At 48.9% G+C, this 56049-nt stretch carries 59 protein-coding genes, 4 tRNA genes and 2 riboswitches (1 of these 65 only partly in view); of the genes, 51 read left to right on the forward strand and 12 right to left on the reverse strand.

What is annotated here, in order from left to right; all coding sequences use genetic code 11:
• Nucleotides 1-2: 2 nt before the first annotated feature.
• The 6 genes from AC3WRW_RS20810 (at nt 3) to AC3WRW_RS20835 (ending at nt 2555) form a co-directional block, all read left to right on the forward strand.
• Nucleotides 3-77 (forward strand) — tRNA-Gly (locus AC3WRW_RS20810).
• Between the two features lie 10 nt (nt 78-87).
• Nucleotides 88-161, forward strand: a tRNA-Cys gene (locus tag AC3WRW_RS20815).
• Between the two features lie 11 nt (nt 162-172).
• A tRNA-Leu gene (locus tag AC3WRW_RS20820) sits at nt 173-261 on the forward strand.
• Between the two features lie 20 nt (nt 262-281).
• Nucleotides 282-360: transfer RNA gene (locus AC3WRW_RS20825), tRNA-Leu, on the forward strand.
• Between the two features lie 198 nt (nt 361-558).
• Nucleotides 559-1266 (forward strand): class I SAM-dependent methyltransferase, encoded by a 708-nt coding sequence (locus tag AC3WRW_RS20830; protein WP_492548214.1) that lies wholly within the window; start codon nt 559-561, stop codon nt 1264-1266.
• Between the two features lie 74 nt (nt 1267-1340).
• A complete protein-coding gene (locus tag AC3WRW_RS20835) occupies nt 1341-2555 on the forward strand; it encodes an ROK family protein (protein ID WP_492548215.1) in 1215 nt (404 codons plus the stop codon).
• On the opposite strand, the gene AC3WRW_RS20840 is transcribed toward AC3WRW_RS20835, so the two are convergent.
• Nucleotides 2545-3339, reverse strand: coding sequence for an alpha/beta fold hydrolase (locus tag AC3WRW_RS20840; protein ID WP_492548216.1), 795 nt, complete (start codon nt 3337-3339; stop codon nt 2545-2547). The genes AC3WRW_RS20835 and AC3WRW_RS20840 overlap by 11 nt on opposite strands.
• 232 nt (nt 3340-3571) lie before the next feature.
• Here AC3WRW_RS20840 and AC3WRW_RS20845 point away from each other — a divergent pair, with 232 nt between their 5' ends.
• The 11 genes from AC3WRW_RS20845 to AC3WRW_RS20895 all read left to right on the forward strand — a co-directional run bounded on the left by AC3WRW_RS20845 (nt 3572) and on the right by AC3WRW_RS20895 (nt 14463).
• The gene (locus tag AC3WRW_RS20845) at nt 3572-3955 is read left to right on the forward strand and encodes a hypothetical protein (RefSeq protein ID WP_492548217.1); all 384 of its coding nucleotides are present in this window, start codon (nt 3572-3574) and stop codon (nt 3953-3955) included.
• Nucleotides 3956-4063: 108 nt separating this feature from the next.
• Nucleotides 4064-5299, forward strand: coding sequence for an MDR family MFS transporter (locus tag AC3WRW_RS20850; protein ID WP_492548218.1), 1236 nt, complete (start codon nt 4064-4066; stop codon nt 5297-5299).
• A gap of 109 nt (nt 5300-5408) precedes the next feature.
• A complete protein-coding gene (locus AC3WRW_RS20855) occupies nt 5409-6128 on the forward strand; it encodes a response regulator transcription factor (protein WP_492548219.1) in 720 nt (239 codons plus the stop codon).
• Between the two features lie 8 nt (nt 6129-6136).
• A complete protein-coding gene (locus AC3WRW_RS20860) occupies nt 6137-7168 on the forward strand; it encodes a sensor histidine kinase (RefSeq protein ID WP_492548220.1) in 1032 nt (343 codons plus the stop codon).
• Between the two features lie 125 nt (nt 7169-7293).
• Nucleotides 7294-7782, forward strand: a complete 489-nt coding sequence (locus tag AC3WRW_RS20865) for a stalk domain-containing protein (RefSeq protein ID WP_492548221.1) — start codon at nt 7294-7296, stop codon at nt 7780-7782.
• A 73-nt stretch (nt 7783-7855) separates the two neighbouring features.
• Nucleotides 7856-9172, forward strand: a complete 1317-nt coding sequence (locus AC3WRW_RS20870) for a molybdopterin-dependent oxidoreductase (RefSeq protein WP_492548222.1) — start codon at nt 7856-7858, stop codon at nt 9170-9172.
• 79 nt (nt 9173-9251) lie between these two features.
• Complete coding sequence (locus AC3WRW_RS20875) at nt 9252-9914, forward strand: MOSC domain-containing protein (RefSeq protein ID WP_492548223.1); 663 nt, start codon at nt 9252-9254, stop codon at nt 9912-9914.
• Nucleotides 9908-10522 (forward strand): molybdenum cofactor guanylyltransferase, encoded by a 615-nt coding sequence (gene mobA, locus AC3WRW_RS20880; RefSeq protein ID WP_492548224.1) that lies wholly within the window; start codon nt 9908-9910, stop codon nt 10520-10522. The genes AC3WRW_RS20875 and mobA overlap by 7 nt, the downstream gene beginning before the upstream one ends.
• A gap of 87 nt (nt 10523-10609) precedes the next feature.
• Nucleotides 10610-11614, forward strand: a complete 1005-nt coding sequence (moaA, locus tag AC3WRW_RS20885) for a GTP 3',8-cyclase MoaA (RefSeq protein WP_492548225.1) — start codon at nt 10610-10612, stop codon at nt 11612-11614.
• A complete protein-coding gene (locus tag AC3WRW_RS20890) occupies nt 11604-12905 on the forward strand; it encodes a molybdopterin molybdotransferase MoeA (RefSeq protein ID WP_492548226.1) in 1302 nt (433 codons plus the stop codon). The genes moaA and AC3WRW_RS20890 overlap by 11 nt, the downstream gene beginning before the upstream one ends.
• Before the next feature lie 367 nt (nt 12906-13272).
• A complete protein-coding gene (locus AC3WRW_RS20895; RefSeq protein ID WP_492548227.1) occupies nt 13273-14463 on the forward strand; it encodes a GNAT family N-acetyltransferase in 1191 nt (396 codons plus the stop codon).
• 339 nt (nt 14464-14802) lie between these two features.
• Here AC3WRW_RS20895 and AC3WRW_RS20900 read toward each other — a convergent pair whose 3' ends face one another.
• Nucleotides 14803-15597 carry a stalk domain-containing protein gene (locus tag AC3WRW_RS20900; RefSeq protein WP_492548284.1) on the reverse strand — a complete coding sequence of 265 codons (795 nt, stop codon included), beginning with the start codon at nt 15595-15597 and terminating at the stop codon, nt 14803-14805.
• Between the two features lie 12 nt (nt 15598-15609).
• Nucleotides 15610-15762, reverse strand: a riboswitch (cyclic di-AMP (ydaO/yuaA leader).
• 164 nt (nt 15763-15926) lie between these two features.
• Between AC3WRW_RS20900 and AC3WRW_RS20905 the strand changes: the two genes are divergently transcribed.
• The 6 genes from AC3WRW_RS20905 to lepB all read left to right on the forward strand — a co-directional run bounded on the left by AC3WRW_RS20905 (nt 15927) and on the right by lepB (nt 20108).
• A complete protein-coding gene (locus tag AC3WRW_RS20905) occupies nt 15927-16226 on the forward strand; it encodes a LiaF transmembrane domain-containing protein (RefSeq protein ID WP_492548228.1) in 300 nt (99 codons plus the stop codon).
• Between the two features lie 34 nt (nt 16227-16260).
• Nucleotides 16261-16893, forward strand: a complete 633-nt coding sequence (locus tag AC3WRW_RS20910; RefSeq protein WP_492548229.1) for a PspA/IM30 family protein — start codon at nt 16261-16263, stop codon at nt 16891-16893.
• Nucleotides 16894-17080: 187 nt separating this feature from the next.
• Nucleotides 17081-17743 carry a cell wall-active antibiotics response protein LiaF gene (liaF, locus tag AC3WRW_RS20915; RefSeq protein WP_492548230.1) on the forward strand — a complete coding sequence of 221 codons (663 nt, stop codon included), beginning with the start codon at nt 17081-17083 and terminating at the stop codon, nt 17741-17743.
• A gap of 26 nt (nt 17744-17769) precedes the next feature.
• Nucleotides 17770-18831, forward strand: coding sequence for a sensor histidine kinase (locus AC3WRW_RS20920; protein ID WP_492548231.1), 1062 nt, complete (start codon nt 17770-17772; stop codon nt 18829-18831).
• Between the two features lie 54 nt (nt 18832-18885).
• The gene (locus AC3WRW_RS20925) at nt 18886-19533 is read left to right on the forward strand and encodes a response regulator transcription factor (protein ID WP_216625674.1); all 648 of its coding nucleotides are present in this window, start codon (nt 18886-18888) and stop codon (nt 19531-19533) included.
• A 26-nt stretch (nt 19534-19559) separates the two neighbouring features.
• On the forward strand, nt 19560-20108 hold the full coding sequence (gene lepB, locus AC3WRW_RS20930; RefSeq protein WP_492548232.1) for a signal peptidase I: 549 nt from the start codon (nt 19560-19562) through the stop codon (nt 20106-20108).
• Nucleotides 20109-20185: 77 nt separating this feature from the next.
• Here the strand turns inward: lepB and AC3WRW_RS20935 are convergent, their stop codons facing one another.
• Complete coding sequence (locus tag AC3WRW_RS20935) at nt 20186-20881, reverse strand: hypothetical protein (protein ID WP_492548233.1); 696 nt, start codon at nt 20879-20881, stop codon at nt 20186-20188.
• Nucleotides 20882-21026: 145 nt separating this feature from the next.
• Here AC3WRW_RS20935 and AC3WRW_RS20940 point away from each other — a divergent pair, with 145 nt between their 5' ends.
• Nucleotides 21027-21473 (forward strand): GNAT family N-acetyltransferase, encoded by a 447-nt coding sequence (locus AC3WRW_RS20940; RefSeq protein ID WP_492548234.1) that lies wholly within the window; start codon nt 21027-21029, stop codon nt 21471-21473.
• Nucleotides 21474-21513: 40 nt separating this feature from the next.
• Here AC3WRW_RS20940 and AC3WRW_RS20945 read toward each other — a convergent pair whose 3' ends face one another.
• Nucleotides 21514-21885 (reverse strand): hypothetical protein, encoded by a 372-nt coding sequence (locus tag AC3WRW_RS20945; RefSeq protein WP_492548235.1) that lies wholly within the window; start codon nt 21883-21885, stop codon nt 21514-21516.
• 191 nt (nt 21886-22076) lie between these two features.
• On the opposite strand from AC3WRW_RS20945, the gene zwf reads away from it, so the two are divergent.
• The 5 genes from zwf (at nt 22077) to AC3WRW_RS20970 (ending at nt 28512) form a co-directional block, all read left to right on the forward strand.
• Complete coding sequence (zwf, locus tag AC3WRW_RS20950) at nt 22077-23612, forward strand: glucose-6-phosphate dehydrogenase (RefSeq protein WP_492548236.1); 1536 nt, start codon at nt 22077-22079, stop codon at nt 23610-23612.
• A gap of 104 nt (nt 23613-23716) precedes the next feature.
• A complete protein-coding gene (locus AC3WRW_RS20955; protein WP_492548237.1) occupies nt 23717-24787 on the forward strand; it encodes a metallophosphoesterase family protein in 1071 nt (356 codons plus the stop codon).
• 57 nt (nt 24788-24844) lie between these two features.
• Nucleotides 24845-26428 (forward strand): peptide chain release factor 3, encoded by a 1584-nt coding sequence (locus AC3WRW_RS20960; protein ID WP_492548238.1) that lies wholly within the window; start codon nt 24845-24847, stop codon nt 26426-26428.
• A 166-nt stretch (nt 26429-26594) separates the two neighbouring features.
• A complete protein-coding gene (locus AC3WRW_RS20965; protein ID WP_492548239.1) occupies nt 26595-27749 on the forward strand; it encodes a glycosyltransferase family 4 protein in 1155 nt (384 codons plus the stop codon).
• Nucleotides 27721-28512 (forward strand): YheC/YheD family protein, encoded by a 792-nt coding sequence (locus AC3WRW_RS20970; RefSeq protein WP_492548240.1) that lies wholly within the window; start codon nt 27721-27723, stop codon nt 28510-28512. The genes AC3WRW_RS20965 and AC3WRW_RS20970 overlap by 29 nt, the downstream gene beginning before the upstream one ends.
• On the opposite strand, the gene AC3WRW_RS20975 is transcribed toward AC3WRW_RS20970, so the two are convergent.
• Nucleotides 28507-29859 (reverse strand): putative bifunctional diguanylate cyclase/phosphodiesterase, encoded by a 1353-nt coding sequence (locus tag AC3WRW_RS20975; RefSeq protein WP_492548241.1) that lies wholly within the window; start codon nt 29857-29859, stop codon nt 28507-28509. The two genes, AC3WRW_RS20970 and AC3WRW_RS20975, sit on opposite strands and share 6 nt — an antisense overlap.
• Before the next feature lie 262 nt (nt 29860-30121).
• Between AC3WRW_RS20975 and AC3WRW_RS20980 the strand changes: the two genes are divergently transcribed.
• The 5 genes from AC3WRW_RS20980 (at nt 30122) to AC3WRW_RS21000 (ending at nt 34954) form a co-directional block, all read left to right on the forward strand.
• The gene (locus AC3WRW_RS20980; RefSeq protein WP_492548242.1) at nt 30122-31174 is read left to right on the forward strand and encodes a LacI family DNA-binding transcriptional regulator; all 1053 of its coding nucleotides are present in this window, start codon (nt 30122-30124) and stop codon (nt 31172-31174) included.
• Between the two features lie 34 nt (nt 31175-31208).
• Entirely contained in the window at nt 31209-32369 is a 1161-nt protein-coding gene (locus AC3WRW_RS20985; protein ID WP_492548285.1) for a Gfo/Idh/MocA family protein, read from the forward strand.
• Nucleotides 32370-32405: 36 nt separating this feature from the next.
• Nucleotides 32406-33035: a ThuA domain-containing protein gene (locus AC3WRW_RS20990; protein WP_492548243.1), complete on the forward strand. Its 630-nt coding sequence runs from the start codon at nt 32406-32408 to the stop codon at nt 33033-33035.
• Nucleotides 33036-33056: 21 nt separating this feature from the next.
• Complete coding sequence (locus AC3WRW_RS20995; protein ID WP_492548244.1) at nt 33057-34151, forward strand: Gfo/Idh/MocA family protein; 1095 nt, start codon at nt 33057-33059, stop codon at nt 34149-34151.
• A 74-nt stretch (nt 34152-34225) separates the two neighbouring features.
• The gene (locus tag AC3WRW_RS21000; protein WP_492548245.1) at nt 34226-34954 is read left to right on the forward strand and encodes an MtnX-like HAD-IB family phosphatase; all 729 of its coding nucleotides are present in this window, start codon (nt 34226-34228) and stop codon (nt 34952-34954) included.
• 56 nt (nt 34955-35010) lie between these two features.
• On the opposite strand, the gene sspI is transcribed toward AC3WRW_RS21000, so the two are convergent.
• Nucleotides 35011-35214: a small acid-soluble spore protein SspI gene (gene sspI / locus AC3WRW_RS21005; RefSeq protein ID WP_127453137.1), complete on the reverse strand. Its 204-nt coding sequence runs from the start codon at nt 35212-35214 to the stop codon at nt 35011-35013.
• A 138-nt stretch (nt 35215-35352) separates the two neighbouring features.
• On the opposite strand from sspI, the gene AC3WRW_RS21010 reads away from it, so the two are divergent.
• From AC3WRW_RS21010 to AC3WRW_RS21075, 14 genes are all read left to right on the forward strand, one after another.
• Nucleotides 35353-36039, forward strand: a complete 687-nt coding sequence (locus AC3WRW_RS21010; protein ID WP_492548246.1) for a potassium channel family protein — start codon at nt 35353-35355, stop codon at nt 36037-36039.
• An 8-nt stretch (nt 36040-36047) separates the two neighbouring features.
• Complete coding sequence (locus AC3WRW_RS21015; RefSeq protein WP_492548247.1) at nt 36048-36842, forward strand: TrmH family RNA methyltransferase; 795 nt, start codon at nt 36048-36050, stop codon at nt 36840-36842.
• Nucleotides 36843-37213: 371 nt separating this feature from the next.
• Complete coding sequence (locus AC3WRW_RS21020; protein WP_492548248.1) at nt 37214-37900, forward strand: hypothetical protein; 687 nt, start codon at nt 37214-37216, stop codon at nt 37898-37900.
• Entirely contained in the window at nt 37897-38322 is a 426-nt protein-coding gene (locus AC3WRW_RS21025; RefSeq protein WP_492548249.1) for a toxin-antitoxin system TumE family protein, read from the forward strand. Before AC3WRW_RS21020 ends, AC3WRW_RS21025 begins: the two co-directional genes overlap by 4 nt.
• 168 nt (nt 38323-38490) lie before the next feature.
• Nucleotides 38491-39471, forward strand: coding sequence for an aldo/keto reductase (locus AC3WRW_RS21030; RefSeq protein WP_492548250.1), 981 nt, complete (start codon nt 38491-38493; stop codon nt 39469-39471).
• Nucleotides 39472-39497: 26 nt separating this feature from the next.
• Nucleotides 39498-39908 carry a MerR family transcriptional regulator gene (locus tag AC3WRW_RS21035; protein WP_492548251.1) on the forward strand — a complete coding sequence of 137 codons (411 nt, stop codon included), beginning with the start codon at nt 39498-39500 and terminating at the stop codon, nt 39906-39908.
• Between the two features lie 105 nt (nt 39909-40013).
• On the forward strand, nt 40014-40718 hold the full coding sequence (locus AC3WRW_RS21040) for a response regulator transcription factor (RefSeq protein WP_492548252.1): 705 nt from the start codon (nt 40014-40016) through the stop codon (nt 40716-40718).
• 4 nt (nt 40719-40722) lie between these two features.
• Nucleotides 40723-42105, forward strand: a complete 1383-nt coding sequence (locus AC3WRW_RS21045) for a sensor histidine kinase (RefSeq protein WP_492548253.1) — start codon at nt 40723-40725, stop codon at nt 42103-42105.
• 203 nt (nt 42106-42308) lie between these two features.
• Complete coding sequence (locus AC3WRW_RS21050) at nt 42309-42749, forward strand: hypothetical protein (RefSeq protein ID WP_492548254.1); 441 nt, start codon at nt 42309-42311, stop codon at nt 42747-42749.
• A 37-nt stretch (nt 42750-42786) separates the two neighbouring features.
• Entirely contained in the window at nt 42787-43914 is a 1128-nt protein-coding gene (gene ftsW, locus AC3WRW_RS21055) for a putative lipid II flippase FtsW (RefSeq protein ID WP_492548255.1), read from the forward strand.
• 36 nt (nt 43915-43950) lie between these two features.
• The gene (mgtE, locus tag AC3WRW_RS21060) at nt 43951-45318 is read left to right on the forward strand and encodes a magnesium transporter (protein ID WP_492548256.1); all 1368 of its coding nucleotides are present in this window, start codon (nt 43951-43953) and stop codon (nt 45316-45318) included.
• Between the two features lie 18 nt (nt 45319-45336).
• Nucleotides 45337-46674, forward strand: coding sequence for a magnesium transporter (mgtE, locus tag AC3WRW_RS21065; protein ID WP_492548257.1), 1338 nt, complete (start codon nt 45337-45339; stop codon nt 46672-46674).
• A gap of 13 nt (nt 46675-46687) precedes the next feature.
• Nucleotides 46688-47509 (forward strand): undecaprenyl-diphosphate phosphatase, encoded by an 822-nt coding sequence (locus AC3WRW_RS21070; protein WP_492548258.1) that lies wholly within the window; start codon nt 46688-46690, stop codon nt 47507-47509.
• A 181-nt stretch (nt 47510-47690) separates the two neighbouring features.
• Nucleotides 47691-49094: an MATE family efflux transporter gene (locus AC3WRW_RS21075; RefSeq protein WP_492548286.1), complete on the forward strand. Its 1404-nt coding sequence runs from the start codon at nt 47691-47693 to the stop codon at nt 49092-49094.
• An 83-nt stretch (nt 49095-49177) separates the two neighbouring features.
• On the opposite strand, the gene gdhA is transcribed toward AC3WRW_RS21075, so the two are convergent.
• Nucleotides 49178-50548 carry an NADP-specific glutamate dehydrogenase gene (gene gdhA / locus AC3WRW_RS21080; protein WP_492548259.1) on the reverse strand — a complete coding sequence of 457 codons (1371 nt, stop codon included), beginning with the start codon at nt 50546-50548 and terminating at the stop codon, nt 49178-49180.
• Between the two features lie 454 nt (nt 50549-51002).
• Between gdhA and AC3WRW_RS21085 the strand changes: the two genes are divergently transcribed.
• The gene (locus AC3WRW_RS21085; RefSeq protein ID WP_492548260.1) at nt 51003-51314 is read left to right on the forward strand and encodes a hypothetical protein; all 312 of its coding nucleotides are present in this window, start codon (nt 51003-51005) and stop codon (nt 51312-51314) included.
• A gap of 23 nt (nt 51315-51337) precedes the next feature.
• On the opposite strand, the gene AC3WRW_RS21090 is transcribed toward AC3WRW_RS21085, so the two are convergent.
• Nucleotides 51338-51508, reverse strand: a complete 171-nt coding sequence (locus AC3WRW_RS21090) for a hypothetical protein (protein WP_492548261.1) — start codon at nt 51506-51508, stop codon at nt 51338-51340.
• A 199-nt stretch (nt 51509-51707) separates the two neighbouring features.
• On the opposite strand from AC3WRW_RS21090, the gene AC3WRW_RS21095 reads away from it, so the two are divergent.
• On the forward strand, nt 51708-52544 hold the full coding sequence (locus tag AC3WRW_RS21095) for an ATP-dependent DNA ligase (RefSeq protein WP_492548287.1): 837 nt from the start codon (nt 51708-51710) through the stop codon (nt 52542-52544).
• 51 nt (nt 52545-52595) lie between these two features.
• Here the strand turns inward: AC3WRW_RS21095 and AC3WRW_RS21100 are convergent, their stop codons facing one another.
• A complete protein-coding gene (locus AC3WRW_RS21100) occupies nt 52596-52823 on the reverse strand; it encodes an alpha/beta-type small acid-soluble spore protein (RefSeq protein WP_492548262.1) in 228 nt (75 codons plus the stop codon).
• Between the two features lie 277 nt (nt 52824-53100).
• A riboswitch (cyclic di-AMP (ydaO/yuaA leader) is annotated at nt 53101-53234 on the forward strand.
• Nucleotides 53235-53241: 7 nt separating this feature from the next.
• On the opposite strand from AC3WRW_RS21100, the gene AC3WRW_RS21105 reads away from it, so the two are divergent.
• The gene (locus AC3WRW_RS21105) at nt 53242-53898 is read left to right on the forward strand and encodes a CAP domain-containing protein (protein WP_492548263.1); all 657 of its coding nucleotides are present in this window, start codon (nt 53242-53244) and stop codon (nt 53896-53898) included.
• A gap of 50 nt (nt 53899-53948) precedes the next feature.
• Here the strand turns inward: AC3WRW_RS21105 and AC3WRW_RS21110 are convergent, their stop codons facing one another.
• The 3 genes in view from AC3WRW_RS21110 to AC3WRW_RS21120 are tightly spaced (at most 16 nt apart) and all read right to left on the reverse strand, a layout consistent with a single transcriptional unit that may run on beyond the window.
• Entirely contained in the window at nt 53949-55028 is a 1080-nt protein-coding gene (locus tag AC3WRW_RS21110; protein WP_492548264.1) for a GerAB/ArcD/ProY family transporter, read from the reverse strand.
• Between the two features lie 16 nt (nt 55029-55044).
• Nucleotides 55045-55272, reverse strand: coding sequence for a hypothetical protein (locus AC3WRW_RS21115; protein ID WP_492548265.1), 228 nt, complete (start codon nt 55270-55272; stop codon nt 55045-55047).
• A gap of 6 nt (nt 55273-55278) precedes the next feature.
• Nucleotides 55279-56049 carry the 3' portion of a Ger(x)C family spore germination protein gene (locus AC3WRW_RS21120; RefSeq protein WP_492548266.1) on the reverse strand. 435 nt of this gene lie beyond the right edge of the window, so only the last 771 of its 1206 coding nucleotides appear in the window; the start codon falls outside the window, past its right edge; its stop codon occupies nt 55279-55281.

Genomic DNA, 56049 nt, shown 5'->3' on the forward strand with positions numbered 1-56049 from the left:
ATGCGGAAGTGGCTCAGCGGTAGAGCATCGCCTTGCCAAGGCGAGGGTCGCGGGTTCGATCCCCGTCTTCCGCTCCATTATTACTAAGGCGCCATAGCCAAGTGGTAAGGCAGAGCTCTGCAAAAGCTTTACCCCCAGTTCGAGTCTGGGTGGCGCCTCCACAAACAAATTAGCCGGAGTGGCGGAATCGGCAGACGCACAGGACTTAAAATCCTGCGGTAGGTGACTACCGTACCAGTTCAAGTCTGGTCTTCGGCACCATTGTTCTTCTAAGTTAATAAGCCGGCATGGCGGAATGGCAGACGCGCTCGACTCAAAATCGAGTCCGAAAGGGTGGAGGTTCGAGTCCTCTTGCCGGTATAACGAGTAGAAGCTCATGAAATCAGTTGATTTCATGAGTTTTTTCTTTTTGCAATGAAACTGAAAACCACGCTTTAGGCAGGAGCCTTTTTTATAAAATTCGACCCAGAGTTTGAACAAGAGACAGCAGCCTTCCATATGGTAAAAAAGAAAATGAATTGCCACTATGGAGGTGTAAGTGCTATCGAGTATCTAGATATGTTAGCTAAGCTTGGTGTGGGCAACGCGCACCCTGGCGGATTCGGCGAGACAATGGAGCAATTGAAGCAATACCCGATAGAGAAAGGGAAGCGAGTCTTGGAGGTCGGATGCGGTACGGGGAGAACGGCGTGTTTCCTTGCAGAGCAGGGAATCGAAGTGACAGCGGTTGATATCCGCCCGGAAATGATAGCTAAGGCCATCATAAGAGCCGAGAAGCAAGGGGTGCAGGTGGAGTTTAAAGAGGGTGACGTGTGCCAGTTGCCTTTTGAAGATGGGACGTTTGATGTTGTGATGGTTGAATCTGTCACGAATTTTGCAGATGCACAGAAGGCGCTAGCAGAGTATTATCGCGTTCTGAGACCCGGAGGGAAGCTCTATGACCGGGAAGTTATCCGCGTCAAGGATATGTCGACCGGTGTTCATCGGGCGCTATGCAGCTTCTATGGGGTCAGTAAAATTTATAGTATGGATGAATGGCGGGAGCTGCTGGAGGAAGCCAAATTTGACGTAGAATTCTCAGGCGCGCATCCCTTCCCGCTTATGATGTTTGAGGATCAAGTGCAGCATCCGGATCCTGTACACTTATCTGATAAGCAGTCGTTCATGGACCCGAGAATTTGGCAAATCACGGCCAGGTACGATGAGTTGGTAAATAAATACCATCATTATTTGGGGTATACGCTAATGATTGGATCCAAGGAATAGAAGAAGTCAAGGCAGGAATTGGACACCCTAATGGCGAAGTAAGTGAGAAAGATTTTCATTGGGGGATGTTTCTTTTGAATGCTGGTGTTATAACGGAACGCATTCCGAACCGGAAAGCGAAAGAAATTTATGAGTTGATTTGTCGCCAGACGACAATATCCAAGACAGAGCTGTTGGAGCGTAGCGGGATGACCGTTTCAACGTTGACCCGGCTTTTGGAGGAGCTGACGAGTCAAGGATTCATCCTTGAATCCGGCTTCGGTGCTTCGACAGGCGGGCGTAGGCCGATTCTGTATGAAAAGAATTCGGCCTATGCGTATATATTTGGCGTGGAAATCTCCAGGACGCTGTCGAAGCTCGTATTGGTGGATTTGGGCATGAATAAGCTGGACACCCGGAGCTGGACGATGACTGCAGAAATGACGCCGGATGTTCTGATCCGGCTCATTGCTGCAGAAGCGCACAGCATGCTGGAGCGGCATGAAATCGACAAGTCGATGCTGCTCGGTATTGGCATTGGCGCCGTTGGTCCTGTGGACAGGCTGTCAGGCACCATACTGGAACCATCCAATTTTCAAGCTAAAGGGTGGAAAAATGTTGAGATCTGCAGGCGGCTGTCTGAGGAGCTAGGCATACCCGCGATGCTGGATAACGGAGCCAATACGGCGATTTTGGCTGAGTCCTGGCACCAACGCACGCAGAGCTTCAAGCATCTGCTTTATATTCATGCCGGGATTGGCTTACGCTCTTCCATGGTCTCCGAAGGGAAAGTGATCTATGGCGCCGTTGACATGGAGGGCTCCGTTGGGCAAATGATCATTCAGACGGATGGGGTCGCGCACCGCAACGCCTCCGGGAACTACGGGGCCTTGGAGTCATACGCATCCTTGTATGCGATTGAAAAGGCGGCACGCTCATCTTTAAAACAAGGAAGATCGACGATTCTGTCGCATTTCGTGGAGGACCCGGAACAAGTCACCTATACGCAGGTGCTGGAGGCGCTCAAAAAAAATGATCCCCTTGTTGTGGAGATCATTACGGAGGCTGCAACCTATTTTGGCATAGGACTCGCCAATTTATTAAATATTTTGCATCCCGAGAAGGTCATTCTCGGGGGACCGCTCATCGCGGGAGGGGAGTTGTTCTTCCAAACCGCTACACAGGTGGCGATACGGAAAACGTACTACTACCCCGCGTATCAGGTTGTCTTCAGCAAGGGGCAGCTTGGTGAAGAGGCTCTTGCGATGGGGGCAGCCGTGATGGTCATGGACCAGCTTGTTAGGCTGTAACGCTTTGCAGGAATTCAAGGAGCAGCGCGTTGAAGGCTTCGGGCTTCTCCATCGGCGTCAAATGAGAAGCGCCGGGGATGGCATGAAAGCTGGCTCCGCGGATAGCGTCAGCCATTTTTTTCATCACATCCGGCGGAGCAATCGGATCCTGCTCGCCGGCGATGACAAGCGCCGGCACCGAGATGGAGCCGAGGAGGTCGACAGAGTCGGCCCGGAACGCCATAGCGAGGCTCGCGTGGACAAGACCCTCGGCGGGCATGGAGGCCATGACCGCGCTTAAGTTCTCCACGAGAGCAGGCTGATCTTGGACGGTCTGTTCGGTGAGAAGCTTGGGCAGCATGGCGTCTCTGGCTGCTCCGGCTCCTTTGTCATAAAGGGACGCCGCCATGTTCATCCGATTCTTGCGACCCTCCGGTCCGTCTGCTTCTGGCCGGGTGTTTGCGAGGAGAAGCGCGGTGAACCGCTCAGGCGCTTTACGCAATAACGCAAAGGCTACGTAGCCGCCCATGGAGAAGCCGCCAAGGGCGGCTTTTTGTATGCACATTTTATCCATCATGGCCAAAATGTCATCCGCGTATTGGTCCATGGAAATGTTCGCTGAGGGAACTTCCGATTGACCCATCCCTCGTAAATCAGGGGTAATGACGCGGTAATGTTCGGACAAAGCATCGGCCTGAGCTTGCCACATGCGATGATCCAGTGGAAAACCATGCAGCAAAATGACGGGCGCTCCTTGCCCTTTTTCCTTTATGTACTGTTCTGCTCCGTTAATAGGTTGTTTCAACGTGTTCAGCCTCCATGGGGGTGTTTTTATACTCAAATAGTCCTAAGATTATTAAAAATAGTAGTTCCTAGGTCTCAGAGATGAAAATAATAGCGAAAAAGTTATGTCTTTATATTTTCATTATGGTTAACTCATACTTCCCTAACAATTCGTTGCTATTCTCTCAGTATACCCGTTGTTAACCAATTAAAGCGACTACGAAACATTCATTTCATGAAGTGAGGTTATGGCGATGACTAAGAAACCTTGGTCTACACAAGAATTGGATAAGTTAATTCGACTATCATCTGAATGCCCTCCGGTTGTAATTGCCAGAGAATTATCCCGGCCTGTCACATCCGTGCGTAAAAAAATGCGTGAAATCGGGGTAAGCTACGTAACCGGCGAGCAGTGGAAAAAAAGCCAGATTCAGTATTTGATTTCTGATGAAGGTTCTTCATACACGAACAAGCATAATTTGACGCAAGTCCCGAAAGAAAATGAATTTGAATCCCCGATCCTTGACGAATTTTGGACAACGTTGGTGAAAATGGCCAGAGTGGCGAAAGAGAGGGGGAAACGCGTAGATGTCTTATCGTTTATCGATACTTATCGAAAGATTCGCATCGGAGGGTAAGAGAATAGGATGTACATAAAAGGTGAAATCCGTTATAACGAGATTTTACCTTTTTCTTTTGCCTAAATCCCTCTAAACTGAGAAGACCAAACACTTCTAGGAGGTCACATGCATAGAATTCCTTTCTTTTCATTGATTAGCAAGTACGACACAGCGATATGGGTTCGAGTCGTCGGAACGATTCTAACTTCATTAGCGGGTTTTATGATGAGACCATATCTGGTTTTCTATTTGTACGACAAACTCGATGGCTCAGTCTTCTTATCCATGTTGATCGTAGGCTTGCAGCCCTTATGCGGAATATTCGTTAACTTGTATGCAGGCAGTCTGAGCGATAAGTACGGAAGAAAACCGATGATGCTGGCAGCGCTCATTATTCAAGCCTTTGCCATCGGCGGTTACATGTTTGCCGGCCATGTATGGGAGTTTGCCCTTATTTCCATCATAAACGGAATTGGACATGCGATGTTCGGACCAGCCGCAAACGCCCAAATATCGGATGTCGTGCCGGAGCAGAAGCGGGCGGAAGTATTTGCTTTACTGCATACGGCTTTGAATATGGGATCGGCGTTCGGTCCACTTCTCGGATTGCTCTTGTTTACTCTGAATCCGACGATTATTTTCCTGGCTTGTTCGGTTACGCTGTTTATTTATGCAGGATTGGTTGTGTGGAAGGTTCCGGAGACGCTGCCTGTCAGAAGCAAGGAGGGGCAGATTGCTGCCAAGAGTAAAGTCAAAATCAAATGGTCAGAGCATAAATCGCTGCTATGGATTACTTTTCTCGCTATGCCGGTATCCCTTCTGTATGCACAAGTGGAATCGACGTTCCCGCTGCATTTGCAGCAGCATTTTGAAAATTATAAGTCGGTTTTCGCGACGATCATTACCTTTAACGGGTGTGTAGTGATAGCCTTACAGCTTTGGATAGCAAAACGAACTGAGCACGTTCCTGCGTATTGGATCGTAGCATTATCTTATATGTTGTTCGCAGCGGTATCCATCGGCTATGGATTCGTTCCTTTCCTCGCCATTCTGCTTTTTGTCGAATTTTTATTTACCATTGGTGAAATGTTAAACGGGCCGCATATGCAAAAAGTGATCTCGGTGATTGCCCCGGAAGAGCACAGAGGCTTGTATTTCTCCGTTTTCGGAATGAACTGGCAAGTATCCCGGGCTCTCGGTCCTTTGCTTGGAGGATTGGTGTTCAGCCACTACGGCGGCAAGGTGATGTTCGTGATTCTCGCCGTTATTCTCGTGGCAGCGGGCATCGCCCAGACGAGATATATCCGAAGCTTAAATCGCAAGCAGGAAGAGCGTGTCATTGAAGCTGTTATGCAAGCTTAAATATGGATGATAAGGAAGCCTGGCATGAATCATGCCGGGCTTTTATTGTTTTGTAATACATCTGTAAGTTTCATTGGGTATAATTAGACTAGCCTGAGGAGGTAGGACTATGGGGTCAATCGTTCTTGTTGCAGATGATGAACCGAATATCGTAGATGTGTGTACCGTTTATTTGAAGAGGGAAGGCTATCAGGTCGTTTCGGCAGCAAACGGCGATGAGGCGATCCGCCAATGGCGCCTGCACCAACCGCAGCTTATCGTGCTGGATCTGATGATGCCGGGCAAAAACGGCTGGCAAGTCTGCGAAGAAATTCGCAATGAGCAGGACGTCCCTATCATCATGCTGACAGCGCTTGGCGACGAAATGGATAGGCTGATGGGTCTTACCATGGGAGCTGATGATTATTTGACAAAGCCCTTCTCTCCTAGGGAGCTCGTGCTGCGGGTCAAAGGAATTTTGCGCAGACTGCAGCGTACCCACGCGGCGACTGCTCCGGCTGCGGAAGCGCAGCCCGGCCATATTATGAGATACCCGGGTCTCGAGATCAACGTGCTGCATCGTAGCGTCCGCGTTAACGAGAAAGATATCGAGCTGACCGTTAAAGAATTTGAGCTGCTGCATTTGTTTGCGGCTCATCCGGAGCAAGTGTTTTCACGAAACCAATTGCTGAGCAAAGTTTGGGAAATCGATTATTACGGAGATACAACGACTGTAACCGTCCACATTCGCCGATTAAGGGAGAAAATTGAACCGAATCCGTCCCAGCCGCGCTACATAAAAACCGTATGGGGGATCGGCTATAAATTCGAAGGGAGGGAGCCATCCTGAAACTTCGCATGTATTTGTTCATCGCAAGCGGCGTGAGTACGGGCATCATTTTGCTTTCCCTTTTTATATGCTATCAGTATATGCTGCTCAACTGGAAGGACGTCGAACTGCTGACAAGCGTCACTTTGGGTGCGGCCGTTCTGTCCATGGGGATACACTATATGATGACGCGTCCATTGGAAAAAGCCATTCATGCCATTACCGAGGAAACCACCCGCATTTCAGAAGGGCAGTTTGAAGGTGTGGTGCCGCGGATCGGACCGGCTGAGTTTCAAAGCCTCGCCGGACAGTTCAACCGTATGAGCGGCAAGCTGAAAGACAGCTTCGACAAATTACGAACAGCCGAGGCTTCCCGCAAAGAGCTTGTCGCTCATGTATCGCATGATCTGAGGACACCGATGGCCTCTATACAAGCGTTCGTCGAGGCTCTTGAAGACGATGTCATTCAGGATAAAGCGACATTCGAGCGGTATCTTCGAACGATTCGTTTGGAAACGGGCAGACTAGACGCTCTCATCCAGGAATTATTTAAGCTCTCGCAATTGGATGCCGGAGGAACGAATTATGCGCCAGAACCGTATCATGTCGACCAACTGCTTGTAGATGGCTTGCAGAGCTTAGCCTTTCAATTGGAAGAGAAGCGTCTGCAGGTAAACGTAGAACTGCCCGAATGTTTGCCTCCGGTGAGCATTATGCCCCAGGAAATGAAGCGGGTGCTCGCTAATATACTGGGGAATGCCATTCGCCACTCTCCTATGGGAGGGATCATTGCCATTAAGGCGCAGGTGCAGGCTCCGTATCTAAAACTGTATATTCAGGATCAAGGCGCGGGTATTGAGGAAAAGGATGCGGACAAAATATTCGATCGCTTCTATCGATTGGATCCATCAAGAACACGCGCAAGCGGAGGAGCCGGGCTCGGACTGGCGATAGCAAAATCGATCGTCCAACTGCATGGAGGCACGATTGGGGTGGATAGCCGGACGGGTCAAGCCGAAGGGCATGGCAGCACGTTTTGGTTTACCCTTCCAATTCATTAAGGGAGGTTCGTCTTTTTTCACGATTTTTGTAAGCCTTTTGTAATTATTCCGATAGAGTTCCTTAAGTTTTGTCCTTTATCTTTAGGAAGTGGCAAAACTTTATTAAACCCTAGGAGGAATGAACAATGAGAAAATGGATGAAAAAAACAATCGCAGTATCGATGACAGTCGGGACACTTGCACTGCCGAGCTTGATTCACGCGGAAGAAATGATGATGCCCAAGTTCGATTACAGCGGTGTGGAAACGATCACCAAAGACGGCAGCGAGCTTGCTCCGCTTCGTAAAGTCGCAGAGTCCTTGGGCTTTCAGGTAACATGGAACGAAATGAATCGTTCCGTCACCTTGATGAAGCCCATGATGATGGATGATAAGAAAATGATGGACGACAAGAAAATGATGGATGATAAAAACAATATGCAAGATAAAACGATGATGGACAAGAGCATGGATATGGACGGCACAATTACCATCCAAATCGACAGCCAAACCTTCCTCGTCGGTATGCAGAAAGAAATGCTGATGGTTGCGCCAACGATTGTCAACGACATGGCGTACGTTCCAAAAGCGTTCATTGATACATACCTGCTGAAGGATATGAAGATGATGAAGTAATTGGTTGATGCTAGAATAAATAAAAAGTGGATGCTGCATTAGATAAGCTCATGAATGGAGAGGAAGCGGGCGTATGGAATCGAAAAGAGGCTGGTTAAAGCAATCTTTTGGCAAGCGTTTGAACGCTTTGCATAGTTGGAATGCTTGGATTCTCCTGCTGCTGACGATCACAGGCATCGTGCTCAGCATTGGGGCAATTCGTGGAGAGCTGGGAAGCATCCGCGTGACGCTCAAGCAGTTGCACATCTATCTGGGCGTCGCTTCCATTCTGCTCATTGCGCTCTATATACCTATGATTCGCAAGCATTGGCGCCAGATTCGCGCGCGCCGCAACCAACGCGCGAATCTGGTGTTCGTGCTGGCGCTGCTGGCCGGCTGGGCGGCGTCCGGGGTTATTCTGTGGCAGTTCCGCCATCTGCCGCCGGCCTGGAACAATACGGCACTCCTCCTCCATGACCTGCTTACCTGGGTCGGAGTGCCGTATGCCGTGTACCACGCCATCTCGCGCAGCCGATGGCTGAAGCGCCAGCAGCGGCTGGAGCAAGCCGCTGCTGTGAAACCGCCGGCCGCGCAGCCGGCGGCGATAGAGCCCGTGGCGGCCTCAGAGGCCACGGGCGAGCGCTCCGCAGCGCAGGCGGTCATCGCCGCGCTGAAGGAGTCACCGATCACACGCGCCTCGTTCCTGCGGATTGCCGCAGGACTCGTGATTGTGATCGCGGTCGGTCCCGCCTTTTATCGCTGGATAAAAGGCGCCTTCGATAACGGCGGCTCTGCGACCGCCGATTATGTCGCCGGGGACGGCAACAGCATGCTGCCGCCCCCGGCGCCCTTGCCTGACTCCGCCGCTGTTGTCGGCGGAGGAGCGCAGGGGAATTTCCGTATTTATACGGTGACGGAAATTCCGGCTTTTTCCTCGGATACATGGCAGTTTGCCATATCCGGTCTTGTCGATAAACCCGGTGTGTGGAACTGGGAAGAGTTTCTGAAGCTGAAACGAACCGTGCAGGTCAGTAATTTCCATTGTGTGACGGGCTGGTCGATTTATAACTGCACATGGGAAGGCATCCCGCTCAAGGAACTGTTAGCGGCGGCAGGTGTGCAGAAGAAAGCCAAATATGTGAAATTTTATTCGGGCGACAAAGTGTATACCGATGCGCTGTCCTTGGATCAGGCTGGCGGGGACGATGTGATGGTGGCTGTCCTGCTGGACGGCAAGCCCATTCCTCAAAAATTGGGAGGGCCTGTGAGGCTGATTGTACCGCAGATGTATGCTTACAAATCCGTCAAGTGGCTTCAGGGGATTGAGCTTATCGAGAAGGAGCATATGGGGTATTGGGAAGTTAGAGGCTACGATAATGATGCCTGGGTGAACAGATCGAATAATGCTTAAAGGGATGGGAATGACAAGAAGTCTAACTGACTTTCCGGGCGGTTTTTGGTATAGTTATGGCTAAGAAGCCTGCTGGGAAATGAGGAATAAAGACATGGAAATTATATCGGTTAATGTGGGAATGCCACAGACTATTGATAATCAAGGCAAAGAGCTGGTTACGGGAATTTATAAATTTCCGGTCAGCTCGTCTTTGTATGTATCGAAAACGCAATTGGATGGTGACGGGCAAGCGGATTTGACGGTGCATGGCGGCGTTGATAAGGCTCTGTGCGTTTATCCGGATGAGCATTATGCTTACTGGGAGGGAGTGCTTGGCCGCAAGCTGGAACCGGGCGCGTTCGGTGAGAATTTAACGGTCAGGGGCTTTCTGGAGACTGACGTTTGTATTGGCGACATTTATGCGATTGACGAGGTCATGGTGCAGGTCTCTCAGCCGCGTCAGCCTTGTTTTAAGGTAGGGAAGCGCCTGGACTGGGTGCAAACGCCGCTGCAAATGCAGGAAACGGGCTTTACCGGTTTTTATTTAAGGGTTTTGCAAGAAGGGTTCATCTCGAAAAAATCCCATGTGAGACTTGTCGCCAAAGACGATGCCGGTGTAACTCTGGCCTATGCGAATCAAATGAAGTATCACGATAAAAAGAATGAGGAAGGGGCTCAGCGTCTCGTTCAGACGAAAGCCTTATCCGAAAGCTGGAGACAGTCCTTCATGAAACGATTGGCGGAGCTGGGGACATGCTGACAGGCGTTATTTTGGCAGGCGGCCTCAATCGCCGCATGGGGGGAAGACCGAAGGCGCTTCTTCCTGTGCAGGATCAGCCTCTGCTATGCAGGCAGCTTGCGGAAATGTCATTGGTCTGCAAGCAGATGATTGTTGTAACGAACGAACGGGAGCCGTTTAAGCCTCTTATAGAGTCAATTCCTTCGACGATGAATGTGCAGTGGGTGTCGGACTATTATGTGCAAAAAGGTCCTCTAAGCGGTATCCATGCAGCCGCTCAAGCCGCTACCCAGGAGTTCCTGTGGATTGTCGGCTGCGATATGCCGTTTCTGTCATCGGAAGCGGCCGTTGCTATGGGGCAGCAGTGCCAAGCGGAGAATGTTGACGCGGTCATCCCTGTTTTGGATGGAAAGGTTCAGCCTCTCCATGGGGTTTACTCCCGATTAGTCGGTTCCGAAGCCGAGGTGTTGTTGAAGCAGGAAAAATATCGGTTGACGGGTCTGCTGGATCATATCGACTGGCTGCCGGCGAACAATGATTTTTTCGAAAAGCTTAATTTGCCGACCGTGTTTGCTGTGAATGTCAATACGCCGGAAGAATATTTGGATATGTTAGATAATCTTCCATAAAAACTATTTTCCATATAGTTATCTTTATAGAATCTAGGATTTTGTAATCGAATATGCCATAATGGGCATAGAGAGAAGGTGAGCCTCATGCCGAAGCTGTTGATGGATCGTTTTGGACGCATGCACGATTATTTGCGGATTTCTGTTACGGATCGCTGTAATCTCCGCTGTGTCTACTGTATGCCCGAAGAAGGAATGGAATTTGAACCGGATGACAAACTGCTTACGTTCGAGGAGATTGCGGAGGTTGTTCGTGTGCTTGCCGGTCTAGGTGTTCGTAAGCTGAGATTAACCGGCGGGGAGCCTCTTGTCCGTAAAAACCTGGAACAACTGATCGGAATGCTTTCCCGAATACCCGGGATTGAGGATATTGCGTTGACAACGAATGGGATTTATTTTGCCTCAAGAGCTGAGAAGCTGCGCGCTGCAGGATTAACCCGTGTAAATATAAGCTTGGATTCTTTAAAAGCCGACCGTTTCTCGCTTATTACCAGAGGCGGCGATATCAACCGCGTGCTGGCCAGCATTGAAGAAGCCTACCGCGTTGGAATTGCCCCGATTAAGCTGAATGTCGTTCTTATGAAGGGCATGAATGATGACGAAATTGAAGATTTTTTACAAATGACGCTGGATCGTCCGATTCAAGTTCGATTTATTGAATATATGCCGATCGGCCATCAAGATGAGGCTTGGAAAAGCCGCTATCTGCCTTTGACTACCGTACTGGATCGCTGCAAGGAGAAGGGATGGAATGCTGTAGCCTCGGATGCGGTTTACGGCAACGGACCTGCTCAAAATTATCGGATTGAAGGGGCATTAGGTTCATTCGGCCTGATCCATCCGATCAGCGACCATTTCTGCGAGACTTGCAACCGGTTAAGAATTACGGCAGACGGCAATGTGAAACCATGCTTATATTGGTCGGATGAATTCAATGTTCGCAAATATATTGGGAATGACGCTGCAATGGAAGAACTGTTTTTCCGGGCCTTGGATATCAAGCCTCAAAATCACGAGATGGCGCAAGCTTTGCTGAATGAAGCGCAGTCTCATACACCAACACTTCGCCGGATGTCGCAAATTGGCGGTTAGCTCATGGGAGGAACAGACGTTCGTGAACAGCGATACGAAGCTAAAATTTGGGCGTAAAATCATTTCGGTCGAAGAAGCCCAAAGCTTGCTTTCCGAATATGCCAAAAATACCGATATCGAATCTGTGCCGCTATCTGCGGCTTTCGGCAGGCGTCTGGCCGGGGCTGTTTATGCCGATCATCCGGTTCCTCATTTTCGCAGATCCGGCGTTGACGGCTATGCGGTGTGCTCTAAGGATATCGAGCAGGCCTCCCCGGAAAATCCTGTTGTGCTGCGCGTCATTGAGCGCATTCCTAGCGGCACGGTACCTCAGTTCACCGTTGATTCGGGCTTAGCGGCGCGCATCATGACGGGGGCTCCTGTTCCGGACGGCGCGGATTGCGTGGTCATGCTGGAAATGACCGACGCTCTTCCCTTGGAAGACGCTGGCATGAATTCATCTCAAGTAAGTATTAAGAAGCATGTTGTGGCCGGGAGTAATATAACCCCTATTGCCGGGGAAATAAGCGTTAAAGACTTATTGCTGGAGCAAGGCGTGCCGATTGGGCCTGGAGAAGCCGCGATATTAGCCACCTTCGGCTACTCCCATGTTTCTGTCTACCGCAAGCCGAAAGTAGCCATTTTCTCCACCGGCTCAGAGCTTTTAAATGTAGAGGATGCGCTTCAGCCAGGACGCATTCGCAACAGCAACAGCTACATGCTTGCCGCTCAAGTGGAAGCAGCGGGAGGGGAAGCTGTGATCATGCAGGCGCTGTCGGACAATGCGGAGGAGGTGGAGGCAGCGCTGCAGGAGGCTTTAGCCAAAGTCGACCTTGTCCTGACCTCCGGGGGTGTATCCGTAGGTGACTATGATGTTCTGGTAGATGTGTTTGGCCGGTTTACGGGCAAGCTGCTCTTCAATAAAGTGGCGATGCGGCCCGGCACCCCGACTAGTGCAGCTCTGTGGGAGAATAAGCTGCTGCTGGCTCTCTCCGGTAATCCGGGCGCATCGTTTGTCGGTTTTGAGCTGTTTGCGAAGCCGCTGATTAAAGCGATGGCGGGCTGCATGTCCCCCTATGAGGAAGCCGTTACGGCGTATTTGGATGTGGCCTACAACAAAGGGTCGGCTTACCCCCGGTATGTTAGAGGGACAAAGCGTGTGGAGAAAGGCTGTTTGCGTGTAAAGCCGTCAGGCATCGATAAATCCAGCATTATGGTTTCCATCAAAGATGCGGACTGCTTGATTCAGCTGCCTGCCGGAGGCAAGGGTTTTGCAAAGGACGAATGTGTACTTATTTATCCTATCCAATAAAATGAGGCCTGCCTGCATCAACTTCTGTTAAAGAAGCTGGCGCAGGCAGGCCTTTTACAAGGAGCAATCAGAAAGATTAGATAGCGAAAGTTGCTAAGATAATGACGAGAAGAACATAAAGGACAAGAACAACACCAACGGATCCGTATCCAGCACCGTATCCAGTTCCGCAACCAGCTGCGTATGACATAGTATCCCCTCCGGTCTGATTTATTTAAGTGGGTTGAATCACTATACATCAACATCATATGACGCAGAGATATTCGTTGACTGGACTTATGCCCCGGTGTCCTTGACGATAGAAGCCTAATTAGGCTCTATGAGGCGCAATTGAATATCAGGTATAATTGTACATGAGGTGATACATATGAATGAAATTCGCACATTGCATCAAGAGGAAATTTCGGAGAGCATGGCATTATCCCAGTTTGCTTTTCAATATAAGCTGAGTGCAGAAGAGCAAGCGGAGCGGGATCGTTTGGCTGACCCTAAGAAGATTTGGGGCTATTTTGTTCAAGAAAAGTTAGCGGCTAAACTCCATATTCATGATTTTCATACATGGGTGAATGGCCGGCGTTTTGCTATGGGAGGAATTGCGGGAGTAGCGACGTGGCCGGAATACAGACGCAATGGCATGGTCGCGAAGCTGCTTATTCAAGCTCTCAAGGTTATGAAAGAGCAAGGGCAGACGCTCTCTTTCCTGGCGCCGTTCAAATTTGAGTTTTATCGGAAATACGGCTGGGAGGCGTACATTGATTATCTGAAATATGAAATTCCTGCGGATAAGCTTCCCAAGTTTCAGGCCTCCGAAGGCAGTTCGATCATTCGTGTAACCAAGGATATGGAGCTTGTAAATCCGATCTACGAGAAATATGCGGGGCAGTTTAACGGCATGTTGGAGCGGGACGCTGAATGGTGGAACACTAAGCATTTTAAGCAAAAAGACGGTACGGTAGCCCTCTATGTCAATGCGCAAGGTGAGCGCACGGGATATGTTTTTTATCAAGTGAAGGATTCAATCGCTACGATACATGAAATGGTATTTTTGAATGAGGACGCAAGACGCGGCTTGTGGAAGTTCATAGCCGATCATGATTCGATGATCACCAAAGTTGAGATCAAAGCGCCGTCGGATGATCAGCTTCCTTACTTGGTGCATGACCCTAAGTTCAAGCAAGAGAAAATTACTTATTTTTCAGCACGTATTGTAGATGTTGAAGCTTTCCTGACGCAGTACGCGTTTGAAACGCGCAAGGAGGCAGACCCCCTCTATCTGTGTATTTCGGACCCGCACGCTGATTGGAATGACGGCGTCTATTGTCTGAACTTCACAGGCAGCGGGGAAAAAGCGCATGTCACCAAACTAGCGGAGAGAGAGCTGCCGGCAGAGGAGCTTATACTGAGATGCAGTATACAGACATTGACAGCCCTGTTCATGGGTTATCAGAAGGCCGGCTTTCTGGCTCGGATCGAGCGGCTTCAAGGTGCGCAGGAGCTTGTTTCGCGGTTGGAAGCGGCGATTGGCCGGCGGACGACTTATTTGGCGGATTTCTTTTAAAGGATGCGGTTCCCGGTCTTGTGATGGCCGGGGCCGCTTTTTTGATTTCGGGATGGAAGGCGAGTGTTCTATCAGGCGTTATGGGCGTCAGTGCGGCGCGGCTCGTTCCTATCAAACGGACAGAGAAGCCCTTATTCGATGAAAAAGCGCCTCTTAGAATATGTAACAGACACCAGCGCTGTTATTTGCTTATTTGTTGCTTGAAATCGCCCCAAATCGGCAAATATGGTTTTTGGTGTCCATTAGCAGTGAGGCGTGACGCTTTTCGCGGGTATAACGGCTGCTGTGTCCGAACGGTGATGAGAGTGCCAGCAGCAAACATAAAAAAACCCGTGATCATCACGGGTTCAGTTTATATACTTTTACGGTTTGGAAGCCAAAGGAACGCAAGGATTGCTTGGAGCCTGGAACATAGATATCAACGCGATTGCCTTTAATGGAGCTGCCTGTATCTGTTGCGTAGGCGTACATGCCGCCTTTAGGCAGGCCGTTAAAATCATAGCCTTCTATATAGAGCTTAGACCCAAGTGGAATGACCGATGGATCTACAGCCACGGTTCCGATCTTAAGGGGATTACCCATGTAATCCATCGCTCCAAAGCCACCGTTCTCAGCTGGATCTGCCGAGTAGGCTGTGGACTCAAATAATGCATAATCCGGCGCGTGGTAATTGCCGTCCTTGCTTAGAATCGCTAATTTGCTGGTTGCGTCCCAGTGAACGGGAATGTCGGCAGCAGTACTTAAGAAACGAAGAGGCACGTATACACGCCCGTTTTGGAACGCGGCATGTGTGTCCATCTCGACAGGCGTGCTGTCAATTTCGGCTTCTTTTTGACCTGAAACGAGTGTAATGGAATGTTTGTCGTTGTTCAGCGTAACTTTGATTTGGTCGCCTTCTTGTTCCCATTGTACGTCATACCCCAGCTTCTCTGTTACAAAACGGATCGGTACTTGTGTGGCATGGTTGTCATCCAGAAAAGGCTGGGCATCGGGAAATTGAACCAGGTCATCGTTGACTTGCACTTTCACGTCCATACTCGCGGCGGCATGGGCATGCGCCGTAAATGGGGAAAGAAAGCCCCCTGCCAAAACTGTGGCGGACACAGCAAGGCAAGCTAACCCTTTAGTTAACATATGCAATTGGTAATCCTCCTTCAAATGAGCCTCCGAGGTTAGTTGACGGGTTCGGGAAGAAGGTTCTCCCTAGTCTGCTCGGTGTGCCGAGCAAATATTCACCCCATGTAAATCGTCCCCCGTACCGGCACTTTGTCTGTGCGCCGGACTCGGCTTCAAATATTTTATCATTGATAGACGGCGAGGAACAACGCCCAAAATATGGATAGGAGTCCTAGCGCTTACTGGACTTAGGTCTAGGTACAAAAACAGTCGGGAGTCCGTTTTGGCAGAAAACCTTTTCGGCTACGATAGAATCATGAAGATTACGTGAAGGGCGGTTGCGGTAAATGAGCATGAACCGATCGAAAAGTTGGGCCTTAATTTTAATAGCTGTAGGCTTTCTCATCGTTATGCATAGAGTTGGCATGCATTTTCATTTCATGGGGATGCTGGTTCCCGTGGCTATGGTAGGGCTCGGTTATGTGGGGATAAGAAACGGGAAGATGATCGGTTGGGTTATTTTCGGTATTGGCGCTTTGGTCTTGATTACGAAGTTGTCGGGGCTGATCGCAATTGGTTTTGCTTTGTGGTTAATGTACTACGGCTATTGCTTGCTGAAGAAACAAAATGATTCGGCGCAATTCTAACGATAATCGATAGGAAGCTAAGGGGTGTGGCATAATGAGCGTATTCAATCGGATTGGTAAAATAGCGGAGAGCGCCTGGCAAGAAGCAGCGAGCAAGCTGGACCTGCATGAACGGGGAGGCAGCCGTTCCAATACGCCGTCTTCTGACATCGCCGAGCTGGAACAGCGCTATCAAGACGCGCTGCAGCGAACGATCGAGCTGCGCAGGCAAAGCGTCAGCGCCGAGGAAATGGCGCAGCTGCGCGCCGAGCAGGCGGAGCTGGCCATGCGCGCCGGCGATGAAGAGCTGGCGCGGCTTGCGCTGCAAGAGAAGCTGCGCGAGGAAGCAGCTTGCGAGCAGTACCGCGCGCAGTACGCGCGCAGCCAGGACGTCTGCCTGGCGATCGCAGACGAGCTTGCGGCGCTGCGTGCCGGGCGCGCGGCAGGAACCGGACAGCCGCGGAGCGGGATGTCCAAGGAAGAAGCTCGCGACGCATGGCGCGAGCTGGAAACGACCGGCCGCGAGCTCGGCCGGGAAGCGCTGCAGGGCCTCCGCGTCGCGGGGCGCCTGTCGCGCGAGACGCTGAAGGAGGCCGGCGGCAACCTCCAGCAGGAGCTGCGCAAGCTCCAGCAGGATTGGGGCCGCCAGTGCTCCAGCGAAGAGAAAGAGGCGCGCGGCAAGAAATAGCGCGCGCCCATAGGCAGGCTGCGCGGGGAATGCTTGCCGCGCAGCCTGTGGCTTATGCCTCCGCCTTTATGCGAAATCCTTGCCGGGCAAGGATTTGCATCGATTTGCGTCTTGGAGGCCGTCCATTCTTATGGTATGCTAGGAATCTATATGAACGAATTATTCGGCAGCCAGAGGAGGTGCAGCGATGGGAGAAGAAACCAAAAACAACCGCAACCGGAATACAGCTCTAGTGCTGATTGGCGCCGGTCTTTTTTTGCTTCTGGATCATACGATAGGCTTTTTCCCCATTCTTGCGATCATCCTCGTCTTGCTGGGCATCCATCGGGTCCGCTCCCGCAAAGAGCGTAAAGGCTTTGTGCTCATCGGCGTGGGGGCTGTGATTCTGTTTGGCGATCATATTACGATCGTATTCGCGATCGTGTTGATTTCGCTAGGATTCTTTTTCATACGTTCCAAGCAAGTGCATAAAGATGACACCTACATTCAGAAGCAGAAGCTGATGGATAGCGTCCGTCTGGGGCGTGAGCCTTGGATCATGCGCAATAGCTCGACGTGGTACATTATTGGAGAGACGTATATCGATCTCTCGCTCGCGATTTTGGAGCAAAAAGAAACGACGTTCATCCTGCAAGGCGTTGTAGGAGATGTTGATATTAAGGTACCCGATGATATCGGGGTTTCGGTTGCGTCTTCGGTCACTTTCGGCCAAATTCAGGTCGGCAGTGAGCGGGAGTCGGGCGTAATGAACAAATTGCACTGGCAGTCGTCCAATTATGATAGCTGCGATCACCGTGTGAAACTAGTGCTTTCTTTTATCGTAGGAGATATTAAAATCAAAGTGATGTAACGATCCTTAAGGAGGTTCAGCGCATATTGGACGGCTATAAACGAAGATTAACGAATATGATATGGCGCAGTATGGCTGAATCGATTGTTTTTAGTTTTTTTGTATTTGGCGCTATCATTTATTTTATGAATTCACGCGATTTGATCACCCCTTTTACGAGCTGGCAGGAGGGTGTGAAATTTGTTTTTATGGCGATTGTCATCATTGGCGGGATTGGCGCCGGTTACGGTTATTGGAACAGCTCGCGGATTACACGCCGGCTGGAGCCGCTCATGGAAACGATGATTTTGCTGGAAAAAGGGACGTTCGCCCGCGAAGGGTTTCAGAACGGCGAAGACGAAATCGGACGCCTGGGCGAACAGTTGGGGCGCATTATGAAACGGTGGGAAGAGCAGGTTACTTCGCTCCAGCGTTTATCTAACAATAACGCCGAGCTTGCGGAGAAGGCGAAGCTGTCGGCTGTTATTGAAGAAAGGCAGCGGTTGGCGCGGGAGCTCCATGATGCCGTAAGCCAGCAGTTGTTCGCGATCTCCATGACCGCTACGGCCGTTGGCCGGACGTTGGACAAGGACTTTGAGAAGGCCAAACGGCAAATTCATTTGATCGAGGAGATGGCCTCCGTTGCGCAATCGGAGATGAGAGCGCTGCTGCTGCATTTGAGGCCGATTCACTTGGAAGGCAAACGATTATCCGAAGGGCTTGTAGAGCTACTTAAGGAGTTGTCGGCTAAGGTGCCGATGACGATTACGTGGGATATGGACGAAGAGATTCGTTTAAATAAAGGAATCGAGGACCACTTGTTCCGTATTGTACAGGAGGCTCTCTCCAATGCTTTGCGTCATTCCAAAGCGAACAAGCTGGAGGTTAAGCTGCTGCACCGCTCTGACGGCGTCCGGCTGGCGATACGGGATGACGGTATCGGTTTTGAATTGGATGCGAAGAAGCTTACCTCTTACGGCATCGTATCCATGAAGGAGCGGGTTAACGAAATTGGCGGCTCCGTCGATATTATTACAGCGCCCGACCGGGGAACGCGCATTGAGATTCGCGTTCCAATTCTGGCTGCGGATGCTGCGGAAATCGGATAACGGTTGTGAAAATGACAGGGATACAAACAGTTTTGCTGACGAGAGGAGAAGCAGATGGACGATACCTTGATTAAGGTCTTGCTAGTCGATGATCATGAAATGGTAAGGATCGGGCTTGCCGCCGTTCTGGGAACGGAGGATGGCATTGAAGTGGTAGGCGAAGCCAGCAATGGACACGATGGGATTCGGTTGGCTCAGGAGTACCGGCCGGATGTCGTGTTGATGGATTTAGTCATGGAAGGCATGGACGGGATCGAAACGACCCGGAAACTATTGCAGCTGTATCCGGAATGTAAAGTCATTGTGTTGACTAGCTTCTTGGATGATGAGAAAATGTATCCAGTGATTGAAGCTGGGGCCTTTAGCTATTTGCTCAAAACATCGCGCGCTTCTGAAATTGCCCAAGCGATTAGAGCCGCGGCCAAAGGGCAGTCCATTCTGGAGTCGCAGGTAGCCTCTAAGATTATGAACCGTTTCAGGCAGCCTAAGGCGGCGGCGCAGCCGCATGAGGAGCTCACGGACCGGGAGATGGAGGTCCTGCGCTTGATTGCCAAAGGGAAGTCAAACCAGGAGTTGGCGGATGAATTATTTATCGGTGTGAAAACAGTGAAATTTCACGTCACGAACGTACTCGCCAAGCTTGGTGTGGAAGACCGGACGCAAGCGGCGATTTATGCCTTTAAGCATGGCTTGGCTGAGTAGCAACAAGGTACAAGGGAGCGATAAGGATGAACTTTTTAAAGCAACTGTGGAGCTGGTTCGGTTCCATTGCCATTTCTTTTATTTTAGTCGTATTTCTTGGCGTTTTCGTGTTCCAGTCAACGAAAGTAATGGGACATTCTATGGATCCGACACTGCATGACAGTCAGCGCGTTTATGTATCGAAGCTTTCTCATACGTTTAGTTATGAGCCCGATTATGGGGATATTGTGATCATTGACTCTAGAGTTGAAATGAAGCGGACGTTCAAGAACGACCTGCTCGACAGCCCGCTGCTCAGCTTATTTACCAAAGGCGATGACAAGCATGTCTGGATCAAACGTGTGATAGGGAAGCCTGGGGATCATCTGGAGATGAAAGACGATAAATTGTACCGCAACGGCCAACTGTTGGACGAGCCGTATTTGAATGAAGCGATGAGAGCGAACGGTAACAAGCAGTGGACGGTTCCCGAGGATCACGTTTTCGTGATGGGAGATAACCGGAATAACAGTATGGACAGCCGAGTTATTGGATACGTTCCGCTCGATCATGTCCTAGGGAAGAAATTATTTTAAAAAAAGCGGCCCTCTGGGTGAGCATGCAGGCGCATAAGCTCACGCAGGAGGGTCGCTTTTTGGATTGGGAAGCAGGTTCACATCAGCGTATCAAGCAGCATTCCGCTCATCGGAACCGGCAGATAGGCTTGCAGCTTTGAACGGTATTGACCGTAAGGCTTCAGGTCAGAGCGGGACATTTGGAATAGCGCCTCGGACGGCAATTGCTGGATCTCGCCAAGTTTAGCAGCCAAGGAAGCGGCGAAGCCGGTTAAGCTGCCGAGGCTTGTTCGAAAGCTACCCGATAGGCTGTTGATTTGGCCTTGCAGTTCGTCTTCGTGGAGCTCGAGGCGGCCGTCGTCCAGCTTGACGATCCCGATTTCTTTCAGCGAATAGGGCTTGGCAGCCTGCTCCAGTCCGGTAAGCAGTGAGCGGTTCATATACGAAGGCGACTCCTGCAAAGAGGTCTGAAGTTGATTATATGTATCTACAAATTCACGAATAGGCTCTAAGATGGTTTCACGATTGTTGTCAGCCGGCCTTGCCATGACCAAGGATTGAGCGGAGACTTTGGCGCTTTGCGCCGTTTGAACGAATCCGGCTACCCTTTGGGCTGCCGATTTAGCGAATTGCTGATAGGACGAGCCCTCAAAAGGCAGATTCAAAGGCACACGAACCGTAGTTGATTTGCCGCCGGCGATGCCGCGGACTCCGCTGACCCGGTAGTAATCCTTATGAGTTTGGTAGCTATTTACTGCCGTTATTGGCGGATAGGCATAGAACATATCAATCACCTCTTTTTCGCTTAAGTCTAGTATAGCATTCGCGGGTATTGGGGTAAATTGGTACTTGTCACAATGAATTAGAGCAAGGAGCTGAGTCAATTCTGCGCGGACCGACATAAGATAGCATTATTGCTTCTTGTGGAGGCGATGCCGCATGATTCGCAAACGGTTAGCTGCAAATGACGATCGGGCGATTCATCGTTTGGTTGTTGAACAGTTAGTCCCCTTTTCCAGACTGTATTCGTCAGGCACTTCGATTACATTTTCAGAAATTCGCAAGCGGCTGAACCACAACAAAACATTTGTGGCAGCTAAAGGATATAAACAGCCTTACGGCTTCATTTCGGTCTTTCGCAAATCGAACGTGCTGTTCGTCGATATGCTGGCCGTTGATGCACGTGAGCAGGGGAGAGGCACGGGAAAAGAGCTCATGAGGATGGCGGAGGAATACGGCAAAAGCGAGCGCTGTCGGACCGCAGAGCTCTTTGTGGATGACAGCAATCCCAATGCCATCGGTTTCTACTTAAGCAAAGGGTACGAAATCCAGGAGTATTTCTCCGAGTTAAGCTGCTACAAGATGAGAAAGAAGCTTACCAGGTGAAACAAGGCTGCAGATGCGTGAGTCATCCGCAGCCTCTTCTTCATTCGCTGAACATAGCGGCAACCCGGTCTAGCGGAATATTGACAGCTTGCAATTCAGCAGGGGGGGGACCGCCGAAAAACGGCACGCCGAAGAAATTTAAATGCTCGAGGGCCGGCCCTGGGCTGGACGGTTCTGTTTCCGCCACTTTCACATTTTTCGTTCTGGTTTTGGTTTTGGCTTTTACTTTGGCCTTCCTTTTGGATGTCGCTGAATTCAAATTCGGGCGAGCCTCGTCATTCAGAATGAGCGTATTATTCTCAAAACGGCTCAATACGCCGAAGAATTGTGAGCCATCGTTAAGAAAAAGAAGGACGGGCTTCCCGTACAGGCTTTGGCAGGCTTTTTCGGTGATAGGATGAATGGGCTGCATAAGGATTTGCACCTCCGTATTGGTATGTACTGTAGCCTATTCGGCAGGCTGCGCTTCGGTATAGACGAATGTCTAGTTTTTTATAAGAAATTGTTATCAGTGAAAGTTCTCAGAAAAGTTGAATAGCTTGACAATTTTAGGTATGCTAAAAGAATATTAACTAATTCTAACAAAGAAAGAATGATGCATAGATGAGTGGAGCTGTGTTTTATATTTTCGGGGCAACTGGCGACTTGGCTAAAAGAAAGCTATTTCCAGCTTTCTACAGCTTGTATCGCGAAGGGAAATTAGGAGAAAATTTTGCAGTTGTCGGTCTCGCCCGCAGACCGCGGACAAATGAACAATTTCGTGAGGATGTGAAGCATTCCATCCAAGAATTCGCCCGTTACAAAATTACGGACGAGGCGGAATGGGCGCGCTTTGCCCAGCGTTTCGAATACATGTCGCTGGACATCAATAATGTGGCCGGCTTCCATGAGCTGAACGTCTTATCCGCAAGGCTGGATGAGCAATTCCAAACGGGCGGAAACCGCTTGTTCTACCTGGCTTTGGCGCCGGAGCTGTTCGGCAATGTGTCCTACAATTTAAGCGAAGGCGGCTTGCTCCAAACCAAAGGCTGGCACCGTCTTGTCATCGAGAAGCCATTCGGCTACGATCTGCCGTCGGCTGAGCTTTTGAACGGTCAACTCCGCCAAGTGTTCGAGGAGAAAGATATTTACCGCATCGATCATTACCTCGGCAAAGAAATGGTGCAAAATATTGAGTTTGTGCGTTTCGCTAACGCCTTCTTCGAGCCGCTATGGAATAACAAATACATAGCAAATATTCAAATTACGTTAAGTGAAACGGTCGGTGTCGAAGAGCGTGGCGGTTATTACGACCACTCCGGCGCTCTGCGCGATATGGGGCAGAACCATATGCTGCAGATGCTGATGATGATGGCTATGGAGCCGCCTAGCCGCCTGCATCCGGAAGATATCCGCGATGAGAAGGTTAAGGTGCTGCGTTCCTTGCGCCTATTCGAGAACGGCGATGACGTTCGGGCGAATGTCGTTCGCGGTCAATATGCAAGCGGTTCGAGCAAAGGTAAAGCTTTAGCGGCTTACCGCGAAGAAGATTCGGTGAATCCGCAATCGACGACAGAAACGTATTTCGCTGCCCGCGTTCACGTTGATAACTTCCGCTGGGCCGGAGTGCCTTTCTACATTCGGACAGGGAAAAGGCTGCCGGTCAAAACAACAGAGGTTGTCGTTGAATTCAAGAACATTCCGAACAACGTTTATTTGGCCAAAAAGCATGTGATGGAGCCGAATCTGCTTGTATTCCGCGTAAATCCGATGGAAGGTATTTATTTGAAAATGAATGCGAAGCAGCCTGGATCTGAGGGTGTAATCGTTCCGGTTGCGATGGATTTCTGCCAAAGCTGCCAGATCGGCATTAACACGCCGGAAGCTTACGAGCGTTTGCTGTATGATGCGGCGCGCGGAGATTCTACGTATTTCACACGTTGGGATGAAGTAGCGCTTGCTTGGTCTTACGTGGACCGCATCGCTGCGGCATGGAATGAGAAGGCGGATGATCTTAAGCAGTATCCAGCCGGCTCTTGGGGACCAGAAGAGGCGACGAAGCTGCTTACGGACGACGGCTTCAAGTGGTGGCCGATCAACGGCCAAAACGAAGGCGAAGTCGATTGGGAAACCATCCAGAAAACAACGGTCTTGACTTAAGCATATGAGCATATCGTCCAATAGGCGGCTGACGCCTATTGGATTTTTTGTGGTATAATAGAACTTACGGAGTAAATCCTTACTATTATACTTGAGGTGCGTACATGTCGCGAAGAGCTTTTATAAGATGGCTGCTTGCAATCGGGGCTGCATTGGTTGGTTTAAGCGCTTTTTTTAGTCAAATGGTGAAGAAAAAGTTTATGGCGGAGGATCAGCCTGCTTTGTCTTCCGAGAACCCTGAGCCCACGCAAGCTGCAGCGCAGCCTTCGGCCGAACCGCTGCCGACAGGTCCGCTGATGTCCTATTTTATACTTAGCGATCTTCATATCACTGGCGGAGATCCGCTGACCGGTAAGAAACTGCGTCAGGCGCTTGATGATATTACGCATTTCGACGGCCCTGTTGATGCCATTATGTTAACAGGCGATTTGACGGATTCGGGAACGGAACGAGATTATAAGGAGCTGCGTACCATTGTAAATGAGTATAAACTTCCGCCTGTTCATGCGAACATGGGAAATCACGACTATTACACGATCTGGATCAATAAAGCGAACAACTGGGATCAAGCGGCCGTGCCGAACGGCAAAAGCGATGAGGTCAGCCGGGAACAGTTCAAGAAGTTTTTCGGCTACAAGACGCTCTATAATGATTTTACGACAAAAGGTCATTCCATTCTGCTGCTTTCCCAAGAAGCCTACGTGCAGGAGAGGCCGGAGGTCGGTGAGGGAGCATGGTATTCCGATGAGCAGTTGGCTTGGTTCAAAGAGCGCGTCAAAGCGCTGTATCAGCCGGGTAGACCGCTGTTCGTCATGACGCATCAACCGCTGCCGCCAAGCGGAACGGATGGGGGAACTCACCAATTAATCCGCGCGATCCAGTTCCGCGAGACACTGAAGCCATATAAGAATGTGTTCGTCTTCTGCGGACACCGCCATCAAGATTTCCAGAATGGGACTCCGCATTATGTGCAGGAAACATTCCATTATTTCCATAATGCCTCGGTCGGCAGAACGCTGAACCGTGCTTACCAGCAGGAAGCCAAGAATAAAGCTCAGGGTATCTATGTGCAAGTATTTGCCGATAAGGTTGTCGTTCGCGGCAGGGAGTTCAGCAACCGAACGTTCCTTGAGGAAGCGAATTGGAGTATCGATTTGCAGAAAGCCCAAGCTTAATCAATAAGCAGCAACCAGCTCCACCCATGTAAAAGAAGAAGGGAATTAAACCAACAGATGACTACGCAACTCACTAAGCTTCTCGAAACGGAAGTCGCTAAGCGACGCACGTTCGCGATTATTTCTCACCCGGATGCGGGTAAAACAACTTTGACCGAAAAGCTGCTCTTATTCGGAGGCGCCATTCGCCTAGCCGGAACGGTCAAAGGACGCAAAGCGAGCAAACACGCAACGTCCGACTGGATGGAAATTGAAAAGCAGCGCGGAATCTCCGTAACGTCCAGTGTGATGCAGTTTGACTACGAAGGGCACCGAGTTAACATTTTGGATACGCCCGGTCACCAAGACTTCAGTGAGGATACGTACCGGACACTCACTGCCGCCGATAGCGCGGTGATGTTGATTGACGTAGCCAAAGGGGTCGAAACACAGACCAAGAAGCTATTCCAGGTTTGCCGGATGCGCGGCATTCCGATCTTCACGTTTATTAACAAATTGGACCGCGAGGGCCGCGATCCGTTCGAGCTTCTAGAAGAGCTGGAGGAAGTGCTCGGCATCCGTTCTTATCCGATGAACTGGCCGATTGGCTCAGGCAAGCAATTCTGCGGCGTATATGATCGCGGCAAGTCGCAGCTGGAGCTGTACAACGGAGAAGATCACAAAGACATTGAAGTGCGCAAAGTAGATGGGGTGGAGGATCCTCTGGTCCGCCAGATTGCCGGCGAATTTTTGCATCAGCAGCTATGCAATGATATTGAACTGCTAGATGTAGCGGGAGATCCGTTCGATATGGAGAAGGTGCTAAAAGGCGAGCTTACACCTGTGTTTTTCGGCAGTGCCGTGAACAATTTCGGTGTGCAGACGTTCTTGGAGAACTTCCTTCAGCTTGCGCCGAAACCGGAGCCGCGCAACAGCACGGCAGGCGTAATCGAGCCTACGAAGGAGAAATTCTCGGGCTACGTTTTCAAAATTCAGGCGAATATGAACCCGGCTCACCGCGACCGTGTGGCATTTCTTCGTATCGTGTCCGGAAAATTCGAGCGCGGCATGGCCGTTAAGCATGTCCGTATGGGCAAAGACATCAAGCTGGCACAGCCGCAGCAGTTCTTAGCGCAGGACCGCGATATCGTGGAACAAGCGTTTCCCGGCGATATCATCGGCTTGTTCGACCCGGGCATATTCCGTATCGGAGATTCCTTGAGCGAAGGGGAAGAGATCGTTTTTGACGAGCTCCCAACGTTCTCGCCTGAGCTGTTCAGTAAGGTTTCGATCAAAAATGCGCTGAAGCAAAAGCAGTTCCTCAAAGGAATCGATCAATTGACGGAAGAAGGCATGATCCAAGTGTTTACGACGATCGGCTTCGAAGATATGATTCTGGGCGTCGTCGGCCAACTGCAGTTCGAGGTGCTTGAGCACAGGATGAGATCGGAATATGGCGTAGACATTCAACTGCAGCGCCAGAACTATCAGTTCGCGCGTTGGATTATCGACGAGAAGATCGATCCGGGTAAATTCCGTATCAATTCACAGCTTGTGAAGGATAAGAAAGGGAATTATGTCGGTTTGTTTGAAAGTGAATATGCGCTGAGATCTTCCATGGAGAAGAATCCGAATGCGCAGTTTTTAACAAGTGCTCCATAATACTGTAATGTGTAGAAGAGACTGTATGCCAGAGTAAAATCCGGCATGCGGTCTCTTCTTTATTGGTCGTTTATCCATGGTTGCCGATGGACAGTTTGCTTCATACAATAAGTACGGGTTATGAATTGAGGGCACGCAAGCAGCCTTAAGGATGTGAACGAGAGACGTGCATCTAGTCATTGTAGCTCCTGAACAAACTCCAGTACCGCCGCTGCGGGGTGGTTCCGTTGAAATATGCATTTATGCCATTGCCCGGCAGCTGGCTAAACAGCATCAAGTGACCATCATTTCAAGAGGGCACCGTGCTTACAAAAGCGTAACGAAGCAGGGTTCGCTCAAAATCGTAAGGGTTCGGGGAGGCAGCTCCAAGCAATACTTGAAGGCAGTGCTAAAGGTGATAAAAGGCTTAAAATTCGACTGGATTCAAGTAGACAACAGACCCTACTACGCTGCAGCCATCAAACGTCATTTTCCCCATAGCCCAGTTTCTCTTTTCTTACATTCGTTAACGTTCGTGAAACCGCCTTATACTTCGACTTCAACATGCTCGGCACGGTTGCAGAAGGTGGATTGGATCATAGCGAACAGCTCTTCGCTGAAGCATGAGCTGATCCGGTTATATCCCAAGTGCAGAGATCAGCTTCATCCTATTTACCTCGGGACGGATATCAAGCGATTTAAGCCGAGATCGGCAGCTGCGAAACAACGGTTGAGGAAAAAATACCGGATCAGCCGTGGTTTTCAGGTTCTTTTTGCCGGCAGACTCATTAAACGGAAAGGCCTTATGCAGCTGATTAAAGCCGTTCATTTGGCTAGAAAAAAGGTGCCTGGCTTGAAGCTTTTGATTGCTGGAGGAGAGCAAGGAAAAGGGTATAAAGCAGCGTTGATAAGGAAAGCCCGCAGGCTTGCAGTACCGACGAAGTTTCTGGGAAATATCCCCCATCGCAAGATCCACGAGGCGTACGGCCTGGCCGATTGCTTCGTATGTCCTTCTCAGAAGCATGAAGCTTTTGGATTGGTGAACGTGGAAGCAATGGCTTCCGGGCTTCCTGTCATCGCTTCGGCAATTGGGGGGATTAAAGAGATTATTCGGCCTGGGGTTAACGGGATATTGATCAGGGAGTTTAGAAGCCCCCGTGCTTTCGCAGGAGGAATTGCAGCCGTAGCCAGGCGTAGAAAATGGGCAGCCCGATTAGCGAAGCAAGCGCGCAGCGTTGCCGTCAGACAGTTCAGTTGGCAGGCCACAGCGCGATCATTGTCCGGCTTCTATAGACTAAAGCAGGAGGGAAAGCATGAGAAGGATCCTAAAGAAACGGACTAAAATCAGATATTCCCGTTATGTCATGAGCAAAATTAGCAAAACCAAAGCGGTAGAGGCTAATGCTTCTCTAAAGGAGTATGTGCCAACGACGAAATGGATGACGTCTGAGACGCTGAAGCAAATGCTGAATCAGCATAAAATGGTGTACATCAAGCCCAATGTCGGCAGTTTCGGTAACGGTGTGATCCGTGTGGAAATGTCGGAAGGCGGGGGAGAAATTATGCCCTTCTCCTATCAATTGGGCGTCAATTTGAAACGGTTCAAAACGTTTGACGACATGTATGCCTCAATTATTAAGAAAACAGGAAATAAACAGTACTTGGTCCAAAAAGGAATTCATCTGCTGAAATATCGAGGGAACCGCTTCGACTTGCGGATTATGGTGCAGCAATCGCCCCATCGGGCTTGGGAAACAACAGGCGTGATCGGAAGAGTGGCACATCCTAGCAAGATCGTGACGAATTTTCATAATGGGGGAACTTTGAAGCCTGTGGATACGCTGCTGCACAGTTATTTGTCTGCCGGAGAGCGGGATCGGTATATCCAAAAGCTGCATGTACTCGGGACGCGCGTGGCTAAAGCGATTCATGCCAAATATCGGGGCGTTAAGGAAATCGGGGTGGATGTCGCCCTGGACAAAGAGCTTCATCCATGGATTCTTGAAGTCAATACGAGTCCGGATCCTTATATTTTCCGCAGACTGCAGGATAAGCGTATCTTCTCGAAAATACGGAGATACAGCAGAGCAAACAGCCGGTTATGATATCATAACCGGCCTGTTGTCGTACCTATGAAAGCTTCGCTCAATTTCGTAAACGGAAACCGGCGGACTTAAGAGATAGCCTTGAATCGTCGTACAGGTGGTTTCCCGCAGGATTTCAAGCTGGCTCAACTCTTCTACGCCTTCCGCAACCACTTGCACGTTAAGGGCGTGACCAAGGTGAATAATCGCGTTGGTGATCGCCAAATCATCTTTATTGCTATGTATATTTTTCACGAAAGAACGGTCTATTTTTAAACAGTGGATAGGAAAATGCTTCAAATAATTCAAGGAGGAGTAGCCGATTCCGAAATCGTCGATCGAGATGGAAATGCCTTTATTGCAAAGTTTTTCCAATACAGCCACGGTATTATCCATGTTTTGCATGATGGAGCTCTCTGTAATTTCGAATTCCAGATACGCGGGATCGATGCCGGTCTGTTCAATGATTTGGATGGCTTTATCCGAAAATGCTTCATCCTGAAACTGGCAGGGCGAGATGTTGACGGCAACCTGATAGTCTAAAATACCGGCTTCGAGCCATCTCACTTTCTGGAGGCAAGCCTCGCGGAGCACCCATTCGCCGAGCGGCAGAATCAAACCGCTTTCTTCCGCAAGCGGAATGAACTCGTTCGGGGGAATCATGCCGAGCTTCGGATGGTTCCATCGTACTAAAGCTTCCAGGCAGATGATTTTGCCGGTAGAAAGTTCAAGACGCGGCTGATAGTACAAGATGAGCTGATTTTCTAAAATAGCTTTGCGCAGCTCGGTTTCCATCTCTATGGAGCGAGCAGGAAGTGAGCTAAGCATGGAATGGTAAGTGACGAGCTTATTTTTGCCGGTATGTTTGGCGGCTTGAAGGGCTTGATCGGCTTGCTTCAACGCCTGTTCAACGGTAGCGGGCGACAATGCGACAGCGCTCATGCCCATACTGACGTTAATATAACATTCGTGCTCCTGGATCATAAACGGCCGGTGAAAGAGCTGCTCAATCTGCTGTAAGATTTGAGACAACTGTTCCTGATGGACGGCGTGCAGGACCAGCACGAATTCATCATCCCCTGATTGAACGAGAAGCGAGCAATTAGGTACCGACTGCAAGCGGGAGGCGACCTCCGACAGCAGGCAATCACCGGCTTCGTAGCCGATTGAGAAATTGATTTGTTGAAAACGGTCAATATCCAGAATAAGAACCGTTTGAATTTGGGCGTTGCGCACAGCTCGGCTGTGACTTCGAACGGCTTTATTGATTAATACTTGAAGGTGACTTCGAGTCGCTTTTTTCGTGCTCCGCAGAGCACCGATCGTTCTCGATGAGGCCAAGTGAAAAAGGCGCCGGGCTACGTTCATTGCGATCACTCATTCCCACATCATAGTTGTCCATGTACCCTTAATCATAAAACGAAAGGCAAGGGATAGACAATATTATAAATTAGGACATTTTACAGAAATTAGTCGTTTTTTGCGGGATTCTTTGACTGAAAATCGACGTCTTTGTCGAAATGGGCCCCATATATTTTTTGTCCGCAGCGTATTGACAGAATCGGTCTTTGAATGAGAAAATGTACGCGTGTACATCATGGATTTTATGAACGGAAATGGAGGCTTTTACATGGTGACTAGAAAAGAGGTTGCTGAATTAGCCGGAGTATCCGAAGCGACTGTTTCCCGTGTATTTAATGGGCTTGGACCCATGAAGCCTGCTACCAAAACGCGCGTGCTGGAAGCGGCGAGCCGGCTGAATTACCATCCGAACGCCATCGCCCAAAGCTTTGCCCGAAGACGGAGCGGAAATCTAGGCGTCGTGCTTCCTTATATGCCTAAGGTGCATCTTTTTTCAGCGTATTATTTCGCGGAAATATTAAGCGGCATCGGCGAGCAGGTAAGGGAGCAAGGGTACGACATGCTGCTATCGCTGTTGAAACCGGACGAAAGCCTGGATTACGCAAGGCTCTACCGGTCTCAGAAAGTGGATGCTTGTGTCATTCTCGGCGCAAGAGATAACCCGCAGCAGCGGGAATCGCTGCGGCAGCTGCAGGAGCAAGGGCACCCGTTCTGCTTGGTGAATCAGCACTTTGAGGGTTTGGCCTTTCATGAGGTGGATGCCGATCACGTAGATGGCAGCTACCAGGCAGTTCGCCATTTGCAGGATGAGGGCTATCGGAAGATTGCTTTCTTGAACGGCTCGCCGGAGTATTCCAATTCCGGTGACAGACTTCAAGGCTATCTGAGTGCGATGCGCGATGCCGGGTTGGAGGTCCCTTCCGAGCTGCTGCTGGAAGGCAACTATAGCCGCAAAAGCGGCTACGAAGCGGCAGATCGGCTCTGGGCGCAGCGTGAGCAGGTAGAAGCGGTATTCGCCGCCAATGATCGCATGGCGATTGGCCTTATGCAAGGACTCCGCGAAAAAGGCTGGGTGGCCGGGAGGGACTTCGCTGTTGTCGGCTGCGATGATTCCGATGCCGCCAAACTGAGCGACCCGCCGTTAAGCAGCATTAATGTGCCTTTCTATGAGATGGGGAAAGAAGCGGCACGAGGTGTGCTGACACGCGTTATACAGGGGGAAAGCGCACAGCCTTCCAATGTGAAGCTGCAGACCACTTTGGTTATTCGGCAATCGTCCCAAAGCAGCACGTCTTCGCAGGTGAGTAATGACCGGGTATAAAGATCGATTATACGCTTAAGGAGGCTTTCAAATGATGAAATCATTCAATGTCGGTATGGTCGGCTACAAATTTATGGGCAAGGCGCACAGTCATGCTTATAAAGATTTACATATGTTTTTCCCGCAGACGGCGGTGCCGAAAATGAAGCTCATCTGCGGGCGCGATGAAAACGGTGTCAAAACAGCCGCCGAGCAGTTCGGCTGGGAAGGATATGTGACGGACTGGCGCGAGCTGGTCACGCATCCTGATATCGACATCGTCGATATTAATGCGCCCAGCGACGCGCACAAGGAAATCGCGCTTGCTGCGGCAAAAGCAGGCAAGCATCTGTTTTGCGAGAAGCCGCTGGCGCTGACCCTTGCGGATGCAAGGGAGATGCTGGAGGCGGCTGAAGCAGCCGGGGTGAAGCACATGGTGGGCTTCAACTATCGTTTTGCTCCTGCGGTGCAGCTCGCGAAGAAGCTGGTCGAGAGCGGCCGCCTCGGCCAGATTTATCACTTCCGCGCCTGGTTCCTGCAGGACTGGATCGTAGATCCGACGTTCCCGCTGGTATGGCGCTTGCAGAAGGAGATTGCCGGCTCCGGATCGCATGGCGACTTGGGCGCGCATCTGATCGATCTGGCGCATTTCCTGGTCGGCGATATGACGGAAGTCATCGGCATGAGCGAGACGTTCGTGAAGGAGCGTCCGCTGCCGGACTCGATGACAGGGCTGAGCGCCAAAGGCAGCAAGGATGCGCCGCATGGACCGGTCACCGTCGATGATGCGACGCTGTTTATGGCGCGTTTCGCAAACGGCGCGCTGGGGAGCTTCGAGGCGACGCGTTTTGCACCGGGCCACCGGTGTACGAACTCTTTTGAAATTAATGGCAGTAAAGGCAGCGTGAAGTTTGATTTTGAGCGCTTGAACGAGCTGCAGGTTTATTTTACAAGTGATGATGAGGATGTTCAGGGCTTCCGCCGTGTTCTGGCGACAGATGCGTCCCATGCGTACATGGATGCTTGGTGGCCTGCCGGACATACCATCGGATATGAGCATACGTTCGTACACGAGGTTGTTGAGCTGATGAACGCTCTTGCGGAGGATCGTCAACCTCTTCCGAATTTCGTGGACGGTGTGAAGTGTCAAGAGGTGCTGGAAGCCGTGGATCAATCCATTGCGCAGCGCCGTTGGGTGAAAATCAGTGAGGTTTAAGGTTGTATCCTACAAGGGGAGAGGGGCTCTTACTTAATGAGTAAACAAGCATTGATTGTTTGGGGCGGCTGGGATGGTCATCAACCGGAAGAAGTGGCAGGCATTTTCGCCGGGTTATTGCGCGAGGAAGGGTATGGCGTGGAGGTATCCGATACGCTGGACAGTTTTAAAGATGCGGAGCGCTTGAAGGGGATCGATCTTATTGTTCCGGTATGGACGATGGGGAAAATCGAGAAAGAGCAGTTGACTCCGCTGCTTGAAGCGGTCAAAGAGGGCGGAACCGGGATAGCCGGCTGCCACGGCGGAATGGCGGATTCTTTCCGGAATGAAGTCGAATATCAGTACATGGTCGGCGGTCAATGGGTCGCTCATCCGGGGAATGACGGCGTTACCTACACGGTGCGCATTAAGGATCGTGAGCATTCTTTGACGGAGGGTGTAGAAGATTTTGTCGTTGTCTCAGAAAAATATTACATGCACGTTGATCCCGTTATTCAGGTTCATGCCGTCACCGATTTCGGCGACGTGGAGATGCCGGTCGTTTGGACCAAAACTTATGGCGCAGGCAAGGTATATTACAACTCGCTTGGCCATCAAGCGAACATCGTACGGATGCCGGAAACACTTGAGCTTATGCGGCGCGGTCTGCTGTGGGCAACACGCTAACGAAGAGGGGGAAGCGGGAAGATGAGTAAGATGAGAGTTGGCATTATTGGTTGCGGAAATATTAGCGCCGTTTATATGAAAAATATTCCAAGCTTTGCACATTTGGAGCTGATTGCCTGCGCGGATATTGACTTGGACCGAGCGAAGGCAAGGGCGGAGGAGTATGGGATTCCTCACGCGTATACGGTTCAGGAGCTATTGAACGATGGGAATATTGACATTGTCATCAATCTGACGATTCCGGCGGCACATGCCGAAGTCTGTCTTCAGGTTTTGGAAGCAGGCAAGCACGTGTATGTGGAGAAGCCGCTCGCTGTAACCCGCGAAGAGGGCTTGCGCATTCTGGAAGCGGCGCGCCGCAAGGGATTGCTGGTCGGCAGCGCGCCTGATACCTTCCTCGGCGGAGGCATTCAAACGTGCGCGAAGCTGATCAATGACGGGTGGATCGGCACGCCGATTGCCGCAACGGCATTCATGATGAGCAAAGGCCATGAGCATTGGCACCCGGATCCTGAGTTTTACTATGCCAAAGGCGGCGGCCCGATGTTCGATATGGGACCTTACTACCTGACGGCGTTGGTAGCTTTGCTTGGACCTATTCGACGCGTAACAGGCTCGACTGGGGTTAGTTTCCCTGAGCGGACGATTAAGAGCGAGAAAAAACGCGGACAGAAGATCGCGGTCGAAACGCCGACGCATATTGCGGGCGTGCTTGATTTCCATAGCGGCGCCATTGCTACGCTGGTCACGAGCTTTGACATTATGGGCGGCACGCAGCTGCCGAATATTGAAATTTACGGCAGCCACGGCTCCCTGCGCGTCCCGGATCCGAACACTTTCGGCGGTCAGGTGATGATCCGTAAAAATGGTTCGGACTGGGAACCGATTCCTCTGTCCCATGGCTACAAAGAGAACCATCGCGGTTTGGGCGTTGCGGCCATGGCTCAAGCGCTGATCAGCGGCGAAAGCACTGCGCATCGGGCGAACGGCGAGCTGGCCTACCATGTGCTTGAGGCAATGCATGGCTTCCACGATGCGTCGGCCGAAGGCAAGCATTACGTGATGCAGAGCAGCTGCGAAAAGCCAGCTCCGCTGCTGCCTGATTCCGTGCTATAATAATCATAATTGCATCCTCCTCTTTGTGTAGAGGGGGATTTTATTTGTTTGGAACAGATAGGAGGATGTCGGCAATGCAAAAAATAGCGGTCGTAACCGATTTTGACGGAACGTTGATGGAGCATGACGTAGGGGATGAAGTGATGTTCGCCTTGGATGTGTTGTCTCAGCCTCAAGTGGTGGAGGCCTCGCGGCTTTTTGAAGCGAAAAAGGCAGGCTCTCTGGCCTGGATTAATGCCGCTTATCCGCTGCTGGAGGGCCGGCAGGAGCAGGTAGACCGGGTGCTTGAGCATGTGAGTTTACGGGATGGGGCACAGCGCTTTATCGATTTCTGTGAGCAAAAAGAAGTGCCGGTTACGGTACTCAGCGACGGTATGCAATACTATATTGAGCGGGTTTTAAGCCGGGATCAAGTGAAGGTAAGTGAAGTGATTGCGAATCCGATTAATTATTTGCCGGACGGACAGTTTCAGTTCGGCGTACAAAATTCGAATGAGGCGTGTAAATGGTGCGGCTGCTGCAAAGCAAGCGTAGTGAAGCAGCTACAAGAGGAAGGTTGGCTGGTCATTTACATCGGAGATGGCAGCAGCGATTACTATGGATCCGGATTTGCCGATTGGATCTTCGCCAGAGCAAGTCTTGCCGGGTATTTGACGGAGGAAGGGACGCCTTTTTACCCGTTTGAAACTTTCCACGATATTGTGAACGTGCTGAGTCCAAACTGGGAGGGCTATACCAATGGCACGGCAGACCGGCGTTTAAGCGGAAGATTTCCCACTGCTTGTACGTTTCCTGAAGCTTAAATACCGGCTAAGGGATTGCGTGCAGCAGCCCCCTAGCCGACTGTGATTCCATAAGGTTAAGGCAAATGCCCTTTTAGAGTTTCAACAAGCTCATTTTGAATATTGGCTTCGCTATGCTGCCATATGATTTCGAAAAGTACGCCTAACCCCGGCAGTACCCGCTCTTCGCCGCCGATGGAATCCTCAATAATTTCTTGAAGCTCATCATTGGATTTATTTTGGACTCTCTGGACGATGGCCTGTCTTAATGTAATATTCATTCGTTCGTGGACCTCGCTTCCCTTTCTTTATCGATACTAATATGCGCAAGTTGATGCCGGTTCATCCTTCGCATTTCACCCCCTTTTCCTTGCATAGCGAGCCTGTTGGCCGCAAGTATGGTATAATTTTTTAATACCTTGGGAAACTGGAGGAAACGTCAACCTATGAGAAAACAATTCGCCATTATCGGAATGGGAAGATTCGGGTCCAGCATTGCCAGAACGTTGTCACAATTAGATTTTGAGGTTATGGCTATCGATTCCCGTGAAGAGACGGTTCAAGAAATTTCAGCCATTGTTACGCACGCGGTACAAGCGGATTCAACGGATGAGGAAGCGCTCAGAGCGCTCGGAATTCGTAATTTTGACGTTGTCGTTGTAGCGATCGGGGAGGATATTCAAGCCAGTATTTTGACTACTTTAATTCTTAAAGAAATGGGCATTCCTACCGTCGTTGTGAAAGCTGTGAACGATCTTCATGGCAAAGTGCTTAAGAAAATCGGCGCTGATAAGGTCGTTTACCCGGAAAGAGATATGGGGCAGCGCGTGGCGCATCATTTGATTTCCTCTAATATTGTTGATTATATAGAGCTGTCTGCGGATTACAGTATCGTGGAAATTCAAACTTCACGCCAAATGGTGGGCAAGAGCCTCAGAGAGCTTGATATTCGGGCCAAATACGGCTGCAATGTCATAGCGATTAAGCAAAATGATAAATTGATTATCCCGCCGAGCGCGGAAGAAATGCTCCGGTCCGACGATATTTTGGTTGTGGTCGGTAAAAATTCGAATCTTCAAACGTTTGAAGTGACTTTTGCAGAGTAGGTAGAAAAATGACACATACGGAAATCATGTCTGTTCAAAATGCCCGCGTGAAAGAATGGGCGCAGCTTTTGGAACGTAAGGGTAGAGATAAGCAGGGGAAATATATTATTGAGGGACATCATCTCGTGGAGGAAGCGCTGCGTGCCGGAGCTTCGGTCGAAACGGTTATTTATAGCGTGGAAAAAGGCGTACCGGCCGGTCTTGCAGACCTTGCCGCGCCGGGCGCGGTGGAATGGGTCGGCGTCAGCCAGGCGGTTCTGGCGAAATGCACGGATACGCAAACGCCGCAAGGCGTGCTGGCTATCGTGGCTCGACCGCAGCTTGGCATGGACGAGCTGCTCGCGGGCGAGCACGATCTTGTCGTGGTGCTGGACGGCGTTCAGGACCCCGGCAACCTCGGCACCATCATCCGCAGCGCGGATGCCGTAGGTGCCAAAGCGGTTGTGCTCGGCCGCGGCACGGTCGATCTGTACAATCCCAAGACGATCCGCTCGACGATGGGATCGATGTATCATCTGCCGATTGTGGAGGCAGATTTGGGGCTGCTGCTGCCGCGCGCGCGGGAGCGCGGCGTGCGGCTGGTGACCACGAGCCTGCAGGCGCAGCGCTCGTGCTACGACACGGACCTGCGGCAGCCGACGTGGCTGATTCTCGGCAACGAGGGCCGGGGCGTGTCGCCGGAAGTTGCTGCGCAGTCGGATGTGCAGGTGATCATTCCGATGCAGGGCAAGGCGGAGTCGCTGAACGTTGCGATGGCGGCGACGGTGCTGCTGTTTGAGGCTTCGCGGCAGCGGTTGATTTAATAAAACACTGTTCACCAACACAACAAAGAATTAAAGTAAATAAGATTGCGAAGAATATTATCTATTAAGAGATGTATTGTGCTCCGAGCCTTCCTGTAAAATCATGTCTGGTGAAGAGACTATATTACAATTATAGACAGACCATATTCAATCCCTTCAAGGACTGAAATTTTTTCAGCTCATCGCTGAAAATTTCTAGTCCTTTTTGTTTTATCCATAAAAGCTTATGGTGGAAAAATGGAACTTATAAAAGGTACCGGGTATAAAAAGGTTGCTGACAGATATAATTGATAATAGTCACTTGTTGGCAGTTTGTTGGCAGTTTGTTCTTGCAGTTCGTTGGCAGTTTGTATAGAATGGAGGTATAAGAGGTGAAATATATGCAGTTTACCGCAGAGGATAAGAGAGTATTTGTTGAGATTATCCAAGAGACATCCCATGATCACTCCAAAGCCCAAGCCCTATTTAAAGTCTTCTACAACATCGCCATGAAATTCAATTCTCTATCCGTTGAGTTGGCAGAAGAAGTAACAAACCTTATGAAACTCGAAAAGAACGCCGAAGCATTAGACATGCTTTCGAGAAGCCTACAAGAAGTAGGAGTAACAATTTTGTCTATTGCGGAAGAGGAAGAGAGCACACAGTCTTTTTCCACAGGTCAGTTAGCTAAAATCTTTGGTGTTAGTATTTCTACGATTAACAACTGGATTGATGCAAAACGATTCGTTGGTTTTAGTCGTGAGAGAAAAAACAAGCAAGCTCGTATCAAAGAATCTACCGTATGGATTTCTCCTACAGGCGAACATATGACTGTCGGTGAAGTTCACAAGCTTTACGAAGAAAATCAAAAACGGTTACTAAAGAAACCAGAAGATGAAGGTCGGATCGGTCATCTTCGTTATCTGGTTGAAACGATTAATTTCTTCGAAAAACGCTACCAGGGTGCGTTTGAAGAAGTTGTTTTAGCAAAGGGGGATCCAAAAATGGCAGATGACTTTATTTGGTCAAGAGAAGGAACAGAGTGGCGATCTTTACTTCGAGAAATTGAATCAATTTGATTGGTAATCCCGCTTCAAATTTAGAGCTACTAGAGAAAACGTTCAAAGACACCGCCATCCAAAGAGTAGAACATATAGATAGCACTGGAAAGAAAAGCTCGGCATACGCCCAACGAGCTACTTTAACGTTTATTAATGGCTCTAAATTGTACATAACTGAACAACTTCGTAGTGGAAAAATCACAGCGTTCCAATACGATTGGATACATGGCGATGGAAAAACGATCCTTGCCAAATACCACGCAGAAACTCATAATGAGGAAGATTACCAGACAGAAACAGAGCCGTACCATGCTCACCCGCCTGAATACGCAAAACTGACGAATAAAACAAGGTTTCCCAATCATGCATACAACGACTTATTCGCAATCGTTGAGGGCATTTTCTTGTTCCATCTTCTTCCTAACAAACCCAAAGTTTAACGAAAAAAAGAAAGATGAGTCTAACAGTCTCATCTCTTTTTTGTTTGAAAAGATAGTTGTTTTCTTCTTGTGTTATGGAGCCCGAATAACCCCTTGACTTGGAGTTAACTCCAAAGAGTAAACTACAGTCGAAGGAAACATTATTCAGCGAAAGTGAGGAACAATCGAATGGAATATGTGAAACTTGGCAATACGGGCTTGGATATATCTCGAATTTGTCTCGGTTGTATGAGCTTTGGTGTCGCAGAGCGGTGGGTTCATCCCTGGGTACTTGATGAAGAGCGAAGCCGCCCTATTATCAAACAAGCTTTGGAGCTTGGCATTAATTTTTTCGATACGGCGAATGTGTATGCAGACGGAACAAGTGAGGAAATTGTCGGACGAGCGCTGAAGGATTATGCTAATCGTGATGAAATTGTCCTCGCGACAAAAGTTCATTTCCGTATGCATCAAGGTCCGAACGGCGCCGGTCTTTCCCGGAAGGCCATCATGTGTGAAATTGATAAAAGTCTTAAGCGATTGGGAACAGACTATGTAGACCTTTACCAAATTCATCGCTGGGATTACAATACGCCTATTGAAGAAACGATGGAAGCGTTGCATGATGTTGTGAAGGCTGGGAAGGCAAGATACATCGGCGCCTCTGCCATGTACGCGTGGCAGTTCCTAAAGGCACTGCATACAGCTGAAAAAAACGGGTGGACCCGATTTGTATCCATGCAGAATCACTTGAACCTCATCTATCGTGAAGAAGAGAGGGAGATGCTGCCGCTTTGCAAGGCGGAAAAAATCGGTGTGATCCCGTATAGCCCGCTTGCATCAGGAAGATTGACGCGCGATTGGTCGGAATCGACGCATCGTTCCGAAACGGATCAAGTACAGAAGTCCAAATACGATGCGACTGCCAATACGGACCGAATGATTGTGGAGCGCGTTGCAGCCATAGCGGAAAAACGCGACGTCCCCCGCGCTCAAATCGCGCTTGCTTGGCTGCTGCAGAAAGAACAGGTAACGGCTCCCATTATCGGTGCTACGAAAATATCCAATCTCGATGATGCGGCAGCGGCTCTTTCGATTACGTTAACATCCGAGGAAATTGCATCGCTGGAAGAGCCGTATGTTCCCCACGCGGTAATCGGCGCAGTGTAATAATCTGAAATTGGAGTTGAATCTGGATGTTGATAGCAGAAGTAAGTGAGAAATTTGATTTGTCGCAGGATACGCTCCGCTATTATGAACGAATCGGCCTTATTCCACGGGTGAACCGTAATAAAAGCGGAATTAGGGATTATACGGAAGAAGACTGCAGGTGGGTTGAATTCATAAAATGCATGCGGGGCGTAGGTCTTCCAATTGAAATTTTGATTGAGTATGTCGGGCTGTTTCAGCAGGGTGATGGAACCATGGAGGCTAGAAAAGAACTGCTAAACGAGCAGCGCAAGCAGCTCAACGTCAGAATGGAAGAGATGAAGAAAGTGTTGGAACGGTTAGATGATAAAATTGTCAGATATGAACAGACTATCGTTAAAAAAGAAAAAACATTGCGTAAAATGGTTGTAAACGCTCATTCTTCTATTGACAAATAAATGTACTTCGCAGTACAAAGGATCTGAACCTCCCAAAGCTCTCGTTTAATATGGAGAGCTTTTTTGTGTTTAAGCATGGAAATTTGTAAGTTCTAGGAGGAAGTTATGGAAACTTTATACCGAAACGAAGTGCTCATTGTTGAGGACGATGACAATATTAGACGTTTTGTAGCAATTAATTTAAACAGAGCAGGATTTAAAGTCACGGAAGCTGCTTTCGGAGAAGAGGCTTTGAAGAGCCTCGCCATAAATCGGCCCGATGTTGTCGTGCTGGACATTATGCTGCCCGATATGGATGGGTTTGATTTTTGCAAGAAGCTAAGAGAAATTGATTCGGACATCGTCATCGTTTTTCTGACTGCACGTACGCAAGATTTGGATAAAATTCGAGGGCTTGAGCTTGGTGCTGACGATTACATTGTAAAGCCTTTTAATCCGTTAGAGCTCGTAGCGAGAATCAGAACGGTATTGCGCCGTACCCAGAAAGTGGCGGAACCACCAAGAAAAATACTTCAATCCGGCTCGATCCGCCTAGATTTGGATGCGAAGCTGCTGTTTAAACATGACTGTGTCATTGAAGTAACACCAAAGGAATATCAAATGGTCAAAACCTTTATGGATAACCCTGACAAAGCCCTATCCAGAAATGAGCTCTTGAACCTTGTTTGGGGTGAAGATTTCATGGGTGATACCAAAACCGTAGATGTTCATGTCCGAAAACTAAGGGAAAAAATCGAAGATGACTGCTCCAAGCCGAAGCTGATCGAAACGGTGTGGGGATTGGGGTACCGCTGGAGACAGGAGGTTTGAAGGGGTGAGTATTCAAAAAAGAGTAGTAGGAAGTTATTTCGTTATTATTCTAATTACGGTTGCCATCCTGGAATGTTTGCTGATTGCTTTGGTGAACTTCTATTACTTCCACAATGTTGAGCGCATCCTGATGAATCAAGCAGAGCTGTCTGCTTCTTTTTACCATCAATATTTCGCTGACGAAGATTTAGAGAGGCAATCGGAACGGCTGTTGAGTGGATTTTCTCATAATTCCGCCGCGCAAGTCCAAATTATAAGTTCAACCGGACAACTTCTTCAAGACTCAACCGGACTTCCAGCAGGTGAGAATATGCTCGAATACCAGGATGTGCAAGAGGCGTGCAGCGGAACGCCCGGGACGTGGAGAGGCAATAACCCGTCAACCAAGGAAGCTGTACTAGCCGTATCTTACCCGCTGCAAGCCAAGGATCGTACAGTGGGGGCTGTCAGGTTTGTGACCTCATTAACGGAAACGGTGAAGACGGTTAATCAAGTTTCTGCGATCTTTATTGCAGTCGGGCTTCTCGTTATTTGCATTGTAGCCATTCCCGGTATCTTTCTATCAAGAACGATCACAAGTTCAATCACGGAGCTTGAGCTGGCTGCACACAAAATGGCGGAAGGGGACTTTTCCATAAAAGCTAATAAACGTTACCGCGACGAGCTTGGAGCGCTAGCAGATACATTCAATTCAATGGCGGCCAGGATACGGCAAAATGAACAGATAAAAAATGATTTTATATCATCGGTCTCTCATGAGCTTCGCACGCCGTTAACGTCTATTAAAGGCTGGGTTGTAACCTTGCATTCGAGCGAGGGGGACGACAAGGCCATGCTGAAAGACGGACTTGAAATTATCGATACGGAAACGGACAGGTTAACCCGGATGGTCGATGAGCTGCTTGATTTTGCTAAATTGGATAACGGACGAATTGCCCTATCCTTTGCGCCGGTCCAGATTCAACAATTGCTTGGGCATATCGGAAAACAGCTTGCTCCCAGAGCAGCACGGCAGAGCATTTCGTTGGACGTAGAGATTGACGATACGCTCCCTATCATTCAAGCCGACGAAAATCGGCTGAAACAGGTGTTAATTAATCTGATTGACAACTCACTCAAATTCACGGGGCCAAATGGCAGCATTAAAATGTACGCTTATACGAATCAGCAGCAAATCATCATTGCCGTGGAGGATACGGGTTCGGGTATCGCGGAACAGGACTTAGCGAATGTATTTCAAAAGTTCTACAAAGGTAACATCCATGGAACCGGAAGCGGTTTGGGATTATCCATATCCGAACAAATTATTAAATTGCACCACGGACAATTAAAAATGACCAGTCAGCTAGGAAAAGGAACGAGAGTTGAGATTTATCTTCCGAAATAAAGGGGATTAATTTTTACTTTTTCATAACCTTTTATTTTCCCTAAAAATATAAAATGGAACAGTACAATGATTTTCAAGGAGCAGAGAAGCGAATGTTCAGTAAATGGATTTGTACAGGGCTCATAGTCATCTCATTATTGTGGATTAGCGGGTGTGGCATGCCGTCAACGCCCATGGATTTAATAAAAACTCCTTCCTCCGAAGTGAATATACAAAAGGATAATTTTAGTGCGGTACTCCGAAATGTATTGCCTAAAGGCGCACGGCTGTTAGCACCGGAAGGCGGGAATACGGGCAGCGGCATTTTGTTCGGGGATGTGGATGGAGACGGCATCGATGAGGCGATGGTTGTCTATGAGGAGAATGTCACTAAGGACAAGATGCTTAAAGCGGCCTTGCTGAAGCAGCATAACGAAGAATGGCGGATCATTTGGGATGCAAAAGGATTTGGTTATGGTTTGGATTACGCCGGATTGTCGGATGTTACGAATGACGGTCGACCCGATATCATTCTCGGATGGTCCTTGGGCGCGGGAGAAAACGGATTGGATATTTATGAATGGAATAACGATACATTACAGCTATGGACCAAGAAAGGGTATCAAGGACAACTTGATTTGGATAAAATCGTCAAGAAAATGTGACATACAAGGAAACGGTTAATATGGAGGGTTTCATGATTTGAACCGTAATTTAAGAGGCCGTCCGGATTTTCTGCTTCTGTTTTTAACTATACTGCTGGTCGGCTTTGGTCTGGTCATGATTTTTAGCGCTAGTTCGCCCAAGGCTGTCTTTACCCATGATAACAGCTGGCATTATGTGCTAAAACAGGGCATATTTGCTGGTATCGGACTATTTTTAATGCTCATTTTTATGAATATCCCCTATTCCATTTGGAAAAAAGCTGGCCCAGGCATGATTCTTTTCTCGTTTTTGCTGCTTGTTTTAGTTTTACTCGTAGGTACGAACATTAACGGAGCGAAACGATGGTTTGTGCTGGGCGGGCTTAACATACAACCGGCTGAATTCACGAAATTATCCATTATTGTGTATTTATCCACTTTGATCAGCAAAAAAGGCGATGAAATCCGGTCGTTTAAAAAAGGATTGCTTCCTTTGTTAATCATGGTCGGTTTGATAATTTCTCTGATCATGATGCAGCCTGATTTCGGCACCGTGCTCATTTTGGCTTTTATTGCAGGCACGATCATTATGATCGGCGGCGTTGACTTGCGCCATTTGTTTATGCTGGGTCTTGGGCTTGTACCGATGTTTATTTATCTTGCGATAAGTCAAAGTTACCGACTCAAGCGGATTCATTCTTTTCTAAATCCATTCGATAATCAGTCCGATTCAGGATACCAGCTCATTCAGTCTCTATATGCTTTAGGACATGGGGGCCTAACGGGGACAGGACTTGGGCGAAGCATTCAGAAGCTTTTTTATTTGCCGGAAGCGCATACGGACTTTATTTTTGCCGTTATCGGAGAGGAATTAGGGATTGTCGGCACTACGCTGTTTTTCATCGTTTTTTTTCTGTTTTTCTGGCGGGGATTTATGGCGGCTATTCAAAGCAATGATCCATTTGGCATGATGCTGGGAATGGGATTGATATCGATGATCGGTATTCAATTCCTGTTGAACCTAGGGGCTGCAACCGGCAGCTTGCCTGTCACTGGGGTACCGCTTCCTTTTATCAGTTATGGCGGATCGTCCTTGGTTCTATGCATGGCAAGCACTGGAATTTTATTGGGTATATCAAGGGATAATAATCGTAGGCGAAAAGAAGAGCTCCTCCATTCACAATGATCCCCCAAACTTATGGCATTAGACGGAGGGAATGAAATGAATTTCAAGATGAGTGCATATAACGAAGACACAATCCGTCTTCTTACATTGTCTTTAACAAGAGAACATAGTCAACAGTTTCATTCAGTTTTTATAGGTTTGCATGCAGCAGACCAAGCGCTCTTTTTTCTGGGACTTGATGAAAGGAACCGCCAGAAAGTGCTTGAGTACTTACAGCCGCATGAGTTTGCCGGATTGTTTCAGGAATTGGGAATGGAAGAACGAAGGCTTATTGTGACAGGTCTTGAAGCAGACTATGTTTCGGAATTGCTCAATTCCATGCAATCGAAAGAAGCTGCGGCTTTCTTAACAGGCATCTCGGAGCGAAAAGCGAAATCGCTTCTTGACATTATGGAGCCTAGAGCGAGGAATAAAGTGGAACTGCTCATGAAGTACCCGGCTAGTGCGGTGGGCGCGATGATCAACACGGGTTTTTGTGCGGTTCATTTAATAGATACCGTAGCAGAAGTACTGGAGCGTTTACGTCAATCCAAGGAAGAGAATCATTTCTATTATCTTTTTGTTACGGACTATGACCTTCATTTGATTGGCAGCGTGTCGATGCATGATCTTTTGCGTGCTCCTTTGGACACGGAGATGAGCATGCTGATGAACAGAAAATTGTTCTCCATCAATGATTATGCTGCACAGACTGAGGCTGCGGAGATGATGAAAAAATACAACCTCCATGTGCTGCCTGTTACGGATGAGCGAGGGGTCATGATTGGCTTCATTACGGTGGATGAGGTTCTCGAGTTGTTGGAAGAGAGAATGGGGCAGCATTTTCATCATATAGCCGGGCTCAAAAGAGGGGTCATTCTATCCTCCGATACGTTTAGATCCGTTAGCCAACGATTGCCTTGGCTCATCGGACTAACGGCAGCGGGCTTTGTTATGGCGAGGCTCATGTCCCCCTTTATTGCATCGCTGGAGCAGTTTGCGCTGTTAGCTCTTTTCATTCCTGTCATTCTCGGTATGTCCGGGAATAGCGGCATTCAGTCCTTATCTATTGTAATTAGAAAAATGACAAAGAGTCCATTGAAGAGCAAGGACAGATGGCATTTGCTTGCAAAGGAAGCGGGTGTGGGAGTTATGACGGGAATCGTGTGCGGACTTGTCGCCTCCGTATTCGCCGTCTTCTTGTTTGATTCGGTGCCGTTGTTTGGCGTGATCGTCGGCATGGCCTTGTCCATCTCTATTTTATTCGGAACGATAACTGGAGCGGCTCTGCCATTAATCGTGGAACGGCTCAAAGTTGATCCTGCCGTTGCCTCCGGACCTGTGGTCACAACAATAAACGATATATTGGCACTTTTTGTTTATTACGGAGTTGCGGCCCTTCTTATTCCGTTAGCATCATCCTAACCGAAGGAGTACATCTGCATGATTCAGCTCGAAGAATTGAAAAGTAAACTCATGGATTCCGATGACAATTCCTTGATCACCTATGTTGAATTGTTCAGACCTTTTGACCTGGCGAACGGCGTTGAAAAACTCGAAAAAGCGGATCAATTCAAATTGATGGAGAGAGTGCCTCCGAAATTATCCGCTGAGATTTTGGAGTATTTGGACCCTATCGTGCAGTACCGAATTTTAAATCATTTTGAAGAGAGCAAATCTTCGCAAGTGTTAAATATGATGTCAAGCGATGTAGTGGCGGATATGATGCTCGCGATACACCGTTATCAAGCGGAAAAACTCTTAAACCACCTCCCTGAAAACTATCGAAAAAAGATTCAAACGCTGATGACCTTCCCCGAAGACACCGCGGGCAGCTTAGCAACGGTCGATTATATTGCTGCCCGCAGCTGGTGGACAATCGAACAAACGCTGACGCATATCCGTAAAATCGGACATAAAGCAGAGATCACTTCCTACGTTTATGTGACGGGTCATAAAGGGGAGCTTCTGGGCGTTGTCTCTTTGAAGGAACTCATTCTGGCGGAACCCATGACCGAAATAGCGGAAATTGTAACGAAAGATGTCATTTATGTGCCTGCCTCCATGGAACAAGAAGCTGCAGCCGAATTGCTATCGCGTTACGATTTGGTCGCTCTTCCCGTGATTGATGAGCAAAACCGCTTAGTTGGCGTCATCACAGTCGACGATTTAATTGATGTTATCCATGAAGAAGCGACGGAGGATATTCAAAAGCTGGGCGGCAGCCAGCCATTAACAGATACGTACTTCAAATCTTCCGTTTTTCAGCTGTATAGAAAAAGAATCGTTTGGCTGTTGGTTTTATTTATCGCCGAAGCCTATACCGGTACTGTTCTGAGACATTACGAGGAAACGCTGTCTGAGGTTATTGCGCTGGCCTTCTTCATTCCGCTGCTCATCGGTACGGGTGGGAATACGGGGACGCAAACGGTGTCTACGCTTGTACGGGCGCTGGCGGTCGGAGAAGTGCAATTCCGTGACATTCTTAAAGTGATCAGGAAGGAAGTCACGACAGGTCTCATGACGGGGGCTTCCATTTCACTCATTGCTTGCGCCCGGGCTTGGTTCCTTGGGGTTGAGTGGAACATTGGACTTGTTGTGGGCATTACGTCTTTGACGATCGTTCTCTGGGCATCCTTTGTCGCAGCCGTTCTCCCCTTGATTTTGCATAAATTAAAAGCCGATCCTGCCGTCATCTCCGGCCCATTTATCACCACATTAGTGGATGGTACGGGTCTTATCATATATTTCACAATTGCCAAAATCATACTACATTTATAGAAGGAGAACTAGCATGGATTTTCTTCAAACCGTTATTTTTGCCATTATCCAAGGCATTACAGAACTGTTTCCCGTAAGCAGCGTAGCGCATGGTGTTTTAACTCCTTACGTCTTTCATTGGAACCTGGATCCGCAATTTCTCAAGGAGCATTTCTTGCCCTATGTTGTCATGCTGCATTTGGGAACAGCTATCGCACTGCTTCTGTTTTTCAGTCGCGATTGGGTCAATATGCTGCGTTCCTTATTCTCAGGCGGGCGGTCACAGTCCAGAAAAATTCTTTTGCTTGTTATAGCGGGAACCGTGCCGGCGGCAATCATTGGCGTACTTTTGGAAAAGTCATTAAGGCATCTGTTCAGCAGTGTGACCAGTGCCGCTATTTTTCTTATTGTTAATGGTATCCTTCTGTATGTTGGAGAAAAGGCTTCCGGGAAGGGAACCAAAGAAGTTGAAGATCTTAAAATAGGACAAGCTTTTGTTATCGGTTTGTTTCAATCGTTAGCTCTAGTTCCGGGCTTTTCAAGATCCGGGTCGAGTATGATTGCCGGTTTTTGGATGGGACTGAGGCACGAAGCCGCTGCGCGTTTTTCGATGCTTTTGGCCACGCCGGTTATCGTGGGAGCAAGTATTTTGGAAGTTCCGAAACTGAAGCACGGTATGGAGGGACTATTAGGCATGTCCTTGATTGGCGGAGTGTTGTCGGGCATATTTGCTTTACTTGCCGTCTGGGCCCTAATGAAATGGTTTAAGAAACATGAGTTTCAAGCTATGAGGCCTTTTGCCTACTATTGTTGGATCGTTGGTGCAATCATTCTTTTATCCCTATATGCCTTTTGATATTATGAAGATCGTCTCGATGTGGCTGAAAGCCTAGTCGGGATTTTTTTATTTTGGAGTTCGATCATATGGCAAAAGGGATGTTTTTAAACCATTTGTAAACTAAAACCTCTCATTCTATGATACAGTAAGTATGTTGCAGCGACTTCGGATGCTTTTGGACGGGAAGTGACTTTTAATGATGCTGAATCGTATGAAGGATCGATGCCACACGGTTTTGAACAAATATTTATCGGGAGAGTCTATCGATTACCGGCAGGTCATAGCGCTGTTTCTTCCGATACTTATCGATCAGGCTTTTCTTGTCGGTTTAAGCTTGGTGAACACGGCCATGATCAGTTCGTCGGGAGTGGCGGCGATCTCCGCAGTCAGTATGGTGGATTCGCTCAATCTGTTCCTGATTAACGTCTTTGTCGCTTTGGCGACCGGGGGCACGGTGGTGGTGGCACAGTACAAGGGAAGCGGAAATGACAAGATGGTATCCAAGGCAGCGGCAACCTCGCTTACGGCCGTGACTTTGGCTGCATTGGCGCTCAGCCTGGTTGTCCTCTTGTTTTATCATCCGATCCTGAAATTTCTCTTCGGAACGGCCGAGCCGGAGGTATTCTCTCACGCCGGCACCTACTTGGTCGGAAGCGGGCTATCTTATCTTGGGATTGCGTTTAAGGAGGCCGTCAGCGGGGCGCTGAGAGGCATTGGCAAGACTAGAGTGACATTAGGGTTGTCCTTGGTCATGAACCTCTCCTACGTACTGCTGAACATCTTATTCGTCCACTTCCTGAAGATGGGTGTCATGGGGCTGAGCGTGTCTGTGAATATTTCACGTTATTTGGCTGCGGCTTGCGCCTTGTTCTATCTTCTTCGGTTGGATACCAGCCTGCGAATCCAGCTTAAGGATTTGCTGGACTGGAACATGGCGATGTTCAAGAAAATTATGTTCATCGGGCTGCCGTTTGCCTCGGAGCAGCTATTTTTTAACGGGGGCAAAATGCTAACCCAAATCTACATCGTTAGTTTAGGCACTTATGCTATAGCAACTAACGCTATTAGTTCCGTGTTCGCGATGTTCTTGCAAATCCCTGCCCTCGCCCTGTCTACAGCGCTTGTCACGGTCGTAGGGCAATGTATAGGGAGACGTAATATTCAGGATGCCCGCAAGTTTACGAAATCGTTTCTGTGGCTGGCATCGGGCTCTCTGGTGGTGACGGGGCTTATTTTGCTCCCGTTCTTTAAGCCGCTGGTCAGTATGTTCCGCCCGCCGGCCGAAATCATGGATGAGCTGTATCTCATCATGGTGGTCAACCTGCTGGCCCAAATCCCGCTATGGCCGGTCAGCTTTCTGCTGCCGGGCGCTCTGCGGGCAGCGGGGGATTCCCGGTTCACCTCCATCGCTTCCATGCTGACCATGTGGCTGTTCCGGGTCGTGCTCGGCTATGTGTTTGGCATCACGCTAAACTACGGGGTGCTCGGGGTGTGGGCAGCCATGCAATTGGAGTGGGGCGTGCGAGGTGCCATCTTCCTGTGGCGCTATCGCGGGGACCGGTGGTACAAGCACCGCCTGATAGATCCCGCAAGCGGAAAATAAACGTGGAATAAAACAAGCGTCTTTGATCCGGCGAACCGGAACGAAGACGCTTGTTTGTATTTCAATTCGATCATTGCGGTTTATTAAATAACGCCTTGTGCGATCATGGCATCCGCCACTTTTTTGAAGCCTGCAATATTGGCGCCCACAACCAGATTGCCTGGGTGACCGTATTCTTCAGCCGCTTGGACGGCGCTTCTGTAAATATTTTTCATAATCGCATGAAGCTTGTCGTCCACTTCATGGAACTGCCAGGAATATCTCATGCTGTTTTGTGACATTTCCAGCGCTGATACGGCAACACCGCCAGCATTCGCAGCTTTGGCCGGCCCAAAGAGCACGCCTGCTTGCAGGAACACATCAATCGCTTCCAAAGTAGATGGCATATTCGCGCCTTCGCCAACTGCTTGTACGCCGTTGCTGACAAGGATTCTAGCGGATTCTTCATCAATTTCATTTTGTGTTGCGCTTGGAAGAGCAATGTCGCATGGGATGGACCAGATGCCGTTACAGCCCTCATGATAAGTTGCCGTCGGATGCTCTTTGACATACTCGCTGATTCTCTTTCTTTCAACTTCCTTCAACCGTCTGACGGTATCCAGACAGATTCCTTTTTTATCATATATGTAGCCATTGGAGTCGCTGCAAGCAACGACTGTGGCGCCTAATTGCGTTGCTTTTTGCATGGAGTAGATAGCCACGTTGCCTGAGCCGGAAACGACTACCGTGCTGCCGTCGAAGCTAAGACCTTTGGATTGCAGCATTTCGTTTACAAAGTAAACACACCCGTATCCTGTCGCTTCAGTACGCGCTAAGCTACCGCCGTAGATGATCCCTTTGCCTGTCAGTACGCCTGCCTCGTAAGCACCGCGAATTCTCTTATATTGACCGAACATATAGCCGATTTCACGGGCGCCTACGCCAATATCGCCTGCGGGAACGTCGGTGTCTTGACCAATATATTTGTAAAGCTCTGTCATGAAGCTTTGGGTAAAACGCATGATTTCATTATCGGACTTGCCTTTAGGATCGAAATCGGAGCCGCCTTTTCCGCCGCCGATCGGCTGGCCGGTAAGGGAGTTTTTGAAGGTTTGTTCAAAGCCAAGGAATTTAATAATGCTGGCGTTAACGGAGGGATGGAAGCGCAAGCCGCCTTTGTAAGGTCCGATTGCACCGTTAAATTGAACGCGGAAACCACGATTTACTTGTGTAACCCCTTGGTCGTCTACCCACGGCACGCGGAAAGTGATCAAACGCTCCGGCTCCACGATACGCTCAAGAATACCGTGTTTCATGTACTTTGGATGCTTGGACAGGATGGGAATCAGAGACTCCAGTATTTCCTTCACAGCTTGATGGAACTCATTCTCAAAAGGATTTCGTTTGACTACAGTTTCATATACGTTGTGTACATATTCTCTTGCAACTGTCTCATTGTCTACTTGAACTATCACAGTCTCATCCGCCTTCTCAATCTAATATAGTAAAATAGTTAATATTATAGTTTTACATGATCCGAAGCCATTGAGCAATCAAAATTTACATGTCATGTAAGCTTACTTGGATAGGTTAAACAAGCGTTCATTGGGTAAGATGTAAAATGACATGCCTTAAGAGGACTGTCCAAATGTTTTCGTGCATATTTACAAAATTCAGCGCACAAGTAGACAAAGACATGACAACAAGATGACGCTAGGCTACGGTTGAAAATAGAAGGGGGCTGTCCCGGAAGTAGAATACTTCGGAACAGCCCCTTGTGCGCTTTGCCGTGTCTCATCGCTTAGGCTTGAGAAAACGGCAGGGCGCTATTTGAGCAAATTGACCTAAAATTAGGCATTTTTAGTATTGACACGCAAGTTGGACTTTCTATTTAATAGAATTATACCAATTAGAATTGAGGCAAAATCTATGAACCGTAAAGCAACGTTGTGGACATTAATTTTATCGCAGCTCGTGTACATCTTGTTCGTTCTCTTGTGGCTGTTTATCGCAGGCATGTCCGTGATGATGTTCGACTCCCCGGATTCCACTGGCAAAGTAACGACATGGCTTATTTTCCTGGCCATCGTGCTTTATCCGGCAGGCTTGCTGACTGCGCTCATCGCAGGCTGGGTGATGTTCTCCCGCAGGAGACATAAGGCTGCGCTCATCTGGAACTGCATCCCGCTATTATGGGTATTGCCTCTGGGTGGATTCTTTCTATTCGTAAATCTAACCTAATGGCGTAATGATGATTTTGGTTTTCAGTTCCAACCTTTAGCGACGGCGGGTTTCTTTCTGTTCAAAAATCGGTAGAGAAACCCCCTCTCCTTTTTCCGTTTGAGAGTGAGTTTAATCCCTTCAATGAGCAGCATTGATCTCAGTTCGTCGCGACGATTCAGCGTGTGCAATCGCTTGATAAATTGCTTGTCCATGTCGAACATCCCTCCCATTCATCTACTTCCATTATAAATGGGCTTTATCCATTTGGTTGTCACTTTATAGAGGGATGTTTTCACTTGTTTTGTCGAAAATGGAACACGCGGGTCGCGATTTCCTCGAAGTCCCTATAGGCAGACAGAGCACTGTGCAGTATGATCTAACGTAGGGTGATTATACATGTTCATTGCTCCTATGCTTCTGCATGACGCCAAAGATAATAGACCTTATAATAGTAAACATCTTGTGGCAGAAATTAAATTAGATGGTCTTAGATGTATTCTTTCAAATATGGATAAGCTATATGTATATACGAAAGACAAATTGCTGGTTACTCATAAATTTCCGGAGTTGTTCCAGTGTCCGCTGCCTGAAGGAACGATTTTAGACGGTGAATTGGTTATTTTGGACGATCAAGGGAAGCCGGATTTTGAAGCGATGTCAGCCAGATTTTTATCGCCGACAGACAAGACGCCTGTTATATTTTATGCATTTGATATTTTAAAATACAAGGGAATTGATGTCACCGGATTATCCTTGCTTAAACGTAAGGAACTGTTGGATCAAGCTTTTATTGAAAATGCCAATTATAAAAAAGTGCAGGTGTATGAAGGCAAAGCCGTTGATTATTTTGAGCAAATCCGCCAGCGCGGGCTTGAAGGCATCGTCCTGAAATCGAAGAAAGAGACTTTCAAGTACGAAGTCAATAAACGTTCCAAACAGTGGCAGAAGGTGATCAACTGGACGTATGCGGATGTGTACATTTCGGGCTACCGGAAAAATAATTTTGCTTTACTAGCCTCGATTGATTCGGCGGACGGATCGAAAATCCCCGTTGGCGTGATTGAAACAGGCGTAACGTCTATGCATCAAATGGCGTTGGATGGTGTCAAACAGCGCTTGGTTTTCAAAGAAGACAACCATTTTGCTTATATGGAACCGCGGCTGATGGCCAAAATTAAAACGCGAAACTGGACGAAAAGCGGAAGACTCCGTTCGCCGGTTTTTATGGATTTCGTCAGGCAGATATGAAAAAAAGACTGGATCACCATGGAGGAAGTGGTGACTCAGTCTTTTTGCCTTTTAACGTCGGAAATTGGTGCTGCCGCTTAGCTGCTGTTCGGCGATTTGAACCAGTCGTCTCGTAATGTGTCCGCCGATTGCTCCGGTATCACGAGTAGCCATGTAACCGTAATAACCGTCCTGAGGAATCTGAATACCTAGTTCCTGAGCGACTTCGTATTTCATTTGCTCAAGAGCTGATCTTGCTTGTTGTACGACTAAGGAATTGCTGCTTCTACTGCTAGACATTTGATTCACTCCTTTATTTGGTGTATGAGTATTTTGTGGAAGTTCTGGTTTTTTATGCATACGTATTGGAAATTTTTTTCCGGTAGCAGTCTCAATACCGGAACCGAAAGGGTCCGCACCTGCAGCAGTATAAACAGTTGCAAGTCGCTGAAGGGGACGTTCGGCATCTCTGGATTGTATCCGCTTTCATTTGCATTCCATAAGGGTTGGAAAAATTTGAGCCATGTTTTCAGCATGTTCACGTGTTACAATCGGTTAGAACCTTCACAGGATCAAAAAACTCAGAAGGCCGAAGCCTCTTTGGAGGCACGGGGGACCCACTCTTTGGGGTGAAGCCGCATGAAGCGGCCGGGTGATTACTCTTTGACCCGAATCCGACAGCTAACCTCGCAGGCCGCAAAAAGGAGAGATTTATTCAATGAAACGTTACAAAAAGCTAGTGGTTACCGGCGCTATCGGACTGAGCGTCCTTATGGGCACAAGTGCTGCCATGGCCGCATCGGCAACATATACAGTGTCAGGCAATGATACTATGTGGTTAATCTCTAAGAAGTATGGCGTGAGCCTCACATCGCTAATTCAAGCAAATCCTCAGGTTACCAATCCAAACGTGATCTGGTCAGGGATGAAGCTGAACATTCCTGGCACTAACGGCGGTTACCAAGCGCCTGCACCGTCCGCGCCATCTCAGACGGCGCCATCGCAATCGGCCTACGCCAGCCAAGTCGTTACTTTAGTTAACCAGGAACGGGCAAAAGCAGGGCTTAAAGCGCTGACGAGCGATAGCGCGCTGACAGCCATGGCGTTGGACAAGGCGAAAGATATGTACAATAACGGCTACTTCGATCATACGTCGCCGACTTACGGCTCTCCTTTTGATATGATGAGCTCTTATGGCATCCGTTATTCCTATGCCGGCGAGAATATTGCCAAAGGTCAACCTACGCCTCAAGCCGTTATGGACGCGTGGATGAACAGCTCAGGTCACCGTCAAAATATTCTTAGCCCGAACTACACCAAGATCGGTGTTGCCTATTATAACGGCGAATGGGTACAAGAGTTTATCAGCAACTAATTTGATTCATTTGCAGCCCTTAGACTTCCCGGATGGGAACGCTAAGGGCTTTATTTATGTTGTTTCCACTTCGCGATACCCCACATCAGCAGCGGCAGGCTGATTATATGAAGAGGGAACATGATAGGGATTCCAATTTTTTGTGGGAAAAACACCGAACTATCGATGAAATCCCGCGGAATCAAGGCAAGCAGCACCGATACCGGCGCGACGAACAACAGCATTCGCCGCCATTTATGAAGGCCGAACACTTGAGCGGTTCCATACGTACAGACGAACAAGTAGAGCGAGACTTTCGTGAAAACGCTGATGATCCAAATGGCGATAACAAAGGAGTCCAAGTTTTGGAAAAAGTCGAAAAAGGAAATATAACGAACCAAATTGAAATAGGGATAGGTTTGGCCTGAAGCAGAGAGGTGTCCGAAGATGGAAACGATCAGGAAGGTCGAAACGCTGGTTAACAAACCCGCTGAGGCTACGCCGAATAAAGCTGGCTTCACCCCGGTTTTGGGCTTCGCAACGAAGCCCATGACGACGAGAAGTAGGATGCAATCCCCAAGAAACGTTGCGGTCGGCAGCGCTCCTTTCAAGATCGTTAAAGCGCCGGAGTCCACGTAAATGGGGAGGATGTTGTGGATATGGATATTTTTTAGGCTGAGCAAAAGCGGAATCGCAATGCCAAGCAAGGTGAAAGGCCCTAAGATCTCACAGCATCTGGCAATCGCCTCTATGCCTAAGAAGGTCACATAAACGGCAACAAGGAGCATGCCCAGGATCGGGATAAGGATAGGTGTTTTCGGCAAAATTGTCGCGGCAATGAGCTCCGAATATTGCCTAAGTATGATCGCAAGCACGCTGTACCATATGAGTAAATAAACAAAAATGACCAGATACCCAACGTATCGGCCAAACAAGCTTCTGCAAAAATCAATCAGCGTTTGCCTAGGGTAAAGCAAGCTTAAGCGTGAGCAAACAAACGCGATGAATACGCCTATCCCGGTTGCGCAAGCGGTCGAGAGCCAAGCGTCCTGCTTCGCTGCCAGGATGGCTGGATTAATGGTTAGCAAAAGGGTCATGCCGAGCTGCATCGTCAGTATCATCCAGAATAGTTGTTTTCCGCCGATCCGCATGTTTACCAAAGCTCCTTTAATGATCTAAGAGATTACCCAGCGGCTTGAGAATAACATTCACCAATTGTGTCGGGCCCGGCAAGCCAGGATTCAAAACTAAGGAGACGGCCAGAATCCAACATAGGGCCAAAATAGACAGATAAGCCGCACGCTCCTTGTTCGATACTGTTTTCAACCGGAACCACTGAAATAGCGTGATGAGCAGGCATGCCGCCATGTATACCGGAATATCCTTGGGTGTCATTTTCGTCTATTCCTCTTTCTTTCTGGTCTCCTCTTCCGCTTTCGAGGATTTGATGCTGGACAACCCGGGACGCAGCATCTTGGCGTCAGAATGTACAGTCACCTCAACGCTCGGGAAAATATCGTTCCAGTTCTCCTGCATGTTTCTCCATTCTTGCGGGTAGGCGCGGTGAAATTCTCCTGCGAAATCCAGAATATCCGCCTTCAAGACATGCTGCACCATGCGTAAAGCATCTCCAGCCCGCTGCTCAATGTCATCATTCATGGCTGATTCTACGGCTTCAACGGCTTTGGAATCGGAGATGAGATCCAGCCCGGTCGTATTTTGCAGCGCATCGTCTTCCGTATGAATCCAGACATTCATCTTCAGCTTGCCGTTCTCGATCAGCGGTTTCAGCTTCGTTTCGCTCTTCAGCAGCCGAAGGGAGACATTTCCGCTGGTGCCGGCGGGCGTCACGGTGACGACCGCTGTTTTAATTTCATTTCTTAGCCAGAGAAGCCCCCGCGAGGTTGGATCATCGATGCTGCCGACCATTTTATCATCTTTAAACACAGCCGTTTTATTAACGAAGCTTTCGGTTTTATCGCGATTATTAGCGGAATCCGGCTGCAAGACTTCAATAAAAGGCAGCGCGGCGGCGCCGGATTGATTCATCAGCATTTGGGCCAGGTCCGTCAATGTGACACTAAGAATAATTTTACTCTTGCCAATCTCCCTCATGATCTCTGAGGAGTTGCGCTCTATCCTTGTGTTCATTTCGAGGATTTGCCGCGCGCT

It is taken from the genome of Paenibacillus sp. FW126-R14 (assembly GCF_058789495.1).

What these genes read in the sequence shown, in the direction of transcription:
- AC3WRW_RS20830 (WP_492548214.1), top strand. Translation starts at nt 559, where the DNA reads ATGTTAGCTAAGCTTGGTGTGGGCAACGCGCACCCTGGCGGATTCGGC.
- AC3WRW_RS20845 (WP_492548217.1), top strand. Translation starts at nt 3,572, where the DNA reads ATGACTAAGAAACCTTGGTCTACACAAGAATTGGATAAGTTAATTCGA.
- AC3WRW_RS20850 (WP_492548218.1), top strand. Translation starts at nt 4,064, where the DNA reads ATGCATAGAATTCCTTTCTTTTCATTGATTAGCAAGTACGACACAGCG.
- AC3WRW_RS20855 (WP_492548219.1), top strand. Translation starts at nt 5,409, where the DNA reads ATGGGGTCAATCGTTCTTGTTGCAGATGATGAACCGAATATCGTAGAT.
- AC3WRW_RS20860 (WP_492548220.1), top strand. Translation starts at nt 6,137, where the DNA reads ATGTATTTGTTCATCGCAAGCGGCGTGAGTACGGGCATCATTTTGCTT.
- AC3WRW_RS20865 (WP_492548221.1), top strand. Translation starts at nt 7,294, where the DNA reads ATGAGAAAATGGATGAAAAAAACAATCGCAGTATCGATGACAGTCGGG.
- AC3WRW_RS20870 (WP_492548222.1), top strand. Translation starts at nt 7,856, where the DNA reads ATGGAATCGAAAAGAGGCTGGTTAAAGCAATCTTTTGGCAAGCGTTTG.
- AC3WRW_RS20875 (WP_492548223.1), top strand. Translation starts at nt 9,252, where the DNA reads ATGAGGAATAAAGACATGGAAATTATATCGGTTAATGTGGGAATGCCA.
- mobA (WP_492548224.1), top strand. Translation starts at nt 9,908, where the DNA reads ATGCTGACAGGCGTTATTTTGGCAGGCGGCCTCAATCGCCGCATGGGG.
- moaA (WP_492548225.1), top strand. Translation starts at nt 10,610, where the DNA reads ATGCCGAAGCTGTTGATGGATCGTTTTGGACGCATGCACGATTATTTG.
- AC3WRW_RS20895 (WP_492548227.1), top strand. Translation starts at nt 13,273, where the DNA reads ATGAATGAAATTCGCACATTGCATCAAGAGGAAATTTCGGAGAGCATG.
- AC3WRW_RS20900 (WP_492548284.1), bottom strand. Translation starts at nt 15,597, where the DNA reads ATGTTAACTAAAGGGTTAGCTTGCCTTGCTGTGTCCGCCACAGTTTTG.
- AC3WRW_RS20905 (WP_492548228.1), top strand. Translation starts at nt 15,927, where the DNA reads ATGAGCATGAACCGATCGAAAAGTTGGGCCTTAATTTTAATAGCTGTA.
- AC3WRW_RS20910 (WP_492548229.1), top strand. Translation starts at nt 16,261, where the DNA reads ATGAGCGTATTCAATCGGATTGGTAAAATAGCGGAGAGCGCCTGGCAA.
- liaF (WP_492548230.1), top strand. Translation starts at nt 17,081, where the DNA reads ATGGGAGAAGAAACCAAAAACAACCGCAACCGGAATACAGCTCTAGTG.
- AC3WRW_RS20925 (WP_216625674.1), top strand. Translation starts at nt 18,886, where the DNA reads ATGGACGATACCTTGATTAAGGTCTTGCTAGTCGATGATCATGAAATG.
- lepB (WP_492548232.1), top strand. Translation starts at nt 19,560, where the DNA reads ATGAACTTTTTAAAGCAACTGTGGAGCTGGTTCGGTTCCATTGCCATT.
- AC3WRW_RS20940 (WP_492548234.1), top strand. Translation starts at nt 21,027, where the DNA reads ATGATTCGCAAACGGTTAGCTGCAAATGACGATCGGGCGATTCATCGT.
- AC3WRW_RS20945 (WP_492548235.1), bottom strand. Translation starts at nt 21,885, where the DNA reads ATGCAGCCCATTCATCCTATCACCGAAAAAGCCTGCCAAAGCCTGTAC.
- zwf (WP_492548236.1), top strand. Translation starts at nt 22,077, where the DNA reads ATGAGTGGAGCTGTGTTTTATATTTTCGGGGCAACTGGCGACTTGGCT.
- AC3WRW_RS20955 (WP_492548237.1), top strand. Translation starts at nt 23,717, where the DNA reads ATGTCGCGAAGAGCTTTTATAAGATGGCTGCTTGCAATCGGGGCTGCA.
- AC3WRW_RS20960 (WP_492548238.1), top strand. Translation starts at nt 24,845, where the DNA reads ATGACTACGCAACTCACTAAGCTTCTCGAAACGGAAGTCGCTAAGCGA.
- AC3WRW_RS20970 (WP_492548240.1), top strand. Translation starts at nt 27,721, where the DNA reads ATGAGAAGGATCCTAAAGAAACGGACTAAAATCAGATATTCCCGTTAT.
- AC3WRW_RS20975 (WP_492548241.1), bottom strand. Translation starts at nt 29,859, where the DNA reads ATGAACGTAGCCCGGCGCCTTTTTCACTTGGCCTCATCGAGAACGATC.
- AC3WRW_RS20980 (WP_492548242.1), top strand. Translation starts at nt 30,122, where the DNA reads ATGGTGACTAGAAAAGAGGTTGCTGAATTAGCCGGAGTATCCGAAGCG.
- AC3WRW_RS20985 (WP_492548285.1), top strand. Translation starts at nt 31,209, where the DNA reads ATGAAATCATTCAATGTCGGTATGGTCGGCTACAAATTTATGGGCAAG.
- AC3WRW_RS20990 (WP_492548243.1), top strand. Translation starts at nt 32,406, where the DNA reads ATGAGTAAACAAGCATTGATTGTTTGGGGCGGCTGGGATGGTCATCAA.
- AC3WRW_RS20995 (WP_492548244.1), top strand. Translation starts at nt 33,057, where the DNA reads ATGAGTAAGATGAGAGTTGGCATTATTGGTTGCGGAAATATTAGCGCC.
- AC3WRW_RS21000 (WP_492548245.1), top strand. Translation starts at nt 34,226, where the DNA reads ATGCAAAAAATAGCGGTCGTAACCGATTTTGACGGAACGTTGATGGAG.
- sspI (WP_127453137.1), bottom strand. Translation starts at nt 35,214, where the DNA reads ATGAATATTACATTAAGACAGGCCATCGTCCAGAGAGTCCAAAATAAA.
- AC3WRW_RS21015 (WP_492548247.1), top strand. Translation starts at nt 36,048, where the DNA reads ATGACACATACGGAAATCATGTCTGTTCAAAATGCCCGCGTGAAAGAA.
- AC3WRW_RS21030 (WP_492548250.1), top strand. Translation starts at nt 38,491, where the DNA reads ATGGAATATGTGAAACTTGGCAATACGGGCTTGGATATATCTCGAATT.
- AC3WRW_RS21035 (WP_492548251.1), top strand. Translation starts at nt 39,498, where the DNA reads ATGTTGATAGCAGAAGTAAGTGAGAAATTTGATTTGTCGCAGGATACG.
- AC3WRW_RS21040 (WP_492548252.1), top strand. Translation starts at nt 40,014, where the DNA reads ATGGAAACTTTATACCGAAACGAAGTGCTCATTGTTGAGGACGATGAC.
- mgtE (WP_492548256.1), top strand. Translation starts at nt 43,951, where the DNA reads ATGAATTTCAAGATGAGTGCATATAACGAAGACACAATCCGTCTTCTT.
- mgtE (WP_492548257.1), top strand. Translation starts at nt 45,337, where the DNA reads ATGATTCAGCTCGAAGAATTGAAAAGTAAACTCATGGATTCCGATGAC.
- AC3WRW_RS21070 (WP_492548258.1), top strand. Translation starts at nt 46,688, where the DNA reads ATGGATTTTCTTCAAACCGTTATTTTTGCCATTATCCAAGGCATTACA.
- AC3WRW_RS21075 (WP_492548286.1), top strand. Translation starts at nt 47,691, where the DNA reads ATGCTGAATCGTATGAAGGATCGATGCCACACGGTTTTGAACAAATAT.
- AC3WRW_RS21085 (WP_492548260.1), top strand. Translation starts at nt 51,003, where the DNA reads ATGAACCGTAAAGCAACGTTGTGGACATTAATTTTATCGCAGCTCGTG.
- AC3WRW_RS21090 (WP_492548261.1), bottom strand. Translation starts at nt 51,508, where the DNA reads ATGGACAAGCAATTTATCAAGCGATTGCACACGCTGAATCGTCGCGAC.
- AC3WRW_RS21095 (WP_492548287.1), top strand. Translation starts at nt 51,708, where the DNA reads ATGCTTCTGCATGACGCCAAAGATAATAGACCTTATAATAGTAAACAT.
- AC3WRW_RS21100 (WP_492548262.1), bottom strand. Translation starts at nt 52,823, where the DNA reads ATGTCTAGCAGTAGAAGCAGCAATTCCTTAGTCGTACAACAAGCAAGA.
- AC3WRW_RS21105 (WP_492548263.1), top strand. Translation starts at nt 53,242, where the DNA reads ATGAAACGTTACAAAAAGCTAGTGGTTACCGGCGCTATCGGACTGAGC.
- AC3WRW_RS21110 (WP_492548264.1), bottom strand. Translation starts at nt 55,028, where the DNA reads ATGCGGATCGGCGGAAAACAACTATTCTGGATGATACTGACGATGCAG.
- AC3WRW_RS21115 (WP_492548265.1), bottom strand. Translation starts at nt 55,272, where the DNA reads ATGACACCCAAGGATATTCCGGTATACATGGCGGCATGCCTGCTCATC.